The sequence below is a fragment of the Candidatus Bathyarchaeota archaeon genome, assembly GCA_023131225.1.
Taxonomy (GTDB): domain Archaea; phylum Thermoproteota; class Bathyarchaeia; order Bathyarchaeales; family SOJC01; genus JAGLZW01.
The window spans coordinates 1-57,671 of record JAGLZW010000007.1 but is presented as its reverse complement, the minus strand read 5'-3'; the positions used below and the strand labels follow the sequence as shown (position 1 = coordinate 57,671).

Genomic DNA, 57,671 nt, shown 5'->3' with positions numbered 1-57,671 from the left:
AACTGTGGCACCAAGGGAAATACGAGAGAAAGAAAGAATATTACAGCTGCAAAGAGTGCAGAAAGAAAGAATATTCTCCAACGATTGAAAGTTACTGTGCCAGAGGTGGTTATTCCAATCTCAACAGTAGACTCGGTCTTTCTTGGAAGTTGGCTGCTAATTCGTGAAGTTGCAACCATAGTGATGAAGTAAAATATGGTTGAGAGAAAGAAAACCATCTGCATCCCAGCTGTCTCAGCCAAATAACCCGCTACCGCGGGTGCAAACGTGTAACCTATACCCCAGGCTGAAACAAGCAGTGTGAATGTTGATGCCATCTTGCTTTTCTGCGCACGTCCTACAATGTAAGCGCTTGAAGCTGGTCCTGAGAATAAGATTCCATAGAGAAACATTGCTGGGGGAAGTTGTGTCCAATTTGTTGCAAACGCAAATAAGAGCGGTACGGGCACCCATATTGCCCAAGCTAGTACTAAAATCTTCTTTCGATCGTATTTATCTGCCAGATAACCTCCAGGAATTATTGTTAATGCAGATGCTATTGTCAAGATGGAGTACAGAAAACCAACGTTCTCAGGTGTTGCACCCAAGTTTCTTATGAATAAGGGAAGAAGGTAGATGGTGAGCCCGTCGCCGAATGCGGCGAAGATGTTTGAGAAAAATAAAATTTTTAGGTTTCTGTCTAAGGTGTGGAACGGGAAAGCTTGTTGAAGTAGACTCCTCGTTCGCTGGAATGTTTTTGCCAAAGGACTCTACCTTTCTCAACTGACAAGCGAAAGACTCTGAAAAACCTTGCGAAAAATTCCACGTTTTAGACAGGCTTTGGCCTACGTTTGCAACAGGACAAAATTTATTCTTAAAATCTTTAATTAGAGGATTAGGTGAGAGAATGCATATACATGTTCCAGACGGTGTTCTCCCTTTCTGGCTATGGGTTCTAGGATACATCGCTGTGATCATTCTTCTATCTGTAGCCATCAAAAAAGTGCGTGGAGAAGAAAAGCGTGGAATTTACGCAGCAGCTATGGCGGCCATAATGCTTGTAGCAATGTCTATTCCTCTCGGAGTTCCATATCACATTAACCTTACTGTTTTGGCAGGGATAATCCTTGGACCATGGTGGGCACTCATTTCTAACTTTATCACAAATTTGATGTTGGCTACTTTTGGTCATGGAGGGATAACAATAGTCGGTCTTAACACGATAGTCACGTGGTTTGAGTCCCTAATAGGTTTCTACATGTTTGCAGTACTGCAAAAAGCATTTGTGCGAAAAAGCTGGCGAGTTACGATGTCTGGTGGAGTATCCACATTCATTGCATTAGCGCTTTCTACGATTCTTGTCATAGGTATAGTTGCTGCTTCGGGAATCAATCCAGCAGAAGCAATTCATCATGCCGCTCATGATACTGAAGAAGCTCAAATGTCAATAGTTATCTTTGCGGCACTCATGATTCCCATTGCCATAGTTGGCGCTGTTATAGAAGCTGCAGTAACGTCGCTTATACTAGTATATATAAAGAAAGTGAAACCAACTCTCATTCCGGGGTGATGCGCATAAGCGCCACAATATATCTCATAGATCACTATGCTAATAACTTGAGCAGCCCTATGCATAAAGCTTCAACATTGAGCAAACTCGTAAGTGCCATGTTAGCGCTGGGCATAACCATATTTGCCGACTCGGCTTTATCATTAATAACTGGATTTTTCGTAATTTTAATGTTCATCGCAATAGCAAAATTACCCATACATAGACTAATCAATTGGGCGTTATACCCAGCTTTCTTTGCCTCTCTATTTGCATTGAGCCAACTACCTTACTCACTTGTCCTTCCCGTAGTAACCTTGTTCAAAGCCATAAACGCTGCTCTAATCATGCTTTTCTTAATCAGCACTACACCCTATCCAGAATTGTTCTCTATCTTAAGCATTCCTTCCAAGACTCTCGGGAATACAGCATTCCTTACCTATCGTTTTTTCTTTTTATTCATGGACCAAACCGCAAAAAGATTTACGATAATGAAAGCTCGGGGAGGACTGATAGGTAGCTGGAAAACAAAAATCGCTAACCTTGCGAAATTCATAGGCATGCTTTTCGTTACATCATTTGAGACAAGTGAAAACATGTATGCAGCTATGAAAACGCGAGGGTACAGCGGAAGAATATCGTATCATGGAAAGCTGTGGAAAAAATTCAGCAAACAAGATTTGCTGCCCGTTGTATTTGTACTTTGCATTTTTGCAACTGTAGCTGTTCCCATGTTTTTCAAGGCTTGGGGGATTTACATGTGAAAGAAATCGTCAAAGTGAATTGCATTAGGCATAGGTATGCTGATTCCACAGAAGTTGCTATTTGCGGTTTATCATTTGTCATCCATGAGAGTGAAAAAGTTGCAATCCTAGGAGCAAACGGTTCTGGGAAAACAACTATGCTTCTACATATTTTAGGAATACTTAAACCAACAGAAGGAGAAGTTGAAGTTTTTGGAGAACCTCCAACGAAATCTCTTCATGGCAAAGTAGCAATGGTATTTCAAAACGTAGATGAACAAATAATTGGCCCTACCGTGTGGGATGACATTGCCTTTTCTCCATTGAATTATGGCCACAGTGCAGATGATGTGAAAATCATGGTTGACGAGGTAATCCGAGAAATCAATATTCAGCATCTTGCAAATCGAGTACCACACTATCTAAGTGGTGGAGAGAAGAAGAAAGTGGCTATAGCTGGGGCGGTTGTAACTCATCCTAAGCTTCTGATATTAGATGAAGCTTTGACTGGACTTGATCGGAAATCGCAGATAGAAACGATAGAGCTCCTTAACAGACTAAATAAAGAACGTGGTATGGCCATAGCTATAACAACCCACGAAGTCAACGTAATACCACGCATCGCCGACATTGTTTATGTAATCGCTGATGGCGCCATCATATTTCGAGGAACACCACTGGAACTGTTCCAAAAACCCGAAGTGCTCAGAAAAGCAGGCCTTGAACCCTCACCTCTTATAGAACTTCTAGAAGCCCTAAGAGACCAAGGTCTAGAAGTTGAAGTCAGCGATGACCCTGAGAAGGCAAAAAGGCAGATACTGAAGCTTTGCAGAACAAACAACTCTTAAACACATAATCCCAAGATATGACTAGAGGCATCGAAAAATTGACCAATCAAGATGTTGAGCTTAAAGAGACTCAAAGAACAGAGATAATAAGTCTAATGGATAATTCACTAGATTTTATATCAACAGTTCACAAGGAAGAGGTTCAACAGGTTCAGAGGTGGGTAAAAGAACGTAAAGGCGAAAAATGGGTTGCAAAGCATTTCCGTCTTCCTTTGGCTGAACACGGTTTATCGATGCTGATTCGTGTTCACAATGATGAAGGCTTATACAGCGTTTTATTTGACGCCGGACTTAGTCCTGAAGGAGTTGTAACTAATGCAAAGCGAATGGGTTTGAATTTCAGTGAAGTAGGTTCTATTGTTTTATCCCATGGACATTATGACCACTGTGGCGGGTTAATAGCCGTCTCACGAGTTATTGGAAAAGCTGTACCAATCATCATACATGAAGATATGTTCAAAATAAGAGGTACGGCTTATTCCAACGGAACCGTAAGAAAACACCCGGAATTTCCCAGCGCTGAGCAAGTGAAACCTGCTGAATATGTTAAGACCAGTCAACCCTATCTTCTCGCTGGCGACACAATTCTTATTACAGGTGAAATCCCCCGCACAACCAGCTTTGAAAAAGGCTTTCCCAGACAACGAGTTTTGATTGATGGCAAATGGCACCCCGATCCATGGGTAAGAGACGATCGAGCAGTCGTGCTGAATGTTAAACATAAGGGTTTAGTTGTAATATCTGGATGCGCTCACGCGGGAATAATCAATACTGTGCTTTACGCGCAGCAAATTACGGGAGCGACCAAGATTTATGCGGTCATGGGTGGCTTTCATCTAGCTGGGAAAGAATGCGAATCAAGGATTGATCCTACGGTTGAAGAGCTGAAACAACTAAAGCCTTCAATAGTGGTGCCGTCGCATTGCACTGGTTGGAGAGGAATACTTGCTATTGCAGAGGCGTTACCTGAGGCTTTCGTGTGGAATAGCGTTGGAAATCTATATCGATTCTGAGAGTCAATTTTAAAGAATACTCCAGCACGTATGCAATGGAAGTTTATTCTATTAGGGTTTTTATTGATCTTTTAAGATTGTTGTAACAAAGAGAAAGGAAGAGAATAGGAGGTAATATAGATTATGAAAATAGCGCATTCAACATTGGTAGAGATCTTTCTAGCGACTGTGCTTCTATCTTCTATGTTCTTAATAAGGACAACAACGAGCGTCTCAATTGCTGGAGTAGGTGATTATGATCCTTGGTGTGACTTTGATGATGATGGAGATATTGACATCTTTGACATTGTGTGGATAGCCAGTATGTACGGTGCTTTAGGAGAATCATTTGACGCCAAAGCTGCTTTAGCATATGATAGCGGATGGTTTGACATCACTGACAAGGCTGGGCAACACTTCAACGTAACCCACGACTTGAATAGCACGAACCTAGTTGTGCAAGTCTGGGGAAAAACAACCTTAGACGACGAATCCCACCGAAAACACTATGGTGGAACGGGCAGTGCTCAGGCATTAGGATGGATCCGATGGTTCACAGGGCCTCAACGTGAAGAAGCGTACTCCGTGGTTCAGACAAGCAATGGAGGATACGCAATAGCAGGTATCACTTCCTCTTTCGGCGCTGGAAACAACGACTTCTGGCTAATAAGAACAAATGCTGATGGAAACATGAAGTGGAACAAAACCTATGGCGGACCAGATGGTGATACCGCGAAGTCTTTGGTTCAGACGAGCGATGGAGGATATGCAATAGCAGGCGAGACAACAGTGTGGGCTGGAGCTGGTGCTTGGTATCCTTCTTGGTGGCTGGTAAAGACAGATGCTGATGGAAACATGCAGTGGAACCAAACATTCGATTACGCGTTTTGGTGTGGCATAGCAACATGCGTAGTTCAGACTAGTGATGAGGGATACGCAATAGCAGGTTCAACGGGCTTTACGAGTACCTCGTCTACTGCCTTGCTGTGCAAAACAAACGTGACCGGAGGCTATGAATGGCATTCGTTATACTTAGGTGCAGATGAGGCCTCAACAGCGTATTCCATGGTTCAAACCGAAGATGATGGCTATGCATTAGCGGGTAGTGCATGGTCCTTTGATGAAGGATTTAGATTTTTCTTGGTCAAGGCAAATGCAACCGGGTGGATGCAGTGGGCACGAACATATGAGAGTGCCAATCATCCTTGTGCACAATCACTGGTTCAGACAATGGATGGAGGATACGTATTAGCGGGGTATTCAGCCCCCTATGGCGACGGAGATTTCATAGTAGTGAGAACTGACGCGTTTGGATTGATAGAAGACTTTGAGCTTGGTTTGGTTATTACAGATTGTACAGTTGACGCATTAACCCTGTACAGAGGCGCAATTGACCCCTACTGGAACTACATGCATGTGCGTATATGGAAAGTTAAAGAAGCTCCATAAACCACGCCTTTTTTCTATCTAGGACACCTACTTGCTGAGCACGACATGAGCGCATGCAATGCAAACAGCAACGGGCATGGATTTTCATAAAGGTAAATGTGGATTAGTTTCTCATTGGAGACTACAAAATGAAGATAGACTCGTACAAGCTTGAATATAATAAGAATAAACATTAAACAAGAAAATTGAGTAACCCTTTTTAAAAACGCCATCTCTATGGTGAATTGAAGCCGTAAAAATGACAACAAAGAAGAAAGAGAAGGAAAGTTTAAAGGAAAAAAGACGTCGACTAGCTGCAAAGAATCGTAGATCATTAGAAGCCGAGCGTTTGAGAAGAGAAAGACGGCTGAAAAAGAGTAAAGGTTGGCCAAAGGGGAAGATCTTGGGCATAGCATTCATGTTTTTGTTGATCATAGGGATTTACAGCGCATGGCAACATACGCAGTCAGCATCAACTAACAACTCTACTATTAGTAAGGAAAAGGCTCCGCTTTTCGCGTTGACGGACATAGATGGGAACACCGTTTCTCTTGAAGCCTTCATAGGGAAAGTTGTGGTGCTGGATTTTTTTTATATTAGATGCTCATACTGCGACGACGAACTTTTAGAGTTAGAGAGGATTCAAAAGACCTATAGTGGTGATGACGTCGTAATAATCTCAATAAGCATTGATCCAAATTTTGATACTGTCGATCGTCTTAGAGAATTCAAAACAGGACCAAACCAGTATAGCCTGTTAAACTATGAGATAAGCTGGGTTCTTACCAGAGATACTTCAGGTGTGTCAGAAAAGTATAGCATAACTGCTGCACCTACAGTCGTGATTGTTGATAAGGAAGGCTTTATATCTCCCCATAGTGTGTACTTAGGGTTGACGGATTTTTCAACGTTATCAAATGAAATAGACATGCTGCTGAATCAGTGATGAAAATGAGGATGGTAAAATGGGGTTTGGATTGAATTTAAAGGCTAAACTTCTTTTGATAGCTGTTTTCGCAGCCACAATATCGCTGAGTATAGATGATTACTGGTTAATAGAGACGCTAGTCAGATATGTTTGTGCTTCTTGTATAGGATTAGGATAAGGTGGCAACTGTTCTTGGAGCTTGGGAACAAGAGAAAAATGATTCAGATTATCTCTTTTCTTGTTTCTAATCTAGGATTTATCCGCATTCTTAAAACAGGTTTTGTTTGCCCTTTCCTTTATTGTTATGGTTGCCCCTTTGCTGCTTTTGGTTGCCCAATTGGTGTGCTGCAAAACTTCATAATATACCAACAGTTTCCCCTTTTCACTATCGGCTCTCTTGGAGTTTATGGAGTAGTTTTTGGTCGAGCTTTTTGCGGTTGGGCTTGTCCTTTCGGAACATTACATGATGTGCTGAGTCCTACAAATCGCAGAAAAGGAGTTGAAACTCGAAACTTTTGGTTTGTTAAGTATGCAATTTTGTTTCTAACGTTCATTTTGGCATGGTTTGCTTTGGATACAATCTTCTGTAAGCTTTGCCCATCTGGCTCTCTTTTCGCATCCATACCATATTCTCTGCGTGAATATTTCCTCTTTGGCAGACTTCCAGGATTTGGCTTATACTTCTATGTTCATATGCTCACGCTTGTTCTGACAATTATTCTGGCTTTGTTGGTTAGTCGCTTCTGGTGCCGTTATTTATGTCCAATGGGAGCAATCGCCGGAGCTTTCAACAAGGTAAGTATGGTAAACATGAGCCTAAATGAAAGCAAATGCAAAAAATGCTCTGTGTGTCTTGACGCTTGTGGAATGGGAATTACTAAACTGGAAGACATCGGAAATTCAACAGATTGCATACTATGTGGGCGATGCATTGAGGCTTGCCCTCAAGAAGCTTTGAGCTTCACAATCAAAAAGTAGAAGGGAAATGCTTAGACACATGTAGAAAAAGTTATGCAAAACCTATTAGAATGGTTGAATCTACAAGTGAAGGAACATGTATGTTCACACCACAAATCTTCGGTGAGTGATGTGGGATTTGAACCCCCACCGGCGCGGAGACATCTCCCGAAACCCCCTTTTCTCGACGCTAACTAGATTTTTTATACGTTTTCACCATTCATTTATTAGTCAGAGTTTTCGGTAGGGGTAGAATGATTGGATGGTAAAGATTGGCTTAGTTCAAATGCGCTGTGAAAAAGCAGCAATTACTGAGAATCTGAAAAGCACAGCGCGCTACTTGGATAAAGCCGTCGCCTATGGCTTAGACATTGTCAGCTTCCCGGAGATGAGCATCACAGGTTACGCTGACCCCACCAAGTATCCGAAGGCAATCATACACTTGGATGGACCGGAACTGGGTCGGTTGCTGGAGTTAACTCGTGGAAAGTCGATTACCGTTCTTGCAGGATTGATTGAAGAGAAGCCAGATGGCAAACCTTTCATCACTCAGGTGATGGTTCGGAATGGAAAGTTGTTGGGTTTCTACCGCAAGAAGCGAATTGTGGAAGAAGAGGCAGAGTGGTTTTCTCCTGGAGATTTGATACCAATCTTTAAGCATGATGACTTGCCCCTCGGTATTGCAATCTGCGCTGATATCCGCAATCACGAGGTTTTCGCTGAGTGTGCCCGTCAAGGTGCAAAGATTGTCTTTGAGGTAGCTGCCCCGGGACTACATGGTGATCAGGCCACGCGAGATTGGCGGGCAGGCTTCGAGTGGTGGGAATGCGAGTGCCAGAAATATCTGAGCCGATATGCCCAGAAATACAGTATCTGGGTGGCCGTGGCAACACAAGCGGGTCGTACGGTGGACGAGGATTTTCCTGGTGGTGGATACGTGTTCGCGCCCAATGGACAGCGTTTATATGCTACACCTGATTGGTCACCGGGGGCAGTGTATCTGGAGATTGACTTTGAAGAGAATCATGTTGTTCAGTTGTAGAGCGATTTGAACCTTATACACTGTGGAGATACCCCTTGCGACATGGAAGATCTCAGGTTCTTCAGGAAGAGGAAGTGAATGTGTCGCTGGTTCAAATCCGACCCTCGGCACCTTAATGGACTTTTAGAACAAACCAGCGACAAATGGAGATATCTCCCGAATTTCCCCCGCATTTCCCTTTTTTTCCTCAACTTGTTCTTACCTTTGGTCCAGCCAATATACTCTCCATTCGGATATACGTCCACCACTTATTTTAGCAGTCCATATGTTTGGACCGTCAAGTGGTTTATAAGAGCAGGTGGAATAACCAACCATTACAACAACATTGTTTTGGATTGTTACACAGGTGAATATGTTTTGGTAATCAGGATACTTCTTGAAGAACTCTCTCCAACCCTCTTTCATAACATCTTTACCTTTAGTGATTTCTCCGAAGTTATCTATGAATGTGTAATCATCAGTCATTAATTCAGCTAAACCTTCTAGATCTTGCTGGTTAATTTTTTCATTAAACTTCAGAGCAATCAACATTAACTTTGAAGAATCTATCTCGATTTAAGAACAATAATTAGTAGTTTGAATTTTTATTCATGTGCATGTATGCCCGTTAACTCGCTCTTTTTCTACTTCAAGAGGATTCCTGTTAGTGTGGATACATAAACATGAATTAGTATATACCAGCGGAGGTAACAGTAAGAAGTCCTAAGTCAGGGGAGCATTGTGATCAGAATTCGAGAGGCCATTGAAAAGGATAATGATGTTCTCATTGAGCTTCAGAGACAATGTCCACAAGGCACTAATTTTGTTCTTGGTGTCGACAGTTCACCTGATTACTTTGCCCGTTCTAGGCCTTTTAAAGATTGGCGTGTTTTCGTGGCTGTTGAAGATAATAGTATAGTTGGTTCTGCTGCATGTGCAATCGGTAGTACCTATGTAGAAGGTAGACAATTTAAAACAGCTTATGAGTATGGATTCATAGTTGATCCGCATTATAGACGAAAAGGAGTTGCAGTAAAGCTGCAAAAGCACATAGAACACGTTGCACTTGACGAGAACATTGACTTATTATATCTAGACATTACCGAAGATAACTTACCTTCGATATACTTGTTTTCGAAAATGGGTTTCAAGAGAGCAAAAGATTGTACAACGTTTTCTTTGATGGTTTACAGAAAACAGAAAATCACTAGAGAGACGAACATAAGGAAAATGGAGAAGAACGACCTTGACAAGGTAACAAATCTGATTAACGAGATGTATCACGATTACAACTTCTTCACCCCTTTTCAAACCAGAGACTTTGTAGGATACGTTAGAAGGTTGCCCTACTTCGATCTTCACAACATTTTTGTTTATGAAGATAATGAGGGCATCAAAGCCTGTTTAGGATACTGGAACTACAACAAGGTAAGAAAATATATCATACAGAAATTCAATTGGAGACTGAAAGCTCAGACATCTTTTATGAGACTAGTAGGGCTATTCACCAAAATACCTGAGATACCCAAACTAGGAGAGCCGCTCTCGAGCTACAACTTGACTACACTGGCTTACAAGGACCCTGAAAGCATCACAGAATTGATTAAACATGTAGTCAACATGGCTCTAGAGAATAAAATCAACTTTCTACATATGCCAGTGGATCCAGAGAGTCAAATTGCAGCTGTTCTTTCACAGTTCAGGCACACCAAGATAAAACTGCACTTCTTCATTAAATCCCTGAAACAAAAACGATTCCCTGATCTTGGAGAAAGGAAATTGTACATTGACGCAGCCGAGATATAATCGCAGATTTTATTCAGCTTCTCATTGCGTTCGTCAAGAAGTGTGGGGTGGATTTAAGCCCTCCTCACAGTAGAGATATTCCACGTAAATCCCTCTTTTTTCTGGCGCTGAAGATTCTTTGCAGTGTGCTTGAGTTCATAGATCTATTGCGTTTGTTTAACCTCTCTTATCTGAAGGATGCTGCAAGTAACAAAGCGCCCTGCTTCTGAAGTCAAATATACTACTGCTTCCGCGATATCTTGTGGCATGGTTTTTCTCCTGTTGATCCACGCCTTGTGGTGTTCATTCATCGCAACAGCTTCTTCTTCAGCAATGTGTGGAAAAGCTGTTGGACAAATAGCGTTAACAGTTATTCCATGTTCTTTTTCTCTTTCTCCAATTACTCTTGCGAGATATGTTCGAGTTGATTTGCCTAGGATGTAATCGTAAGGAGCCCATGAAGGAACATTTGGGAGATCCGTATTCTCCATACTAATGAGTATTATGCGCCCGGATTTTTGTTTTCTCATTACGGGTAGCACGTATTTGCAGCAGATGAACACGCTGATCGTCTCAGCATCCAGCGTCTCCCGCACGGATTCTATGTCGGTTTCGACTAGGTCGCAAGGCTTCCATTCTCCTCCAGGGTTAATCACAAGAATATCGACACGACCAAATTTGTTAACTGTTTCTTTAACAAGCGCTTCTACTTGTTGCGGATTGGTGATGTCTGCATGAACTATCAATGCTTCAACACCATATTTTTGCACTGAGTGCGCAACTTCTGAAGCTGCTTTTTCATCCTTTCTATTGTTAATAACGATGTTGAAGCCTTCCCTCGCGAGAGCCAGAGCAATGCTTCTCCCAGCACCGCCATTCGTACTTCCAGCAACTATGGCGACGTTTCTTTCTTTCACTTGAAACACCTCTCTCAAACTCAGGTTTGAATATCCGCTTCCATTTTTAAATCTTAGCGCTCGCTCATAGAAAACGAAGACAAACCTTAAAAGCACTGGTGGAATGGGATTTGAATCCTCCCCACATTAGAAATGTACCGCGCATACCTCGTTTTTTTCAATTTGTATAGGCAGTATGGTCGTATATTGATTCTGAATCCACAAGGCTAAAATTTGTATCGCTCAGAGATAGATTTAAAGGAAGACGAAAGCGCATGACTGAAAGTCGCAGTCAGGAATCTCTGAAGAAAATTGCGCAAGTTATCGAAAGCTTAGACTTGGATAGGCGGGTTGCAGCCGCTAAATGGCTTGAAGGTGTTATAGTCGCGCAAATCTTGACTACTGAAGAAAGGGGAGACGTAGTTAAAGCAGCAAACGAATATATTGCGACTGTTGAAGAAGAGGAAACTGTAGACGCAGTAAACGCGTTGATAGAATATCTTAAGCGCACGCAAAGAAGTGCAAATCGCGCGTTAAAAAAGACAATTAACAAGCATCCAACTAAAAAGCGTATTTATGCCAACAATCCATTGCAATAGATCTAGAAAGACCAAGCCAAACGCGCCAAAGAGTATGCAAATCGAAGGAGTTAGAAAGAGAATAGAGACGTATGCGCGCATGAATTGAAAAAACTTGGATTTTACTGTGTTCTCGAAAAGCTTCTTGTAATTAAATTTTCTCATGATATGCTGAATAAGACGCAATTGTAACACTGATTCGTATTTTCAATTCATATGTCTTAAGTAGATAATGCTTCGATTCTGATTTGGACATTGAATTCGAGGGCATCAAATGAGTTTCTCTTTGCTACCGGAGTTCTTCCTCTTCGTTGGTATCGACGTTTTCGTAGCCATGAGTCTATTGACATGTCTTCTAGATGATTATTTCCCTAAGACAATACCTTACCTGTTTCAGGCCGCGGCAATAGGGGGCTATGCCCATCTTCTATTGAGCAAAGAGTTTATGACCTTGTCCGGAGGTTATATGCGATTCTGGTATAGTTTCCTCTACCTAGCCATTGCCTTAGCCAGCGTTATTGCTCTCAATGTACATCTTGCAGCCATAAAGAAGCAATGGACTCTTGCGAAGATTTTTTCTGGCGCCGTGGTGTTTCCGACGTTTCTAATTTCAGGGTTCTTCGTTCTTAACTATGCGATGGAAATGGCAGCAGCGTTTCTCTTTCAGATAGCTATGCTTTTCAGTGCAATAGTTCTCGGGCTTTCAATATCCGTGTTCGTGACTCCGCAAATCGTGAAAAAATATTGGAAAAGGAGGTGAGATCGAAATGGGTCGAGTGTTTAACAAGTCTGTAAAGATGATGATTCTGACGCTGATGTCTTTGCTCGTTATCTCTGCAAGCGCAGCCGTCTATTACTCGTTGGAAATGACGTCAACTATCACTACTGCCGCAAACGATGTATACTTTGTGGAAGGTCCAGATAATTCCACTGCAGGAGTAAACATCTTTAATAACAACAAGAGTGCAACGCTAACTCAGCTCAAAGCTTATCCGAACATGACCATGACTTACGATGATGCAATCAGGGTGAGGAACAACCATACAAGTACGAACTACAACGTTAGGTTAACACCTGTTTCGCTGTCTGGCAGTGCTGCATACTTTGTGTACATTAGCTTTACGTTGAATACCTCTGCTACGATATCATTGAATTATACGTCAGATGGATCTAGCTGGACCACGCCTTCAACAACCAGTTTCACACAGGTTAGTGCAGACACAGAATATGCGATCATTGTTCAAACAATGGCAAACGCGACTGCGACATCTGGTCAAACTGCAACAATCGAGATGAATATTGATATTGAGCAATAATCTCCCCCCTTTTTTTTTCTAATCCTTGGAGGAGAGTATCTGTGAGTAGGGTAAAGGTAAGTCTAGATCATAAAAGGATTCGATGTTTGGTTTGGTTAGTGTTAACTGTCTTGGCTTTGTTTGGTTACTCGCTGCAGAGTGCGGTGGGAAGCGCATACTATTCTCTGTTGATGCAAGCTTATATGACGGTTAGTTCCCCGCCTGTTATTCTTGAAGAAGGTACGGCTGGCACAAGCACAATCTACACGAACTCGACAAGTGCAAAAGTCAGTGTATCGGGCTACGGCTACGATTTTGTTGATAACAATGACTCTAATGTGGATTCCGTCCCTGACAAGGGTACACATTCAAACTTCACGGCTCAACAACATGGTCCAGATTGGATAAATGACACTTTGACAGAAGCTTCTTCTTCCAGTCCAGCTTCATCATGGCTATACGTTGATTCTTGTGATGAAACTCAAATGGATTGGACTACTGTCGGTTCGAATCCTTGGTTAAGCACGCAGAATGAGCCTACTGATTATGGTTACGTGACAACAACTCCTCAAGGCAAATCCTGGGAAAGTTTTGGGTTCGATGATTTAGTTGGTAGCCCTACTATAAATGCAGTCAACATTAGTATCTATCAAAAATCACCTACAAACGAAAAAATTGTGGTCGAATTATCTAATTCAACAGCCACAGTGACCGTCACATTCACTGCCACAACTGATTGGAGCTGGATGACAAAAACAGAAGATGGCGAAGATGCACTATTAAACGTGACTTTGCCAACCGCCTTAGAAATTAACTCTGCTACAATCGTTTTGAAGGGCAAATCTGCTGGAGCAGTTGGTGACGTTTATGCGGACTGTGTCAAACTGGGAATCAGCAGTGGGGGGGCAGCTAATTACCAACTTGACTTAGAAGTTCAATGGACAAGTGTAGACTTTGACGAAACATACGAGGAATTATGCATAAAAACTGGAGCGTTCAGTGGTTCAGAAGACATTATGGTGTATGCGTGGAACGTTTCTACTTCAGATTGGCATTTTCTTTACAACTTAACACCAAGTAGCTGGAATAATGTTTCAGTAACGGATTGGCTCAATAACGAAGATTTCACGGCAAGATTTCTGGGTGGAACAGAAAGCAGCGACACAAATCAAGACAGCTGGAACATAGATGCAACACTTTTACACGTTTGGTCAGATGTTGGCACGACCTATGACTACGTTCTTAGAGTAAACAACACTGCTACTACAGAGTCTTGGGAGATTAGGCTGAAGAAATACGCTGAAGCCAACATTGACCGTTTAGAAAACTGCACCATCTACTTCCACAATTCCTCAGACGGCACATCACGCCAAATCTACATCCAAAACGGATTATACATCAACCAAACTGGACCATGGTATGATCTAGGTGACTCGGAAACCATCTACATAGCTATGACTGTAGGAGCAAACAGCACAGGAACATCCTGCGTTTACGTTTATCTTGAAATCCTCACCTCAAGCACGACAACTTACTCTCAATGCATCATAACATTTGAAATAACCTAAATGCTCACTACACTACAGATTTGCCCTAAGGATTTTACCATCATTAAACCTATAACTAACCAAGCCTCAAAAGAGAAGTGACAAAAATGCTTCCATACGACGCAGCCTTCTACGTGCCTTTCGCAGTAATTACCCTAACCTTAACACTATACTTCACACTTCTTATGAAACTCAAACCATCCACAGAAATAAAGCTGTCAACATACATGAGAAGAATCACCCCCAAAGAAGCACCTAGAAAACCCCGAAAGGCCTTAAAACCTCAAAAACCTGCAACACCAGCCAAACTCCCAACAGAGAATAAAGTCGAAGAAAAGGAATGCGCCCATTACGTGGGCTACCTAACAACATTGCCTAAAGGCAGTCCTTTTCCAGATGAATGCTTTGGATGCCGCAAAGTCATACAATGCCTGAGAATTGAACCTACGAAAGTCATTGAAAGCTTCTATATGCAGGCAACCAAGGCAGAATAGAGTCGCGCATAAACAATAATGGCTCATTCTTTTGCGCATAATGCAATGGATCTGTGGGACGCCTAGACCCCCCCCTCCCCTCCCCCCTCCCTTTTTTTTGGGTCTGTTGCCGGCAAGGTTGGATTCGAACCCATGAACACAGTGAAGGTATCTACCGCATAGTTCCTTTTTTGATGATTAGTTTGCAAGCGCCATGGTTGCTCATATAGAATAAGCCTGAACTAGGCTGAATATACTAACATAGTCAATGATGATGTTCAATTAGTTGGTGATACTGCTCTTGTGTCATCAGAGAACCAAAGGCTCTCTCAACAACCTCACTCAAAGCAGGGTGAATGTGCATTCCATTGATTATTGGCTCCGCACCTTGTGCAGAGGTAAACATTAGGTTTATGATTTCCTGTATGAGAACAGATGCATAAGGTCCGATTATATGTGCCCCGAGGATCTTCATGGTATTCTTCTCCACTATAACTTTGACAAAGTAGTCTTTCACGTTCATGGCTTCTCCTTTGGCGGTGTCTTGATATCTATGAAATCCAATCAATACGTTTTCCTTACCGTGCTTCTCAATTGCTTCTTTCTCTCCTAGTCCGACGCCTGCAATCTCAGGATGGGTGAAAACAGCGTGAGGCACTGCATGATAATCGACCTGTACCGCTTCTTTCAGAACAGCATTATAGTAAACTACTCTTGCTTCGTAGTTTGTCACATGCTTAAAGGGATACTTGCCATTCGCGTCACCGAGAGCCCATACATTTGGCTGCGAAGTCTCCAAGTATTCATTAACAATAATCCATCCCTTCCTGTCTGTTTTCACGCCTCCCTTTTCTGGATGGAGCACGTCTGTGTTTGGTCCTCTTCCGGCTGCTATTAGCAACTCATCCGCAGTTATCACGACGCTCTCTCCGCTTTCCCTATTAACAGCAACGAGTCTTTTCTCGCCCGTAGATGTCTCTTCTGCCTCTTGAACCTCGTGGTTAGTAAGAACCGTCATGTGCTTTTGTAACTCTTTTTTGGCAAGTGTTGAAACTTCTGGCTCTTCTTTTGGCAGGAACTGGGGGTTTCTACCGATTATTGTGACTTCTGAGCCCATTGCTGAAAAGAAACGGCCATATTCAGCGGCTATATATCCTCCCCCTACTATGGCAATGCTTTTCGGTAGTTGACTCATCTTGAGAACTGTATCACTAGTATGATAGCTTACATTCTCCAACCCTTTTATCGGAGGTATTGTGGGTTTTGAACCAGTGCACAGGAATATCATCTTTGACTTTATGGTTTCATCACCAACCTTCAGCGTGTATGGTGCAACAAATTCAGCCACAGTGGGATAGTAGTCAATATTTTCAGAATGTGAAAGCCTTTGTTGTATCATATTTATGTCCTTGTTTATGATGTCCCTCATCCTTTCCATGATCATTTTGAAGTCTACTTTTCTAATGTCAACTTCTATTCCCAAATCACCCGCCCCACCAATCATTCTAACTAACTCAGCGGGATATAGCAACAGCTTAGACGGGATACAACCCCGAGTCAAACATATACCGCCAGGTTCATCCTTGTCTATAACGGCAACCTTCAACTTCGGATTTTCACGTATCATAGATTCCACAATACTCATCGCTGAACCTGTACCTATCGATATTAAATCGTATTCCCTCAAACTAGAATCTCCGCACTATTACATTCAAGGCAATACTAAAGCATTTTCAGCGCGTGCACAAACGCAAATGATCCCCTAGAAAAAAAATTAGGATATGCGGGGTGCGTCAGTGGCAGGCGGAGCGCGGTTCGAACCACATACCAGATACGGATTCAGGAAAATCCCTCTGGGTGCGGATACTACTATAACTCTGTCAATTAGCCGGGGTTGATTGTCATGATGTGATCATAAGCAAGATGTATTTTCCACGTTTTTGGATGCCTAGCGAAAAACTCACAATGGGAATGCGTAAAGCTTAGATGCAATCTTGGAGTGGGTTCTAAAGATCTGAATCCTTGATTCATTCGCAAACCTAAACCTAACTTCCTTGAGCTTCAATTCTGTTTAGAACTTGGAGAACTCCGACATCTTCAGCCCTTCTCTTGAGGTACTCTTTATCTAATTTGCCTTCTTGTCTGACTAACACACTTTTGACATCTTGTTCATCGTTTACGCCACGATCAGGTCTAGCCAACTTGTTTATTATAAAATCCTCTGGAGAAATTATCCATGCTTCAACATTTGGATCCAATTTGGCTTTCCTTCTTCTCTTCAACGTTTCATCATCAAAAACTATCCCATCTGGCTTTAGCCATAGTTCAATCTCTACTTTCTCTTTCACATCCAAGATGACAAGAAGAGGATTCAGATAGGAGGAGACAGTAGGAATGAAGTCGATTGATCGTAACCATTCGGAGAGACTTCTGAATCTTTCTTCAGTTTCTACTGCTACAGCCAAATCGAGGTCAACTGTTGTTCTGATTCTTCCATAAAACGGAAGAGCATAGCCACCAATAATCATGTATGGGATGTTCTTATCCTCAAATAGACTGAGAAGCCTCTGAAGAGATCTTAATATTGCGGGCAATACTGTTTAACTCCATGAAAAGTTTGAAGGGTGAATGGCCATTTGTAACAAGCCTCTTAGTATACAATGCATCCTTTACAGCGTTTTCCAAATCTTCTTTTCTAGCTCTGAGTGGCTTCATCTTTAGTTTCCTATAGATTTCCAGAAATTCAGAGCCTAGAGGTGTACATGCCATTATCTTTTTGGGTCTGCCCCGTTTAGAAGAGCACGTACTATTACTCTGTATCTCCATAATGAGACCTTCATCTTCCATCTTTCTTAATAGGTTAATAACACGTGAAGGAGCCCATCTCAATTTTTCAGTCGCCTCTCTGATGCCACAACTTGCTGGTGAAATAGCTTCAAGTATCTGAGCTCTCTGATCGAGGGACATTTTGTTTCTCTCTGAAAAACAAATTCCTAAACAAATATTTAAAGCTACCGCTCAAAGGCTCTTTAGATCGGTTGATAATGTTTGCAACTATAAAGGAAACAAGGTCTTCCAGAAGCGCAAGTAAAGCCATCGGGGTTCGTCCAGAACGGGCGGGGTGGGATTCGAACCCACGACCACAGGCTTAGGGGGCCTGCGCCCTATCCGAACTAGGCTACCCGCCCCTAACTCAGTTTCGTTAGAGAAGTCACAGACTTTAAGATTTTGGTCAAGTTTACATTGATCAAATTGGTCAATTTCTTTACCCAACAGTGAATGAACATAGCTTGGATCCTGTCTATGATACTTGAAGACTGGTTTACCATTCATATAGCCAATGTAATGTTTCGCACGGTAGTAATTCTTTCCAATGTGCTGAAGATAACCTTGTACTCCACATATTTGGCATTTTATTTTCAAAGTCTGCACCTTTGCTTAAAGGAGCTCCTAGGATCAATATCGAGCTTAAAAGGACCTTTGAAGAATCATTTGTACTGGTTATGTTAGCAGTAAAATGCTATGAACAGCAGAACTTCATTGGAACCGTGATAAGGTGTATCTAAAACGCTTGGATTTGAACTGACAAACATTTCTACATTTAAAAACTTGCCAGCAATTTCCTCAAGTCTGGAATGAACTTATCGAACATCTTCACTTTGTTGCTTTCTTCAACTGGTGTTTCACTCATAATATATGCTCCATCAGTGTCAATCTCAACGATTGCTCTACCCTTCTTTGCTGGTTGTCGAATAGATAGAGTGCGATCTTCATCTGGAGTAACAAAAAATACTTTTATGTGCTTAGTTACATCGTCATCTGACAGTTTGATCTTCCAATATCCCGTCTGAGCGATTCTTTCACGAAGAGTTATTTTGCTGGAGATGACCACAACCACTCTGCAAGATTTGGGCTGATAGATAATAAGATCAACGTCTGGAAGGTGTGAACCAAACTCGCCATAGTCAATCAATAGATTCCGTTTTACTCTGTTGAGTTCTGTGGGAAGATTTCTGCTCAAGGTTTTTTCAAGACGGTTACCGCCTACTATTCTTAATCCGAGATTTTCAACTTCTTTTCTAATTATGTACAAGACCAATTTTTCGTAGTTTTTCCCTTTGAAAGCTCTCCATGATTGTTCATGATCACCGCTTGGCGTAGGGCTTTTTAACCAATCTTCATGATGAATCTTCTTAGCTTCGTTCAACAATTTAGATATATATTGATACGTATCGTCACCGTAGATCTTTCTTTTTTCCTCGTATAACTTAATCAAGTCTCTGATATTCATCTTATCCTCTCCTCTTGTAATGAGTCCATTCGACTTTGCGAGAACCTTCTGCACAAGGTTGCTTTTTAGAAGATTTTCTCATAATCAGTAGGTACTTAAAACCTCGCAAAAAGAAATTGAATCTTCTCGCACGATTATACCACAAACCTGTATGTGAGGACTGCCCTCTTCTAGCCACACAGATAATGTCAACAGGTTTGAAGTACTTACATAAGTACTCATATATCTTAAGGCCTACAGGTGTAAACTTCTTCTTAACCCATTGATCTCCTATTAACCAGCCCAATATCTTTCCCTCTTTCAGTAGCCTATACGATTCAACCATTACTTTCTCAAGTTCATCATAAAACTCCTCTTTCTCACTGGAGATATGGCCAATACAGCCTGGGTGTTCGTTGTATCTGATGTTGTCTCCATAAGGTGAGTCTATGAAGACCATATCTGCAGAGTTTCCCTTTAGAGGTATCTTTCTTGCGTCACTTTGTATCATGTCAGATCGCCCAGGTGGAGGTGAAATATCCAATCCGATAACTCTTCTTTTCTCCTCTTCACAGACATCAATTGTTGTTCCACTACCACACATAGGATCTACGACCAGATCGCCTAGTTCAGTATATCTCCAGACAAGATTGTAGATTATCAAAGCGGGAGTGACACCGGGATATTTGTTGTCTCCTTTAGTAGTTAGACCATAATTTTGTCTGGGAAAATCCCAGAATGTTGTTGCTTCGATAAGAGGGATTTCCTCTTCAATATCTACTTCGTCAATCCTTTCTCTGATTTTTTCTTTCTGCACTGCAATTAAGTGGAGTGATTTCTTTCGCTCCAGCTTTAGATCGTTATTTAACAATAGAGGGCTTGGCGCGAAAAGATCTAGAATCTCTATCAGTCTCTTGCCAAGTATCGGTGTGTTTCTCCGTATTTTGAGTTTGTTCAAAATTTTTCTTGCATTTTTTATTGCCTTTCTTTCCCCAAGTGTCTCTATCCCAACTTGGTAGGGGTATTTTCCCTTCCAAGCATCAGGCTGAATATTTAATCCTCCATCTGAAACAGCCTGAAATGCACCGTACATAACATCCGTATCCAAATTGCTCAAAAAAAGAAGATCTCCTCTTCTGATCCTAATTACTATGGGTGCATAAACTTTATGTGCCCCAAAAAGCTGCCTTTGAAAGCATTCAGCTTCCGTCTTCTCAGTACAGGCAAAAATGAATCCACGAATTGGTTGTTCTTTATCTGTTTCCTTCATTATTACTCGACCTACAGTCTCGCCGAGGGTATTTTCACTATGTGGGAGCAGATATATTAGTGTGAATCCCACAATTCGCCTGTTTCAGTCCGAAAAAGTAGACGCTACAATCTTCTCCTTTGTGAACTTCCTAGAAGGATATTTCATTATACCTCTACTATGTCGGACTTTGTTAAAGGAAGATTGCCATTCTGTAGTCATCTCTGAACTGGCCATTGACATAATCTTCTTTTTCGAGCTTCGCTTCTATCTTGAAGCCACACTTTTCATAAACATGTATCGCTCTACCGTTCTCGGTATCAACACGAAGATATATTTTCTTCAACTCCTTCTCTTGGGCTATTTCAAGGAGATGCATTATCAGGGTAGTTCCCAGACCTTGGTTTTGGCAATCATCATGTACAGTTATCCCGAGCTCTGCTTTGTGTCTGACAGATTCTTGAGAATGAAAGGATAAAGATGCTGAACCAATAATCCGTTCCTTACCATTTTCTTGGATTAGAGCAAGTATTGGCAAGTGCTTGTTGTAGTCAATATTGTTAGTCCAGCCTTCAATCCTCTCTCTCGTAAACGGGTGAATGAGGTTTTCTAGGCTTCTCTTTGAAAGAGTGGAAAACATTTCCCACAGCATCTCAGTGTCACTAGATAGTTCAGGTCTTAGGAACACTTCAACTCCACTCTTTAAGACAACGTTTTTTGCCCATCCGCTGGGATAGTTGGACATCAACTTCACCTTTCTACTTTAGAAAACAAGTTTCAACCTTAAAATCTACTGGGCTACGGCTGCTAATGGTTGGGAAAGGGGAAGGTAAAAGGAACCATTTCCGAGGGAGAAAGGAGATGTTCTGATTTTCCCAACCAATCACATAAAACTTTAACTTCATTGTACTTAAGTTCTGGTCTTTTAGTCTTTAATACAATTACATAAAATGTTTTTTTCTGTACCCAAGAGCTGCAAATAGTGTTACTAATATGAACAGTGGAATGATTATGGATGATGGAAATCTGGAATCTTGTCTTTGTGAAATATAGAGTTGACATGTTGTTAGTTTCCACAAGAATGTTTGCACAAATCTCTTAAGGCAACAGAGCATTACTCAAAACTACTGGGATTAGGGGAAGGAGTAGTGAACACATCTGTTCTCGCATATCTCGCATTGATCACGCTTCTCTTATCTTTAAGCATGAACATGAAGTCGACTATTCCTAGAACAAAACACATAGATCTCTGTCAAGCTGTTGAGGGGGGCAAAATTGATGTATTTACCCAAAAAGGAGGAACAGGACACTCTGCCCCATCACCACCTTTTTGTCCAGAACATGAAATAATTCTCTATGCAAATGTAACATATTATGAATGGCCAGAACAGAACAAAGAAGTTACATTTCAAATATTTGATCCACAGCAAGATTTCTTCATTCTTCTTGGAAGAACAAATATATCTGGAATTTCAACCGTAAGTTTCCGTTTGCCTTCTCTTGAAAGTACAAAGGACATTCTTGGAACTTGGAGAGTAATGGCTTCTGTAGACATAGCTGAAGTGGTTGTTGCTGACACATTAGAATTTCATCTCACATGGAATCTAGCTGATGTTAATCAAGATTTGAAGGTGGACATTTACGATGTTATATTATTGTGTGCGGCTTATACTTCCACACCCTCAGATCCCCACTGGAACCCCAACTGTGACATAGCGGAACCATATAGCGTTATAGACATTCACGATGTAGCAACAATGTGCATGAGCTACGGAGAAGAATACAACCCCTAAATCTGCCAAGAAAACTTTCTTGTGTACTTTGCTCTTTTTCTTTTGTAGACTGTGGCTGCTAGATTGGGACTTGGATAAGGTTTCTAAATTGTCTTATTACACCTTGGCCCATCATATGTCTGTACAATCTTCTCTTCAGTTTGTTGCTTGCGAATAATCCTCCAAGCCTTCGTTTCCATGATCCGTAGAAGCCTTTGTAGCAGTTGTAGAGTTCTTCTTGAACTTCCATCGTTGACAAGGTTTCTGTGGACATAATTGCATGAGCCATATCATAATGAGACAAGTTGAAATCCTCAATCCAGCCATTTCTTTTCGCTTCTTCATAGATCTCGGTTCCAGGAAAGGGTGTTAAGGCAGTGAAGATTGCAAAGTCTGGATCCAACTCGTTGGCAAATTCTCTCAGATATGCTATTGATTCTGCGGTGTCCTTACGATCACCAATAACAAACATAGCATGTGAAAAAATCCCGTTCTCCTTCAACAACCTCACAGCCTTGGTTGCTTGTTCTGCCTTTATTCCTTTCCTAAAATTCTTCAGAGTAGAATCTTTAGGGCTCTCCACGCCCATCATAACCCAATGGAGACCTGCATTTCTCAACTTAGATAACACTTCTTCATTCTTGATGACATCATCACATCTCCACTGAAGGAACAGCATCAGATCATCTCCAATCTCACGCTTCAGAAGCTCGTCAGCGAGATTGGCTGCCCTGCTGCCTGGACCGAAATCATCATCTGTCAGCCAAATGAATCTACTACCATAATTGTTATAGCAGAATTCTATTTCATCAGCAATCCTTTCAGGCTTCTTTAGTCTCCAGACTCCACCCCAATGTCTCCATTGAGTACAGAAAGTACATTTGTGAGAACATCCTCTTGCACCCTCAACAAGTGCATAGGGAGCGCTGTAGCCAGCCATTGCAGCGAAATGGTATTTGTGGACAAGATCCTTGACAAAATGATAACCAGGGTAGGGCAGCTTATTCAAATCTTTAATTAATGGTCTAGGCTTATTGTGGATGATTTCCGCATTTAATCTGAAGGAGATTCCCTTAATCTTGGGGAACTGTGATTTCCTAGTTGAGTTTTTCACCAGTTCCGTCAGAGTCTCTTCGCCTTCTCCTCGGACAATAACATCAAGCTCAGGATACTTTTCCAAACTTTCTTGAGCTGTTACACTAAAGTATTGACCACCCACTACTGTAAGAACCTCAAGGTTCACTTTCTTAGCTATTTCAAGGGTTCTTAAAACCAAATATACGTTGCAAGTTGCAAACGCACTGGCAGCCACAATGTCAGGATTGAACGATTCGATCTCTTTTTCCATATCACTCCAAAACATTTGCTGAGCAGTGCAGTCTAACACCTTTATCTCAGCATCCTTAACCTCTCTTTCAAGATAAGCAGCAAGCTGGATAATTCCAAATGGTGGTGGAAGATACTCCCCCATTACAAACCAAAACTCTCTTGGAGGTTCAATGAACAGGATTCTCATAGCATTCTCCTTGAGGACTGGGATTTAGCTAATGGTATCTTCTTCGGTTCTTATGGTTTGTGGAAGAAACTGGTTCTAACGCCAAGTATTTTTCCAGCTAAACCTTGTCAGACTTTGCTCTTTTTCTTCTGTACACCAAGGATGCTAGAAGAGTTGCTATCATACAAGATAGAGAGTGTCACCAATAGCCCTTTCCATAGTGGAATGTCTTGTTACTGTTCATTATGTGATTGAAGATTTCTTTGGAACGTAGAAGGATGAACATGGTTCCAGTGTCATATCTTATGTTACCATGTATGTCTTCAAAGGATATCTTCCTTTTCATTAATTTGAACCCTAGCCTCTGGTACAACCTATAAGCAGTCTTGCGTTTCACTGGATCAGCATTGAGACAGGCAACATCACACTTCTGTTTTCTTAGAACCTCCAACCCTTTCTTCATCATCTTGGTAGCAATGCCTCTTCCTCTCATATGTTCTGTAACACAAGCTCCCACTACTCCACCAAGAACTACCTTTCTTCCATCAAACTTCATATCTCGTTTGTGTAGTATCAAATGACCAACAAGCTCATTATTGTTATATGCCAGGATTCTGGCAAAACTCTCAGCACAGAAACATTCCTCACCTTCTTTGGGATCAACATCACTAAAACACAATCTTTCCAATTCTTCGATACCTTGTTTCTGTTGATTAGATAGCTTAATCTCAGGAACCAAGATTACCTTAATCAAGCTCATCACAATTACAGTGTACATGGAATTTTTATGACTTGTGGAAGAAACTCCAATTTAAAAGCAAGCCAAGTCTAGTGCCTTGTGAGCTTTTGCTATTTCTTCAGTGCACAATGATTGACAGAAGGGTTGCCATTATAAATAATCGAAAATCCTATTTATCCCGATTTATCTTGTAAGAGTTGATTGAAATGGGAAACCAGCGCATCATGGTTCGCACTAGAGCCGTTATTTTCGATGAAAATGGTAAGGTGCTTGTTCAGCATCATTCAAGTTCCAAACCTGATTTCTACAGACTACCAGGTGGAGGCGTCAAATTTAAGGAAAAGATAGAAGACTGCCTAATCCGCGAGATAAAGGAAGAAACTGGATTAAACGCGAAAGTTGATCGTCTTCTCTGGGTTCGTGACTTCTTATATCAATTTCCCTATCACTCCATCGAAATGTTTTTCTTAGCAACCATAATAGGAGGCAAATTCAAGCCAACTCCAGAGGCTGAAAACATCGAATTACTGTTTATGACTCTTGAAGAGCTAGAAAAAGCGGTATTCTATCCCAAAGCGTTTATTCCGAAATTGAAACTTCTTCGAGATGACAGAAATTGGACTGAAGAAAACCCATACATCAGATCAGCAAACTGATGTTACCTAGACTTTGCTCCTCTTTTCCATACACCATGGCTGCTGGCAATATCATTCTTTAACTTTAACAAGTTTTCCTTCTTGAACAACATAGACATGTTCCATTAGGGAGATCTTATTGTGGTAGAGCCACAAGAGTTATATCGCAATACGATGCGCGCGGCTCACTGACATATTTGATCTTGCGAAGATAGCTGAAAGCTATGGAGAAAAATACAACCCTTAGAACTTGCGCGCTCAGAAAGTAGTGTAGAGAGTTTTGGAGGATACTTAGACAAATTAGAAAATGGCAAAGTTGATATTTAGCCCCACCTTACTACAAACAAATTTACCCATTGCAAGTGATAAAGCAAATGGTCACCCAACCCAGAAAACGCCTCATATTCAACTGGACCACCCCTAGAAATCTCCTAGCCATCCTCCTTTTCATCATAATCGCCATCTTAATACAATACATCATCATCGCACTCACCATCCCCATGGGCACTGAAGATTCAACTGCGGTCACCCTGCCAATCTTCAACATCACTTTAAGTTTTCTATATCACTTCTTCCCCTCAGCAGTCATAATCTCTCTGACTGCGAGCTTCACTCACCTCACAATCCACACCGCTACCGTACCAGCAAAGACTCAAACCCTTAAAAAACCACACAGACCAGAAATCCGCAAAAAGCCGACCCGCCTGAAACCCTTACGAAAATTCTACAAAAAACTTCGAAGAGCAACGAGAAAAATTAAGAACAAAATTCTAAAAACCCCAACCATCGCCTATATTGAACGCAGGGTAATCCTAGCAAGAGCGATTATAAAAAGCGCCATAACCATCACAGCCACTTTCATCATCATAATCCTCCTCGTCACCATTGCAGCTTACCCAAAATTCATCCCAACCGCTACCGCCAACTTCTATCAATGGAACGCCGCTTTCCTTAGCTTCGTCACCTCAACCATAAAAGCCTCCGAAACCATTGTGAACACAATTCCGCCTATAGGTGCTATAACAACGACGATACAGAACGCGCTAATCGCTGCCGCTCCTGCATTCCACAACACTCTCGAAGGGACAGCTTCAACCATAACAAACGGCCTTGTCTCCCTCAACTCAACTGAAAAATACCTCATAATCCAGAACACTGCCGCGTGGACTGTTGCCATCATAACACTCCTATACAGTCAATACATCAAGATCCGCCGCTACAGACGGTAAACAAACATGCCAGACAGACCAAGATTCGGCACTGCAGGAATCCCATATTGGTTTAAAGAACTAAAAACACCAATCAGCGAACTCCCTCGTTTTCTCCGAGAAGAAGAATTGGATGCTCTAGAATACGAAGCCGTACGATGGGGAAGAAAAACCCAGATAAAACAAGAAGAAGCCGAAAAACTAGGAAAAAACGCTGAAAAACACGACATCTGGCTGACAATCCACGGCTCCTACTACATAAACCTCCTCAGCAACAAAGAAACACTCGAAGCAAGCAAAAAACGCCTAATCGCTTGTGCCACCGCCGCTCAATGGATGAAAGCCCACACAATCGTCTTTCACCCAGGCTACTACAGTCAAAAGCAATCTCACAAAAAAGACTTGCAAAACTGCATAAAAGCACTCAGAGAAATCACACAAGTCATGCAGTCAATGAACATAAAAGCAAACCTCGGACCTGAAACCTCAGGGAAACTCGCTCAGCTTGGAAGCCTCGAAGAAATTATAACCTTATGCGAAAATGTAGAACAAACCCAACCCGTTATTGACTGGGCACACCTCCATGCAAGGCAAAGGGGTAACCTTCGAACCACTAACGATTTCCAACAAGTAATCGAAAAAATCGAAAATCGCCTCGGCACCGAAGTAGCAAAAAATCTTCACTGCCACTTTTCACAAGTTGAATATACTTTCCGAGGAGAAAGACGCCACCATCCCTTGGACACGCCGGGGTATGGACCAAAATTTAGGCTACTAGCAGAAGTCATAGCAAACCTTGACATAAAACCAGTAATTATCTGTGAAACCCCACTTCTCGACGAAGACGCCAAAAAAATGCGCGACATCTTCCACCAAAAACTGCAATCCCTCATTGTACTACGATAAGTTTTTCTATAATGCCCTCTTGCAATGAAGTGGTGCGCCTAATTGGCACAGCTTAAAGGTTTTCAAGAACTCACACCTGTCAAAAAAGCATTGAACGAATTCTTTAAGGTGCTTCAACCAAAAAGACTAGACACCCTCCTCATTCCCATAGAACAAGCAATGGGACGAGTCACCGCTAAAAGCATCATCGCAGAGAGAAACTTGCCCCCTTTTGACCGCTCAGCAATGGATGGATACGCACTAAAAGCAAAGGACACTTTTGAAGCTTCACAATTTCAACCAAAAACTCTCCATCTCGTCAAAAAGGAAACTGTAGAAAAGGGAGAAGCAAGTGAAATATGGACAGGGACCTTCCTTCCGAAAGGCGCCGACACAGTTGTAATGCTAGAACACACAAGAAAGGCAGATGGAAAAATTGAAGTTCTCATTTCTTTGACGCCCGGCGCGAATGTTTCCAAGAAAGGCGAAGACCTGAAAAAAGGCGACCCTGCGGTAGAGGACGGAGTAGAGCTAAAACCACATCATCTGGGCTTGCTAGCCGCGTCAGGGACACAGGGAATTGAAGTTGTGAGAAAGCCGAGGGCCGCAATACTGCCAACGGGCAACGAACTTGTCGCATTGGGAGACAAGTTGGAGCCGAACCAAATTATTGAGGTTAACAGCATAATCTTATCAGGGATGTGTACTGAACTAGGAGCAGAGGCCTTTAGCCTCGGCATCGCAACCGACAACGAGAACGAGATTAAAGAGAAAATTTGTGAGGGCTTAGCGAAGGCAGATATTGTAATTACAACCGGCGGAACAAGCGTTGGCATTCATGATGTTGTGCCAAAAGTAATTGAACAAATAGAACGTCACAGCGTCGTTGCCCACGGGATAGCCATGCGCCCAAGCATGCCTACTGCACTTGCTGTTGTACATGGAAAGCCAGTAATAATCTTATCGGGAAATCCTGTGGCTGCAGTAGTAGGATTTGAAGTTTTTGCTCGTCCACTTATACAAAAACTACTAGGAATAAGGAATGACACAAGAGTGAAGTTAAAAGCTAAACTGACGCGGAGAGTCGCGGGAGTTTTAGGTCGACGTGTTTTTCTAAGAGTGAAAGTAGTAGAAAAGGACGGTGAGTTTCTAGCCGAGCCGATTCGTGTTAAAGGCTCAAGTATCATAACAACGATGACAAAAGCAAATGGTTACGTTGTTATCCCTGAAGATAGAGAAGGCTTGAGAGAAAATGAAATAGTCACTGTCCATCTTTTTGATACCATAAAAGAGGAAGTAAAAAATGTTTAAGAAACTAATTAGCCTAGACGAAGCAAAGAAAAGAATCCAAGAAGCGCTTTGTCCAAAGCCTATTGGAATCGAAGAGATTCCTCTATTGAAAGCTGTTAGACGTGTATTAGCTGAAGATATTACTTCGCCTATCGACGTTCCGCCATTTCACCGCTCAACAGTAGACGGATACGCAGTCAAAGCTGAAGACACATTCAACGCTAATGAGGAAAAACCAGCAGTGTTGACATTGAAAGGAAGCGTCACCGTAGGCGAAATCTCGAGCTTAACTGTGGAAAAAGGCAGCACTTTAGAAATTATGACTGGTGCACCATTACCTGCTAATTCCGATGCAATTGTCATGGTGGAAAACACCACAGAAAAAAACGGAAAAATATTCGTCTTCAAACCGGCAGCGAAGGGCGAAAACATAATGGGGATAGGTTCTGACATCCACAGAAATGAGACCGTACTAAAGTGTAGGAATGTCCTGTCCTCTCGCGAGTTAGGAGTACTAGCGGCATTAGGGTTTACACGCGTAAAGGTGTTTAAGCAACCTAAAGTTGCGATTATTTCCACAGGAGCGGAAATAGTTGATCCTGGAAAGCCTTTGCTACCTGGAAAAATCTACGACATAAATACCTATACGTTAACTGCAGCAATCTCAGAAAGTGGTGGGGAGCCAATTGGCTTTGGAGTTGTTAAAGACGATGAAGAATTGCTGAAAGCGACGCTAAGGAAGGCGATGAACGCAGCGGACATCGTTATAACCTCGGGAGGAGTTTCTGTTGGGCCAAAAGACATTGTTCCAAAAATTATAGATGACTTCGGGAACCCCGGGTTAGTGGTTCACGGCGTAGCCACTAAGCCAGGAAAGCCTCTTGCAGTCGCGATTGTCGGTAACAAGCCCATTTTTTCGCTTCCAGGTCATCCTACATCTTCGCTTCTGATGTTTCATCTGCTTGTGCGACCAATACTATTCAAGATTGCTGGAAAGAAGATGAAACCACATACCACCATAAAGGCAGTTATCAGAGAAAAACTGTTTTCAGCACGAGGGCGGCGAACTTTCATCACTGTCACTCTTTCGCGTGACGATGCTGGTCGATGGTTAGCTTCTCCAGTTCCAACCGGGCAGTCAGGCGCTATTACAACGTTGGCAAAGGCAGATGGGTATGTGGAATTAAAGGAAACTCAACAATTTGTGGAGGCTGGAAAAGAAGTCAAAGTTTTCCTGTTCAAAACTTTGGAGAATTGAAACCTTTCTATTTTAGATTCTTCCTTTTTGCAGCAACATATATTGTTGCTATCCAAGTGAGTATCAAATATGTTGTCCACGCTATAATAGCCAATAGATTGCTCAAATCTGCGTTTGCTGTGTAGTTTACAATTGAAATGTTAAGCATGAAGGCGATATGAGTTGTGGCGATGAAGAACAGGCTGACAACGAGCCATAAAGACCAGCGTTGCAGTCGATACAGTCCAAAGGCAGCAATCAAGCTTAGAACCGCCATAAAAGCTACGTGAAAAAGGCCCAAGCCATATACTCCTAGGATAATAAAGTTTGCAACACATGCTGCCAAGTAGAAAAGGGCGGAAAAGAACAGGCCTTTGTACTCTATTTCTAATCTCGACCGCAAACCCATACTGAAGCCTTCTTTTAGACTATCGCTATACACAATTAAGTAATAAATCTATTTCCTCATTGTGCACGCGTGCAAAGTTAGGTGAACGTTACCCTTCTTTTCCAATGATAGCTATGTAATTTGCGTTCTCAGAATCTATGAACTGCCTGACTTTCCACCCTGTTCCCTTGAGTATTTCTCTCATCTCTTCTTTAGATACCATTAAATAATCAAACCATCGTCCAACATATTTCCGGAATCTTGATCTAATTCTCACTTGTCCCGCCATTCTTCCCTTTGCTCTGTTGGATTTGTGATATTCCAAGTGCGCAGGGATTTCAGTTTTGTAAGGATCACGAGTTGCAGCTATAATGACTGCGCTTTTTGAAGTCATCTTATGGAATCTCCTAAGGAGCCTTCTTGCCTTCCTTAAGCTGCCAAATAGCCCGAAGTTGTTTCCCATCATTATAATCGTGTCAAACGAATTAATCGGGAAGCTCGCCTCTTCAATTGACATGATTTCAACTTGCCCCAATCCCCTTTCCCTGCAGGTCTTGACAGCAAGAGGTGAAATATCGATTCCAAGCACATCAAAACCCCTCTTCTGCAAATAAAGCGAATGCCTACCGGCTCCGCAACCTATGTCCAGAACTCTTCCTTTAACATGATCCATTGCCTTTTGCTCGATTGAGTGCCAGCCTTTGAAATTAGAAAAATAGCCTTTCAAACTCATTGCATCGATATATCTATCATCTCTCTCTACTATTTCGAACACTTGGTCTCCCTTGAAAGCAGCCCACAGTTTCTGACCAAATGCATCTTCTTCAGGCTTCAACGATGTGACTTCGCTCATGAATAACAGTATGATGCTAAGCCGCTTTTAAACCTCAAGAAAACATTAACAAACACCTCTCAAGAGAGGAAAAAAGATTTTACCCGAGACAACTCTAACATGTGTAAGAATAAACCTATCTCTGCGCACACAACATTATTCAAGCACATTACACGGATTAAACCCATTAGAATAATACTTTTAGCGACTACAATTTTTTATCAGATAGCTTGCACGCTCATAAAATTGAATAGTCAGTTTTACCTATTTCAAGTTATGGCAGAGCCTAGATCTTATGTGAAACCTCCCAAAAGCCAGATACCGCTAATTCAAGGTTTTAAAGACTATGTAGAGAAACGTTTTGGAAGTTTTAGCTTTGGCGAATTACGTTATGTGCTTCCTGGAACTCCAATTTACGACTCGATAGTTGAGATGGAACGTACCCTTGGGAAGCTTCAAGAAGAAGAGGAGTTGGGGGGTTGCTGTGGAAGATTGCCAACAGGTGAGGCAATCATATATTTGGTCAACAAACACAAACGAGGACACAACCTACCTTCTTACGGTTTACTGTATGAGATGATTCATCTGGCGAAACTTGACTTAAGCGCAAGGGAAGTTGAGAAAGAAACATCTAAACATTTCAATTCAGCCCTAAAGCATGCACGCATTTTTGCTTATAACACCACACATAAACACAAGAAATCTTATCCAAAATGAAAACTAACACATGATTTCTCCCGTTAACCCAGCAAAAACATTTAGGATTAGTAGACTCGATAGGAATAGTAGATGAGAACATGAGCAACTTCGAACTTTACGTTTCACACTCTCCCATCTTCAGCGGATGCCAAACACCATTTGAGCAAGCCGATTACATCGTCATCGGTGTCCCATTTGACGTAACCAGCACTTACAGAACAGGCGCAAGGTTCGCACCTCTCGCCATACGAGAAGCATCACTAAATCTTGAAACCTTCAGCTTCCGCTCAAACCTTGACGCAGAAGACTTGAGGATTCACGACTTGGGCGACCTCCACATCAGCAACAACGTGGAAATAACCTTAAAACGCCTTGAAGACACAGTAAGAGATTTGGTAGAATCCAAGAAAACACCTTTGCTTATCGGTGGAGAGCACACCCTCACCTTAGGTGCAATGCACGGCGTGACCGGCAGGAGCACGGCGGTGATAAGTTTTGATGCTCATTTAGACCTTCGCGACAAGTATATGGACTTGACCACAAGTCACACAACCTTTATGCGAAGGCTCAACGAGCAAGTAAAACCCGAAAAAATTGTAGAAGTGGGCACGAGAGCTGTCTGCAAAGAAGAATTAACCTACGCAAGGGAAGCTGGAATACAATACTTTACAACGAAACAGATACTGGAAAACGGGTTGGAAACAACGGTCAAAGCCATCAAAAAAGCTGTGGAAAACTGTAAAAGAACCTATTTGACAATAGACATGGACGTGCTTGACCCAGCCTTTGCACCAGCAGTGCAAAACCCAGAGCCAGATGGACTATCTATCCACGCTCTCTTAGACCTCATTTGCAGCTTCTGCGACACCCGCACAGTTGGTATAGATTTGGTAGAAGTGACACCGCCTTACGATAATGCGGTTACAGCAATTCAAGCCGCAAAAATACTTTTAGAAGCCCTCTGCCAAACTGAAAGAACACGGAAACGCTAACCGTATTTTGCAAGCTTTGCGATGAAAAAACCATTACATTCATGAATGTGTGGATACAGGCGTTGGCTACTGGTTTGACCTCGAAGTCCTGGTTCTCCTATTCGAGGTTTGGTTTCTGCTAATGCGAACTCGGGGTTCAACTTTAGAAATCGCTCAATCAAAATCTCGTTTTCTTCAACAGTTATACTGCACGTTGAGTAGACTAGGCTACCGCCTTCCTTCACGAGATTAGCGCAATTGTTTAGCATTTTCCACTGAATCGCCGCCATATTCTTTATTGACCGTTTAGAAAGCCGCCACTTAGCCGAGGGTGTCCGACTGAACGCTCCAGTGCTGGTACAAGGCGGATCCAAAACAACAAGGTCAGCCTTAACATCGTGGATAGGCAAGGGATTACACGCATCCCAAACAGCGGGCTGGGCATTTTTTACACCCATTCTCTTGATTCCACGTTCCCAAACTTTCATTCTCCGCTTGGAATAATCTACTGAGTAAATTATGCCTTGATTTTCCATTAACTGAGCTAGATATGTGGTTTTTGCGCCAGGTGCTGCACAGACATCCAACAAGGTCATGCCAGCTTCGGGGGCAGCCACCTCTGCAGCTAGGCAACTTGCTTTGTCTTGAATATAGAATAGACCGTTGCTAAAGCTGTCGGTTCTCACGAGAGGCTTTTTCTTCTTAACAACCTTATACGTGTGTAGCAATCCTTGCGCTTTTTCTAGAGTTATTCCTTCGGCGCCTATTTTTTTCAGCAACTCTTCTTCGTCTGGCATCTTTAGAGTGTTGATACGAATGTAGACGGGCGTGCTCAAAATTGTGCTCTCGAAATATTGCAATGCTTCGTGGCGACCAAACAATTTAAAGCAGTATTTCACAAACCAATACGGCTGAAACATTTGCAGAGACACTTTTTCCGCATCGTTTAAGCATTTCAAAACCTCTTTTGGCTCCAAACTAAGCAAGGGGCCCAAAACTTCCTCAGCGCTCTTTAGCCTTCGCCACCCTAGAATAGAACGACCGACCTTAGCTATGTTTACTGCTTTTTCGTAACTGTCACTTCCTTTAATCTTTATTTCGTATGCGTAGAGACGCAAAAAGGCACGGACGCCAGGAGGAAAATCGTTAATAGAGTTTGGTTTTAAGAGGGTGTTGATCATTTGATCGATAAAGTTTTGTCTTCTAACAGTTTCTAGCACCAGTTTGTGCGCTAAACCTACTGCGCTTTGATCTTGAACACCTAGCTGTTTTGACGCCTTGGTTAGTGCGAGTCTTTCACTTGACCTTCTTAATTCAACCCAGCATAAGGCTTCAACAGCTAATGCCCAAGCATCACGCAGCAACTTCACACACCGCAATTTGATGCAACGGACGATTTATTAAAACCTTGAGATGCATATACAGTGAATGAGACCGGAGACGATGGCGAAACAAAAGGGACTAGAAGAATTTCTACAACCCGTCCCTACAGCTTTAGAAGAGAAGCGAGAAGAATCAACCAGGCAGACAGCAGCGCCTAAAGAAGAGAAAACGACGACAGAAACGGTTCTGAAAAAAGAGGACCCTAAGCAGCTTCCACCCTCATACTTCGTTTCCGCCTCTTATGACGGAAAAAGAGGTATCGGCTGCATCAAACTGTATGAACCAAAGACTGAACACATCTACTTTTGGCATGACACTACTGGGCATAAACCATACCTTCTCACAAACCTATCCCCTTACGAATTAGACCAGCTGGAAGGCGTAAAGACTCATCCAGGTTTCGACCACTTTGATACAGTGGAGAAGTTCAATGCACTTCTCGACAAAACTGTAACGCTTACGAAAGTGGTGGCGAAAGATCCGCTAGCGATTGGAGGTAGACCGAGAGGATGCTTGCGCGAGATTATCCCCGAAGAACACGCGAAAATCGCAGAGCCTGAGCAGCCTGAGGCCAAAGTTTGGGAAGCGGCGATTAAGTATTATCAATGCTACATCTACGACCGCAACTTAGTGCCAGGCATGCCTTACACCGTTGAAAACCGAGAACTCGTGCCTGCAAAGATGGATGCTGCAGAAAGCGCCGTGGAAAAAATTAAAGCTCTATTTGGCGGCGAAACAGCAGAGGAGAGGGAACACATTGCACGGTGGGCACGACTGCTGGAGTATCCCGCGCCATCATTTAGACGTGTCGCTTTAGACATCGAAGTTTTTTCACCAGTGGCAACACGTGTACCTGACCCTCAAGAAGCGCCATATCAAGTTATCTGTGCTTCCCTTGTGACCACAGACGGCAATGACCAAGTTTTGCTGTTGAGAAGAAAAGGCGTGAGGGAAGGTGTGGAAAAACTGCCTTCCGCCACGAAAGTGGAGTTTTTTGAACGTGAAGAGGATTTGCTCCGGGCTATTTTCAAGGTTCTGCGGGATTATCCCTTTGTCATTACTTTCAACGGCGACGACTTCGATTTGCCGTATTTGGCGCACAGAGCAGAGAAGTTAGGTATATCGAGAAATGAAATTCCCATTGAGGTGCGTCGTCGCGTCTGTTTGCTGAAGAACGGTGTCCACATTGATTTGTACAAATTTTTCTACAACCGTTCCATCCAAATTTACGCTTTCAACAACAAGTATCGCGACGTGACGCTTAATGACGTAGGCAAGGCTTTAATTGGCTTGTCGAAAATTGAGTTGGACAAACATTTCTCCGATCTAAACTATTTTGAATTGGCGCGTTATTGTCTGCGCGACGCAGAAATCACTTTTAAGTTAACGAGCTTTGATGACGACCTTACGATGCAGTTGATTCTAGTGCTTGCACGAATTAGTAAAATGCCTATGGAAGACGTTAGCAGACAAGGAGTGTCCCGTTGGATTAGAAACTTCATGCACTTTGAACATCGTAGGCGAGGCATGCTGATTCCTAATACAAAAGATATTTTAGCTTTGAAGGGAAAAACAGCTACAACTGCTATCATTAAAGGTAAAAAGTATAAAGGTGCAATTGTGGTTGAGCCAATACCTGGGGTTCATTTTAACGTAGCAGTGATGGATTTTCCAAGCCTATACCCCTCTATTATTAAGATTTGGAATTTGGGCTATCAAACGATACTTTGTCCTCATGAAGAATGTAAAGATAACATTGTTCCTGATACTCCACATTGGGTCTGTCGCAAGAAAAAGGCTTTGGAGAGCTTGCTCATAGGCTCTTTGAGAGATCTAAGAGTGATGTGGTATAAGCCGAAAGCGAAGGATAAGACGTTGTCGGCAGGGGTTAGGAACTGGTACAGTGTTATTCAAAGAGCTTTGAAAGTTATTTTGAATGCGAGCTATGGCGTATTTGGAGCGGAGTCCTTTGATTTGTACTGTCCGCCTGTTGCGGAGGCAACGGCTGCAATTGGGCGGCATTCTATAACGTTGATGGTTGACAAAGCGAGAGAGTTAGGCATTGAGGTTCTTTATGGCGATACGGACAGCGTGTTTTTAAAGAATCCTTCAAAGGCGCAAATTAGGGAGCTAGCAGGATGGTCTGAGAAGGAGTTGAAGATGGGCTTGGACGTTGACAAGGTTTATCGCTATGCAGTTTTTAGTTCTCGTAAAAAGAATTATTTAGGTGTTCTTGAGGATGGCAGTGTTGATGTTAAAGGATTGACAGGAAAGAAGAAGCATATTCCCCGATTTATTAAGGATGCCTTTGACGAGATGAAAGGAAGACTTGGAAAGGTCGGGTCTTCTGCTGAGTTTGAAGCGGCTAAGAAGGACATTAAGAAAATTGTTTTAGACCGTTATTCACGTCTAAGAAGACGAGAATGGACCCGTTTAGGTGATTTGGCGTTTCACGTAGTGCTTGGAGATGCACCTGAGCATTATGTGAAGACCACTCCTCAACATGTGAGGGCGGCGAGGATCTTAAAGGATAAGGGAATTGAGATGAAAGCCGGGGATCGTGTGAGTTTTATAAAGATAAAACCTAGGGAAATGATTGTCAGAGGAAAAAAAGAATTAAGTAGTGTAATGCCGATGCAGTTTGCAGCAGATAGTGAAGTTGATGTGGACAAATACGTTGCCTATCTACAGTCCACATTTGACCAGGTGTTAGACGCGCTAGGATTAGAATTTGACGAAATCATCGGGCTGACTAAACTCGAAAGATTTATGTAACATCTATATGCTCAAAAATGACCAAACATATCAGCATCTATCAGAAACATATTTAGGGGCAGACAAAATCTAAGAGAGCTTAGGAGCACCGCACACGCCGAAAGCCCACACTCGTATTTGAAACTTGTTAAGCTTATGCATAGACGACCCAGTCAAATTAAGAATCTGCTCAGCTCTTCCTCCGCTTTAGATACTGCACCAACTCAGATGCCTCTCTGGCCGTCTCAGCACTCCCCAGCCGCCTTGCCTTAACCAACCACACCCTAACCCCGCAATAGGGACATCTCCGACTCTTCTTCTCACCATCAGCCACCAACAAATTTCCACAACTACAACAAACCACAATCAAATACATAGACGAAACCTGCGAAAACTTTTTTCACACAAATAAGTATTTAACACAGAACCATAAAAAGAGCAAGGTTAGATGAGCATTAATACAATCACCCTCAACGAACTCGCGGCAAAATACTTTCGCAAAAAAGGCTACAAAATAGAACAGACCATCATACTAGAAGGCGCATCCGGCATACCTCACAAATTCAACCTCCTAATAACCAAATCGAACGAAAAACGCGTAGTCAAAATACTCAACTGGAAACGCACAGTCGGCGTCAACATAGTCATAAACTTCGACAAAGCATCAGAAGACGTCGGCGTTAAAAAACCCATAGTAATTTCAGAAAAATTCAGCAGCCACGCAAAAGCCTACGCAAACCGAAAAGGTGTAACGCTCTTAACCAGACAAAAACTAAACAAATACTAAAACGAAGCTAGGAACTCGTCAAGGCGCCCCTCCAACTCCAACTTTGTTAGCCAATCTACAACGCCAACGCCACATTTCCTACGCCCATCAACAACACAAATTATTTCATCAACTATCTCCTCAACCGTTTTATCTGAAACATCAACTTCACAAACTTTTTCTTTGCCATAAGCCATTACAGCGTCAAATAGGCAAACATCCAAAATTTCAGCTGCAACGTTTTCAGCAACCTTACTCTCTTTAAACCCTCGTTCCTTTAAAACCTCCCGTAACTTGTCTGGATTACGTCTTAAAACAAAAGCCAAGAAAGCATTATCAACCCCTATTACATCCATGGCAAAATGACCATCAATAATAATATAGCCTACAGATTGCTGAATAATCTCGCTGACTCGCCTAGAAAGCTCCTTTAGATCAACAATCAAAGTCCCACGTTTCTCATCCAAGCCACAGCTCAAACCTTCCTTCCTGACTAGATCACTCAAATTAACGTGTACACCGCCCAGACGAGAGGCTAACAGACTAGAAACAGAAGACTTGCCAACGCCAGGCGTACCAACAACTACCAAAACGCGTTTCATCTTATTCTCCAGATACACATAAAATATCGCTTCTAACTAAAATGCTCCACGCCCAAATAAAAAGCAGAGAAGAAAATTGTTTCCTAGTACTGCGTCATATGAACAGCGTTATATCTGCTTCGGCGGCAATTTCAAGAAAAGTTGCAGCACCGGCAATTTCGTCTACTTCAGAAATCAAGTCTTCCCTCTTAACTCCAAACATTTCCATACTTGGACTGCAAGCATATATCTTAAGCAAACCAGATTTCTTCAAACGTTTGAGCATTTCATAAGGCGTAGGATACTTCATCCTCTCCAAGTTCCTCCTCATTTTCTCCTCTAAATGCTTATACGTTGCGGGCAAACCCGCTTTTTCCATGGCGCCTTTCACAAGCATGTTCAAACCCCAGAAAGTGAAGTACAAATGCGCCTCCATGTCCATTGCTACAGCTGTAGACGCCAAGATAAAAGTGCAATAAAGCTTATCTAAAGTACCACCTTGAACAACGATAGCTAATCTTTTCCTGTCGCTTTTGTCCATAACAATACCTCTTTCTATATTTCGCAGATTTAGAGAGTAAACTATAAGACGGTATTAAACTCTCCGAAATAATACAGAATTACTGCCTGAAAATAGTAGAATGGAGAAAAACTAGAAAATCCAACAACAAAACTGAGGCACTAAACTTGGTGAGTGCAATAACATTCAAAGAAAAATTTTTGAAAGCAACCTTTCTAAGCAGACCAAACCGCTTCATAGCCTTAGTGCAAATGGACAGCGAAACATTACCTAGTTTTGTGCCCGACCCCGGAAGGATGCATGAGCTACTGAAGCATGGAACAAAAGTGTTTCTTAGAGAAAAGAGACAGAAAAACTCGTTATGATTAAATCAGCGTCTTCAATAAAAACCAAACAGTCACATAATGTATTCCGCGTCCGAGAACTGAGTGTCCACATTCATCAACAAATAGAACATTCTTTCAGAAATGATAATAATGTTTAAGGCATATTGTATTTAGGGAGAAAGTGTGAAAGGAGTAGTTTCGTCTCTTATACTGACTTTGCTGATTTGTAATGCCATGTTAGCAATTGGTTTCCAATCGATTAAGGCTTCTAAAGCTGTCTATGTCAATGCTGAGGGAAGCACCAATGCATTAAGGAATCCAACCCAACGCGATAGAGACACGTACACCTTTGTGGACAAAACTCACGATCCGGTTTGGGTTGAAAGAGACAATATGTACGCGACCTGTGGAATTTGGAGTAGAGATGAGCAGCAGGGAGCCCAGAAAAAATGTTGGGTAAACTACTTCGACAACACCGAAAATGGGAGTTGGGTATTCACCGGTGACAACCCTTACTTGCATAATGACACAGACAGTTACATAACGTCCATGGGAACGGGGAACTGCTCATGGTTCCAATTCCAAGATACAAGCCTGACAACCTTGCAAACTGTGTATTTAATGATTGAATGGAAAACTCGCCACATAGTGTCCATTGAAGAAGCTAAGTTTCATTTAGATAATGGGGCGTCCGAGGTAGATTTAGGGTCTTTCAACCTAACCTTGGAGTACAGGTGGACGAAAATCAACATAACCAGCACACTAGATACAATTTCAAAAGTCAACGATGCGAAACTGAAAATTGTATCGCTTTCTGCTGGTTTTCATCTTGTTGCTGTGCGTAGAGCATACTTGAGAATCTATAACGGTCCAGTCCCACTGCAGACGGGCACAGCGACGTATGGTAAAGTAGGTGGTCAAGTAATGTTGTCTGTGAAATGGACCGACCCCGACGGATTGAGCGGTTACGCTTTGTACCATAACGCAAGCGGAAACTGGATTGCCCAAACAGGCGCCTTAGAAGGAATAGAAGCTTGGAGTAATCATACGATAACACTGCAAAACGACGCGGCTTCTGTTTTGGGTTACAGATTTTGGGCGAACGACACAGACAACAATTGGGAACAGGCGGAGGTTTTGTTTGTTTACCCTGTGAAGAACTTCAGTCCTGACCTACTGCAATATATAGAGGACGTTAGCGGTTCGCCAATAGCACATAGCTATGGCAGAAAAGATTTCTATGACAACGTAACTGGAAGATTCTGGAAGTTCTACAGCGACGGAACAAACATCAAGTGCACATCAACCGAAGATGGACAAACGTGGAACTCTTCGCAAACCATAAGGGTCGGTGATAGTGGCTTTCAGTTTTACGTTCATGGCTTCAACGGAACTATACACTACTTATACAACTCTGAAAGAACAAGCGACAACATATATTATCGAAAGGGAGTCTTAAATTCTAACGGCGCAATAACTTGGAGCGCGTCAGAACAAGTTGCGGTTGACGCTGGTACATCACAAAGATTTTATGCTTGCGCGGTTGTCACAGACACGGACGGTTACCCATACCTTGTTTTCGGCAACCGAACAGACCCAAATTCAAAGACAATAAACTTGGTCAAAAACAACCATAGCAATGGAACATGGCAGACGGCAAGTGGGTTTCCAAAGCAAATCAACGAAAATCCAGATAATGATTTAGTATCTGGAGTTGCTTTAAGCTTGCCGGATAACAAAATCTACATAATTTACTGCAGTGCAGGAAACGAGGAGCCACCTATGGGAAGATTGTGGCACAACCCTACTTTAGGACCTTTAGAAAACGCCTCGGATTACACAATGTCAAGCAATTACCATTTCAGCACTGTCTCCGACAGTTATGGACATGTCCACATTGTCTATCGCAGAACGAACAATAGGGTTGAATATAGTTTCCGCAACTACACGACAGAAGCGTGGGAGACTAAAGACGAGTTTGTTACGTCTCACCTAACAAGCGAATCGCTAAGCAGTGCTGTTTATTCATGGCCAGTGATATGTTGGAACCCAGATTCAGAAAAAGTCTGCGTACATTGGTGGACATTGGAAGACAAGAGTGCTTGGCTAAAGATAAGGAACTCTACGGCGTGGGAGCAGAGACGAAGAATCATAAGGTTGAACAGAGAGGTCACATTGATTGACGGCGATGTTATAGTACCACAATCACATCAAAACAAAATCTTACTTAATTTCGTAGGGCAGAACGTGGTGGACGAGCAAAAGGCGATTTGGGCTTACTTATACATCAACAAACCTCCCATGGCAAGTTTTACTGAATCCGCAGAAACAGTCTACACCGGGGAAATCATCGCCTTTAATGCGAGCGAGAGTTTTGACCCGGATGGAACAATTGTTTATTACTTCTGGAACTTCGGTGACGGAACAAACGCTACCGGAGTAATTACGGAACACGCGTACGCTGACGATGGCAACTACACAGTCACTTTGACCGTTACTGATGACGATGAAGCAACAGACTCTGCCCTCACCACTAAGACTGTTTTAAACCGTCCTCCTCTCGCCTTGTTCACCGAGTCTGCTGAAACTGTTTACACCAACGAATTTATCACTTTCAACGCGACTGAAAGCTATGACCCTGACGGTGTTATAGTTTCATATCTCTGGAATTTCGGCGATGGCAGCAACGCTACAGAAGCCGTGATAGAACACGCTTATGCTGACAACGCCAACTACACAGTAACACTTAGAGTAACGGATGACGATGAAGCAATACACACAGTTGCTTCAACTAAAATAGTTCTGAATAGACCTCCAGTCGCCATTTTCACGGAATCAGCTGAGAGTGTGCTCACGGGCGAGATTATCCATTTTAATGCCTCAGACAGTTACGATCCAGATGGTTTCATTGCTCTCTACTTTTGGGATTTTGGTGACGACGCCAATGCTACTGGAGTGACAGTTGACCATGCTTACATTGATATTAGTAATTGCACAGTTACCTTGACGGTCACTGATAATGATGGGGCAACAGATGTGGCAATGTCAAATAAAATAGTTTTGTGCCGCGATATAGCTGTCTTGACTGTTGTACCCTGCAAGACAATAGTTGGAACAGGATTTAACATGAGCATAGACCTTACGATTGAAAATCAAGGCAATTTCACAGAGAACTTCAACGTAACTGTTTACGCTGACTCGATCGTAATCGGAATACTACAAGTAACGTTAAACGCAGGAGACAACCAAACCTTAGCATTCACGTGGGACACAACAGGCTTTGTTTACGGCAACTACACCATAAGCGCCATAGCAGACACCGTTACAGGCGAAATCGACACAGCTGACAACACAATGGTTGATGGCACGATCTTAGTGACATTGCCTGGCGATATTGATGGAGACAGAGACGTAGACATATTCGACATTGTCCGCATGGCCGGCATCTATGGCGTATCAAAACCAGACCCACAATACGACCCTAACTGCGACATAGACAGCGACGGAGACATAGATATTCTTGATATAGTGGCTGCAGCTGGAAACTACGGAGAAAGTTGGTAGCTATGATATGACGCTTTCCATTTTTCCCTCGGGCACATGGTAATGATAGAAGGCTCTTTCGCAAGCTTTATCTGTGACCTAAACTCACGTTCTAAAAACATGAAAACAAGGGGCACTTCTAGAATTTGACAAACATAAAGCGCAAAGTTTTTCGCATACGAACTTTGAGAATAATCAGTCAGTTTGCCTTCTTTATACTTCTCAATGCTGTCTTATTCGGCTTCGAACCCTTACTGCTTCTCCTGCCAATTCTACAAAGCTTAGGAAACCCGCTAAAAACTGTAGGAGACGCCTTTGCAGCGATGCAGTACATGCTTTGGGAACCCACTTTTCCATGGCTTCCTCTTGCCTCCTTTCTTATAGTCGCAGTGCTCTTGGGTAGAACGTTATGTGGCTGGGCTTGCCCATTTGGCTTTATCCAAGACATACTTGGCTACATAAAAAGAAAACATATGGAAATTTCACCTAGGACGCATCAAGACATGATTTACTTCAAATATATAATTCTTGGAGCAATTTTGTTTATTAGCATAACAGTATCAGTCACCTCAGTGATGGGAATCGGTGGAAGCTACAAAGATGCTCTGGGAGTTTTCGCCCAAGCACCCTTTAACGCGTTGAGCCCTCATGACACGTTGTTTGCAACGCTACCCACCGTAGCGCTTAAAGCATTTCATGCAGAGCCACCGTTCCAAGACATCTTAGGGGGGATAGGCGCTCTTTCGCCATTGTTTTGGACCCGCTTGTTCATATTGGCGATTGTTTTGGCTTTAGCAGTCTATACTCCCAGAAGTTGGTGTCGATACTTCTGTCCGGTAGGAGCCATGATGGCTTTGCTAAATCGTTTCAGTTTTCTAGGGTTAAAAAGAGATGTAGTACACTGCACAAAGGAGAGTTGCCGCAGCTGCGTGGAAGCATGTCCCATGAAAGTTCCGATTCTTGATTTGCCATGGGAAAAGTTCAATCATCCCGAATGCACATACTGCCTTGAATGCGTAGATGCATGCGAAACAAAAGCATTAAAACCAAAATTCGCCTAAAAAACGTTGCTAGCTCGGTTAAATTATATTTTCGCAGAATTAAAAACTTATATACAAGTTTGTTTTTGATGCCTTTGTCAAATTTCACTCTAAGGTGACAAATTTTGACTTCGATAAAAGAAGTGCCAGCAGATAAAATAACTCGTTTTGAACGCATTGGAGCCCATACCCACATCAAAGGTCTAGGACTGGACAAGAAGGGCGACGCCATAAGAATTAAAGACGGAATGGTTGGTCAAAAAAGAGGCCGTGAAGCCGCAGGATTAGTTGTTAGAATGATCAAAGATGGTAAACTAAGCGGCAAAACAATCATACTGGCTGGCCCTCCGGGAACAGGCAAGACAGCCATCACTGTAGCGATTTCCAAAGAACTGGTAAAAATGTTCCTTTTATTCAGGTGAGCGGTAGCGAAGTCTATAGTAGCGAACGCAAGAAAACTGAAGTTTTGATGAAAGCTATATGTAAGTGCATTGGTGTTGAAGTTCACGAAATGAGAAAAGTGTACGAAGGTGAAATTGTCAACATCACCATTTCAACTGCGCCGCATCCTTTATAATCCCTATCAGAAAGTTCCAGAGAGCGTCCGCTTGACATTGAAAACGACAGATGAAGAGAAATCCATCGAAGCAGGTGCTTCAATAGCCCAGCAGTTGATTCAACAAAACATCTCAGAAGGCCATGTTGCCCAAATTGATGCAGAGAGTGGACGAGTGGCCAGTTTAGGATTGCGTGGACAGTGCAAAAGGTAAAACTTACGATGTCGACACCAGACAGAAAGTTTCAAGACCAGCTGGCAAGGTTTTAAAAGAGAAAGAGTTTGTCTACACACCAACTCTTGCAAATTTGGACGAACTCAACGCTAGAAGTCGTTCAGGCGGTTTGTTTTCTATGTTTTTCGCAGGTGCTGAATCGAAGGAAATAGATTCAGAAATTCGTGTAGCTGTTGATCAACAGGTGAAAGATTGGGTGGACAAGGGCAAAGCGTTCATTCACCCTGGTGTGCTCTTCATTGACGATTCACATCTGCTGGATTTGGAAGCGTTTAGCTTTTTCGGTAGAGCTATGGAAAGCGAACTTGTTCCGATAATAATACTTGCCACAAATAGGAGAATAGCACGCATTCGCGGGACGGACGTTAAAAGTCCACTCGGATTTCCGATAGATCTCATCGACCGAGCTGTGATAATTGGAACACAGCAGTACGACCAAGAAAGCATTCAAGAAATCCTTCGAATAATATGCGGAGAAGAGAAGATAAAGATGGAAAACGATGCGATTCGGAAACTTACAGAAGTTGGGTCGAAGAGCTCGCTTCGATACGCTGTGGGGCTACTAAGTCTAGCCGCTCAAAGCGCCAAGACCGCAGATCGAGATAAAGTAACCGTGGAAGATGTAGAAAGAGTTGACAAGCCGTTCATGGACATTGGAGAAGCAGCAGAGTATTTGAAGCGATATGAAGAGAAGATGATGACCCATTAGAAAAGAGGCAGTAGAATGAAGAAGAAATCTTGATTAGGGAGAAACAAGACTTTAATTTAAGGGTTCCTTTTTCATAAGGAGGATGTTGAAAGTATGGCTGAAAGAAAACAAAGAAAGAATCTACCCCTTTTGGACTTGGACGAACCTGAACACTTCATATTAACTGAACCTGACACTATAGAAATCGCTTCAGCTTATTCCATCTCCGTCAAATACGACAAAAACGGCAGACCATTAATATGTGTCAAGAAATATGGCGATGTTGACACAAAAGGGCTAAGGAGAGAGATTGAACGAAATTATCCCGGTGCTTCCATTCAAGGTTTGGAAAAACCACAATTGATTGAAATAGAGAATAAACAGAAGAAAAATCTTAGGAAACCTCACGTTAAACACAGCAAAAAAAGATAGGACACATTTTTAGAAGAGTTCTCGCCCGAAATTTGGCGTCCTGACGTGAGATTAAAGTTGAGTGCGTCAATCCTTTTTATAGTTTTCACTTTTACAAACGTAAAGCGACGTATCGAAGAGTCTAACATGTCAAAGACAAAGAATGGATAATTCACGTTTACTGCGACATTCTTAATAAACTCGCATCATAATTATTTGATGTGAAATCGATGTCTAAAAAGAAAGAAGGGGCACTCCATCCACCGCCACTACCAAAAAGACCTGAAAGAAAAGAAAATCTGCGATGGCCTTCACCAACTCCTTTACCCAATTTTCCAACAGAAAATGCAGGACGCATATTGAAGCAAATTCTGAACCGACTGGACGCTATCGAAAAACGCCTAGAAAACATTGAAAAAATAATGACGAAAAGTCAGCAAGCCACCTGAAATATCAAGAAGCGTTCTCTAAGAGACAGTTTCTAGGCTGTAAAATATGCCTCGAGTCTTCCAACATAGTTGCTTTTTCTTTACGACTTGGTCGATTAGCAATCTCACAAAACGGGCATTCTGCGTATCCACTAACGTGCCCGAAAAACTTGGTAGAATCATTGCCAAAGTTAGCTGCAAAATGCGTGCCCCTCATAATGGCTTGTCTGGTTCGTCTCTAGAGAGGAGACTTCCAACGTCACAAGGTTGAGTCAACCTAGTCGCTTCTATTATACTTGAAATGTTCGTACCCTCGCGCCTCTATTTTGATCAGCTTGCCCCTGTGCTTGACAAGTAATGTTTTTTTTGCTGTGGTTTTTCCGATCTTCAAGAGGGTGCCTCCTTGTTGCACAACCGCCTCTTTAGTTCTTCTCCAATGTTCTGGTTTAATGGTGACAATCAACTCGTATTCTTCGCCGCCATAGAAACCTAACTCCATAGGGTCAAGGCTATGCAGCTTAGCAAATCGGTACGTTTCCTGAGCGATGGGTGGGGCGTCGACTACGAACCCAACGTTGCTGGCGCTGCTGATTTCGTGGAGACTCCATGCCAATCCGTCGCTTGAATCTATAGACGCTGTAGTCGCACCTGTTTTCGCTAAAGCCAAGCCTTCTTTGAGCCGTGCGTAAGGCATTAAAACAGCGTCCACAAGCTTCTTCTTGATCTTCTGTGGTGCGGCGAGTCTTTCTTTCAATATTTTAAGACCGGAGGATGTTAAACCGAACAGGCCTGTTGTCGCTACAATATCTTCAGGATTTGCGCCACTTCGCAAGATGAGAGCTTCTTTTCTCGCTAACCCGAAAGCTGCAATACTGATTATAAGACTATGTGTTTCGCTTGTGTCCCCACCTAAAACATAAGTGCCATATTCTCTTGCGCCTGCATTCAATCCTTTTCCAATCTGCCCAATGTCTTTCTTTGTTAGGTTTCGCGGGATGCCTAAAGACACAAGGAGTCCTAAAGGTTTTACGCCTTTTGCAGCAAGGTCACTGATGTTCATGATGACTGCTTTGCGGGCTGCCTGCCAATAACTCATATGGGGTGGGACGTCGGTTTTATCTACAAGCATGTCTGTTTTTAGAACTGCGAGATTGCCATCTCCGTATTCTACAGCTGACACGTCGTCGCCGAAAGGCACTGGCATGTTTGGAGCTTCGTCCAAATTATTCCAGATGGTTTCGATTATTTTGCGTTCGCCAAGCTTCTCTGCTACGCTCAAATTAACAACCTTCTCAGTAGGATTACTATGGTTGGCTTAAATATTAGCAGATATCGACCGTTTTTAATTTTCTCGTTTTTGCAGAGATGGAAATGGTTAAATTTGTGCCTGCGATTTTGCAGTGGGAATTTGGAGGGAAGCAGTTGTTAGAAATTAAGCGGTTTGTTCAGGGAAGAGACGAGGGAGATTGGGTTAGAATATGGAATGCTGCGTACGAGGAATATGACGATATGAGGCAAATAACGGTGGACGAATTTAGGATTGCTGAAAAAGCACCTAGTTTTGATCCTGAAGGGATGTTTATTGCAGAGCTGAATGAGCAGTCAGTTGGGATTATTCATGCCCATGTTGACAAAAAAAGGAGGGAAAAGAAGGGGTTCATAAGATCTTTTGGCATTATTCCTGAGTTTCGAGGTAAAGGCATAGAAGAAAAACTTGCGGAAACTGCTCTGAAGGAGTTAAAGAGTCGGGGGATGATGATTGTTCAAGGGTGGGCTGCCGATAGCAGGGAAGATAGGATTCGCCTTTGGAAGAACCTGGGGTTTAAACTGGTTCGTAAGTTTAGCTTAATGAAAAGCGACTTGGATGAGATTTCTTCAGGTATTGGAGAAAACGAGGAAGTGGTGCTGACAGCGGTCAGAAAAGATTCGGACAAGGATTTGAAAATGCTTAATTGGCTTGGTAATGAATGCTTCAAGGAACACTTTAACTATAGACCTGGCGATGTTGAAGAGACGATTTATTTTCTGCGAAAAGATCCATTTTTTAGGGTTCAAGAATGGTTCTTCGCTAGTCTGGGTGAGGAACACGTGGGGTATATCGGAGTAGGTGTCGATGAGAAGTACAATGTTGAGAGAAATGTGAAAAGTGGGTGGATCATGGATATCGGTGTGTTGAAGCCTGACAGAATACGAGGGATTGGAACTAGATTGATGTTGCAGGGCATGGAGACGCTGAAGGCTAAGGGCATGACTATGGCGATGTTGGGCGTGGACGATTGGAATGTGACGAAGGCGATGAAGTTGTATGAGAAGGTTGGCTTCAAAGTAGCTAAGAAGGATTTGACTTACGAGAGAAACATCGAATAACTATAACCCCTTTTTCCAACAGATTTTCCGAATATTTAAAATGCTGTTTTGCTCAGTCATTTAACACAGATGCCTCGGTGGCTCAGCCTGGTAGAGCAACGGTTTCGTAAACCGTCGGCCGCGGGATCAAAGCCCGCCCGAGGCTCCAAGAGCTATAATGCCGTTCGTACTAATTTCAGAGTCGTCCAGCCTTTTTATTCCTCTACCCAGACGAATTCGATCATTCCGATGCGCCCCGACCATTTTATGGAAGTCAAAGAGAAGAAAAGGCTTGGGAACTTCTGCTTTTTAGAAGGCGTTCCGACATTGTTTCGATTCTAAAGTATGCTTTGTAGATCGGCAAGATAGTTAATAACGTCGACGCAGGTTGCTGCAAGATACGGTCGTTTGCCTAGAGAGATTTTCCTACCGAAACGCAAAATATATTTTTCGTCTTTCTTCGGCAGCCCCACCTGATCGCCCAAAACAAACACAGGATCCTCCCCAAACTCCACATTCCAAATGTCTTCACCTTTCTCCTCGAGAACAAATACGTTCCGCTTTTTCCTCACAAGCCCTTGCAAACTCTCCTTCTCAACAGTTATTCCCTGATGTGAGTCACCAGATAAAACCTTTCTAAGGATTTCCTCCCAAGTCCGCTCATCCGTCCTCACATCCCGAACAACGCGTCCATCCACAGTTAAGCAAAGCGGAGGACAAGGTGGTCCACCCAAGATAACATGAAAGACAACGTTACGCCTTATTGCGCCCGAAGTAAACAAACCCAAAAGCAGACATTGATAAACAACGTCTAACCTACCAGCCTCTCTCAAACTTTTAAAATTACCATCGGTTTTGCCCCGGCGAGAATACAAGATAAACTCTCTCATAACACTCAATAATGACCATTTGAGGGATTTCTAACTTTCCTTTTCATAGCCATTTAGAACCCAACAGAATAAAATAATCAAAGCACTGAAGACGCATATTAGCCAGAAAAGAAACAAATAAACAACTCCCTTAAACATCTCTAAATGCCATAGGAGAAGAACAGTTATGCAACAAAGAAACACTTCCCTCCCTGAAAAAGCAGGGGCATACTTCAAGCAAGGCTACAATTGCGCCCAAAGTGTCCTATTAGCAATGCAAGAATACTATGAACTCAAAAGCGAGCTAATACCAAAAATCGCTACAGCCTTCGGAGGAGGAATCGGAAGATGCGGCTCACTATGTGGAGCACTAACAGGCGCCATAATGGCAATCGGAATAAAACACGGAACCAACCAACCACGCAGAGAAAAACGAGAAAAAGCATACACCCTAGCCCAAAAGTTCCACAATGAATTCGCAAAAGAATGCGGCAGCCCCTATTGTCGAGAACTCATCGGATATGATTTAACTAACCCAGAAGAACTGGAAAAAGCCCGAAAGCTAAACATATTTGACAAAAAATGCTCCCACTTCGTAAAGAAAGCCGTTGAAATACTAATTAACTTAGAAACATAGCGAAGCCCCGAGCGGGAATTGAACCCGCGACCTACAGCTTACAAGGCTGTTGCTCTAGCCACTGAGCTACCGGGGCACATGTGTATACTCCGACAGAACCAACAAACAAACAGCTTAAATATTTTATTAAACACACACGCACATTTCACCTTGTATGCTACAGAGTTATCGGAATACGATTTAACACCGATTATCAAGTCTTCAATTGAGCCGCTATTTTGCTTCCAAACTCTTTGCATCTAGGAAGATCTTCCTCTAGAATCGGCCCCTTCATTCCTTGAATTTTTATTGACAACCCAGGAACCAGCAGTTTAGATTCAGGGACCTTTTCCTTTATTCTTTTCTCCATTTTCTTCACCGCTTTTTCAAGATCTCTCTTAATATATGTGTCAAAAACGGCAAATACCCTTTTCTTTAACGTGAGTTTGCCAAGTCTGTCAATAAACTTCTTGATACTTCTTGTTGGTCCACCGAAATGATTCGGAGAACCAATCAAAATCGCATGGTAATCAAGGATCTTGTCGAGGTCAACCTCTTTGAGCTCACTGAGGGCAACTTCTATTCCTTCAACTTCTCTCATTCCTTCAACGATTTCTTCCGCTACAAGTTTTGTATTACCATACTTCGATTCGTAAATAACGATGACTTTCGCCAACACCTCACCTCCTTTCAGATTCTTTAGTGCCGGGGGCGGGATTCGAACTCGCGACCTCTGGGCTTGGGCTCACAAGGCCCCTTTTCAGCTCTCCAGATTATGAGTCTGGCGCCCAAACCAGGCTAGGCTACCCCGGCTCAACCAGTCTTTTTTACAAGCCACAATAAAGCCTTTCCGAAACAAAACAGCCTCTTTTCAATAAAAACTTATCTAAACAACCATCACTCTTAACCTCTATCAGAAACTCACACAAAATAACGCAGGAGAAAACATCTATGGGCTATGAACAATGGTGGAAAACCTTAGAAAACCTAATAACCGAACTTCGAAAAAAACAGGTAACAATCTCCACAGAAGTCATGACCTCTCTACGATCTGCAAAAATCACGATAAACATCTACAAGGCAGACCCATCACGTTTAGAATCTATTCCTGTCATAGAGAACTACTTAATGACTGTCGAATCCAATCTCATAAACATGGCAAAAGAGAGATTTGGCCAAGCCTTCATGGAGCGTTGGATTAAGAAGCTGGAAAAAGCTAGAAGAGAAGAAAACCTAAAAGCTGAAACGGCGACTTCACGGTTTATTCCAGGACTTCCAAAAGGTAAGCATTGGATAAGAGTTTCAACTTCCGACGACATCCTTAAAGAAAACGTTGAAAAGTTGGCTGGCGAATTAGGGCTTTCCTGCAAGATGCAAAAAGACGGTTACGTATTAGTGTATGGCAGCAAGGAAGATGTGAAGGATTTTGTCAAAAAAATGGCGAAGGAATGCCGAGGAACAAGGAAAAGTTAGACGCCTTTGTTTAAAAAACTGTTAAACGTTAGATTAAGTTATTTATAGAAGAATTCTATAGAAGAAGCTGTAAAGCCAATAGACTGGCTGGCGAAAGCCGGAAAACCGTGGAGCGACCTCAGAAAGATGCCCTACGTGAAAAAAATCGAATTAAGAGGCTTCAAATCTTTTGGGCCAAAAACAGTAACTGTCACCTTAGACAAAGGCTTCACAGCCGTAACAGGACCAAACGGCAGCGGCAAAACAAACATCGTGGACGCTATTCTCTTTGTCTTAGGTGAACTCAGCGCAAGGAGAATGCGCGCCGAAAACCTGGCTAAATTAATATTCCACGGTTCACCAGATGCGGGATTAGGAAAAGCAAAGTCGGCTAAGGTTGTGCTCCAATTTGATAACAAAGATGGGCGCATACCTGTAGACACCAACACTGTGACGATATCTAGAGAAGTTTTCAGAAACGGGCAGTGCGTCTACCGACTTAATGGGCGAAGAATTTCGAGAACAAACATTAATAACATGCTTTCCATGGCAGGGATCACATCTACTGGCCACAACATAATATTACAAGGCACAATTAACCGCATGACAGACATTTCTTCAAAAGACCGCCGGAAGATTCTTGAAGACATGGTGGGCATCGCCCAGTACGATTCTGAGAAAGCAGAAGCAGAAGAAAAACTGCAAGTAGCTGAAATTTCAGTTCGAACTGCCATGGGAAGAATCGACGAAGTGCAGAAACGAGTTGATGACCTTGAAAGAGAAAGAAACGGGCTACTTCGGTATAACTTCATACAAAACGAAATAAAACGATTTGAAGCAATGAAGCTTTCTCACCAAGTCACAATCATAGAAGAGAAAGGAACGGATATCTCTTCAAAACTTGAAGAAGCTCAACGCATAGTTGAAAACCTAGGCCAAGTCCGCGACAAAATGCGGGATAACCGCCATTCCATTGAACGCGAGTGGAGAAGGCTCAGCTCGGATATGGTGGAGGAAGGCGGTACACGGGTTCTTGAAGTTCAAATTAAAATAGGAGATTTGAAATCAAGACTAACTGAACTTTCAACAAAGACAAGTGCAGGCACAACCACTCTTGAAGGTTTAAGGAAAGTCAGAGAAAACAATATCCAACAGCTTGATTCGATGCGAATGGAGATAAGTGAAAATCGCAAAAGAATGCAACAGCTAAAAAGAAAACGAGAGCAACTGTTAAAGGACTTCGACGCCAAACAAGCTGAACATGATATTCTCACTAGCGAGACTACACAACTCTGGGGAGATATTGGAGAAAACAGTAAAGAAATCCGGGAAACCGAACGGCAACTTGACAGACTTTACCAAGAACTCGCTGACTTGAAGGCTGACTATGCTCAAGGGCAAACATCTAAAAGAATTTTGCTCCACAGACTAAACGACCTAAAAACTCGAAAGGAAAGGTTCGCCGTCACTCTGGAAGAACTAGAAAAATCTTTTGGCGACTTGAAAGAAGTTCAAAAAGAACAGAAAACACGGCTGAACAATTTGCAAAAGTCGCTTGAACGTAGAATCATACAGAAAGAGGCAGTTGAACGAGAAATCGATGAAGCAGGAGAAATTGCAGGCACCGCACGCGAAGCAGTTGTCGAGTTTGCAACCCAACGGGAACTTGCCGAAGCAGTCGCTGCAGAAGAAAACGCCTTGAGAAACATTGAAGAATTAGGCGAACTCGGGGTCATCTCAGGCGTTTATGGACGTCTTAAAAATTTGATTAAAATTGAAGGGCGCCACAAACAAGCTTTAGAAGCGGCTGGAGCAGGTTGGCTAGATGCTATAGTGGTGCGTGATTTCGAAGCCGCATTTATGTGTGCTGAAACATTGAGACGTCTAAAACTTGGTAGGATTAGAATCATTCCGATAAAGGGGCTGACAAGGAAAGTTGCGAGTCCGCGAGAATTAAGGAATGTTGAGGGATTGGCAACGGCCTTTGTGAAGTGTGCAAGAGAACATGAGCCAGCAGTTGATTTCGTTTTTGGCGATACGGTCGTTGCAAGGAACGATAAGACAGCATTGGGTGTATGTCGAAAAGGATACAGAAGTGTAACGACAAACGGAGACGTTTACGAAGTTGGGGGAGGGTTAGAAAGCGGCTTTTTCCGTGAACCCATCGATTTCTCTGCAATAATTCCCAGCGAAACCGCTATTAAAAGCCTAGATGAAGCCGTGAGAGCCCTTAAAGAACACTTAGCAAGAAGAGGAAAAGACGTTTCATTCCTCGAAGAGGAGATAGAGCGAACTCGAAGCGAGATAACAGGATTATCTGAAGCCATCGGCACCCTCGATGCTGAAGTAGCTAGAGTTAAAAAAAGCACTAAAGTCACAAAACGAAACATCCGACGAATAGGCTTTTACATTCAAGGCGTTCAAACAAAGCTGGAAAAAGAAAAAACGGAAATCGGGCTTCAAAAGGCTCAGCGACATGCAATTCGAAAAGACATGCAAAAACTGCGCACCAAATTGGCTGAATTAAGACGCAAAACTGATCCCACACACATACAGAAGCTAGAAATCCAAAGGGATAGATTAGCCGAGAACCTCATTATGCTTAGACAAAACTTAGGTAGTGTCAAAACAGAATTCTCAACTTTGCAATCAAAATATGACAACGTTCTAAGGCTAAGCTACCGAAACGTCAAAGTTCAGCTTAAAAAGGTAGAAAAACAGCTCGCAGTTGTGGAAAAAGAAATTGATGAGGCACTACAAGAAAAAGAACAATTGAAAGAGGAACTTCTCAAGCTCGAAAAATCTAGAGAAGAACTTTCTCGCACTGTCCTAAGCGCAAGAGAAGAAGCAAAGAAGTTCACCGCTCAAATAGACGACATCGATAAAGAACTCAAAAAGATAGATGCTGAATACGAGCGTGCAGACCGTTTGCGCAATCAGCTTCAACTTTCACATCAAACATTACAACTTCAGGCGGACGGTTTTAGACGACAGTTAAGAGAATTCGGCTATGAAAAAATAATATCAATAACTCCTAGGCAGCTTGAAGAAGCTGAAACTTCTCTTAGAATGATGGAATTTGAAGTTGAACGGCTAGGAGCAGTCAACCAGCTCGCTCTTTCTCATTATGCTGAACAAATATCCCGCTATAAGGAACTGTCACTACGCATGAACGAGCTGGAACGCGAAAAGCAATCCATAATAGCCTTCATGAACGAAGTAGAACGCAAGAAACGCGCGGTCTTCATGGAGGCTTTTGAAAAAATAAATAAAAACTTGAGGAGATACTTCTTAAAAGTAACAGATGGGGGTAATGCACAGCTAAAGCTAGTGAACCCTGAAGACCCGTTCTCCGGAGGCATCGACATGATAGTTCAGTTTCCAGGCAAACAACCCTTACTCGTAAGCGGAGCCAGCGGTGGAGAAAGATCGGTTTCGGCAGTTGCATTTTTATTGGCCATACAAGAGCTTACGCCAGCCGCATTTTACATCCTTGACGAAGTTGACGCTCACTTAGATGCCTTGCATGTTGCAAAACTAGGAGAGCTTTTAGCAGAAGAGGCAGACAAATCTCAATTCATAGTAGTCACGTTGAAGCCTGAGATGGTTAACAAAGCTCAAAAAATCTACGGAGTTTACGAACGCAATGGAGTCTCCAACGTGGTTTCCACCATGTTCACGGAGGCCAAATCCTAGTGACTATGAAAAAACCCTTCTATCTGCAACCCCCATGGAACATTCTCTTTGAAATCCACAAACTGGAAAAGGTGAAGCCTTGGAACGTTAATATATCTTTCCTGCTGACGTCTTTCTTGGATGAAATGCAGAAGCGGGGCGAGGTTGACTTCCGCGCGTCGGGCGTGGCTTTAGACTCTTCTGCTTTCATATATTTAATGAAGTCAAAGCTTCTGCTAAAACTTGAGGAACCACCTGCTCCACCTAAACTCCCACCAGACTTCATACCACCACCAATTTTTCTTCCAATACGGTACGAATTAACCTCTACTACGATTGAACAATTGCTTGAGGCTTTAGACTCGGTTTTGAAAGGCGAAAAACTACTACCATTGAAGCCCCGTCCAGGACCAATTCTACCCCTGCCAACGGATATTCTGCCTGAAATCGACCATTATCTAATGGAAATCGAAAACTTGATGGAAAAACTATATACCAACATGCTTTGCCTCTCCAAAGGAAAACCGTTCTTAAACTTCAAGAAACTCATATTAAAAATGGATAGGGTTGAAGCAATTCGCACCTTTATTCTTCTTCTCTTTCTAGCTCAAAGGCGAAAAATATGGCTCTGGCAGGAAGAAGAGTTTGGTGAAATCTACATCTCTGTGAAGGGAGACGCTGTTGTTGAAGGAAGTGGAGCAAGCATCGCCTGAGACAACATCGCCAGAAATAAACAGGCAGAAACAGCGCCTAGCATTAATAGAGGCGGCATTGTACGTCGCCGGAAGACCGTTAGACTTGAAAACTTTAGCCTCTGTAGTTAGGACACGTTCAAAAAATCTGGTTCAACAACTTGCATGCACCCTTAAACAAGAATATGACAATCGAAATATGAGTTTGGAAATATTAGAGTTGATGGATGAACGCTTCGTCATGCAACTAAGACCAGAATACTCTCCGCGCGTGCAAAGACTGGCTATGCGCCCCCTTCTGACAGTTGGCCCGTTAAAAACACTTTCATACATTGCCTATAGACAGCCAGTCCCCCAAAAACAAGTACTAAACGTCCGTGGCCACCATGTGTATAGCCACCTGAAGCAGTTAGAGGACTTTGGGCTAATTACACGAGAACCTGTAGGTCGAACAAAAGTTATACGAACGACCCAATTTTTCGCAGACTATTTTGGCCTAAGCCACGACCTACGCGCCATGAAACGCCAACTCAAAAAGATTTTTGGATCCGCCGAACCCGAATCCAAAGGAAAAGAAGAGAAATAGCGCTAAGCTTATATGTTAAATTTCGGTAGTCTCATGAAGTTCCACTGGAGATATTAGCGTTGTCTGTTTGGCACGGAGATTCACACAAAAAGAAACTTTCAGGCGGTCGCAAACGCGCCCATCGCAAAAAACGCCGCTTCGAACGAGGTTCTTTCCCAGTAGAAACTAGGCTGAGCGAAAGAAAACTAAAAACAGTTCGCCGACGAGGCGGTAACATAAAAACACGAGCCTTCAGAGAAAAACAAGCAAGCATTTCCATTCCAGCAACAGGAAAAACAGAAAAAACAGAGATCCTGCGAGTGGTGAAAAACCCAGCTAACATAGACTATGACAGACGCGGTGTAATCACAAAAGGAACAATAATAGAGACAAAGTTAGGACTTGCACGTGTAACTTCACGTCCTGGGCAACACGGATTAATAAACGCCATTTTGATTCCAGAAAAACAATAGTCTTGGACAAGCTTTTTCTTATCACCCAGCACGCTTTGGATAACACTATGGCTTCTATGGAAAAGAAAGGCTACTACACACGCGCATTTCTGATGGGAAAGAGTCTTTGTAGTTCGCACCAAAAAAGTAAGAGATCCTATTCTCTTGTTTGCTGACGGATGGCTGCTATTTCCTTAGCCATTTTCATTAAAGTTTGCATTTTTGTCTCTCTTTTCTGCACCATTATCCGTCCAGTTTTTCGCCAATGAATCGTTGGGTAGGTGGCATTCGTTTTGACTTCCGGCTTCAATTCTAAATGTTCTGCCGCTTTTTGAATTTCTGCCAAGTTTGGGTTTGGCACTGCAATATTCTTTGGCACCCTTCGTCCTTCCTTCCTCGTCTTAGACGAGTCGAAATAGACTGGCCAAAGAATTATCTTCTTCTGCTTTTGCACATTTTTCCCTCTTTTAACATCAACATTTATTTTGCTCTTCTGTATTTCTATTTTCTTGCCGGATGATGAAAAGGTATTTGTTTGACTCGATGATATATCAGAGTTACACAGACGGCAACTCACAAAACTCATAGATGCTTTCTACAATTTGAGTCTAAAGCTGATGAAACTAATAGTTTGTTTGTTAGATAACGATTTTTTGCTTCTTATTTGGTGTTTTCCGCTTTTTTTGGGGATGTTTTTGTACTTTTAAGTTTTTCGGTCGCACAAGGTTTAAATAAGGCGAAGTTTTTGAGTCTTTTGTCCTTTTGTGATGGGATCTGGGAATTTGCAGCATTTAGGTCGTGTGCTTCACGTAAGTGTAAGTCGGAATTTAATTCTAAAGGCAAAACTTCAGCCGAAAATCGGCGACAAAGTTGTAGATGAAAACCTAAGATATATTGGTTCTGTTTTCGATGTTTTCGGTCCTGTTTCCTCACCTTACGTTTCAGTAAAACCTATAATAACAGAGCCGCAACGCTTGATTAAAAGTACACTTTACACGATTCCCTCAACAGCAAGGAGAAAGGAGAAGAGAAAGTATGCAAGATAAAGGAAGCTCTACGATTACTTCTGCTTCCACTCAGCCAG

Annotated in this window: 59 protein-coding genes, 4 tRNA genes and 1 pseudogene (1 of these 64 running past the window's edge); 39 read left to right on the top strand and 25 right to left on the bottom strand. The window is 42.4% G+C overall.

What is annotated here, in order from left to right; all coding sequences use genetic code 11:
• A protein-coding gene (locus KAU88_01725) for an MFS transporter (protein ID MCK4477230.1) crosses the window boundary here: on the bottom strand, window positions 1-743 show its 5' portion. It extends 457 nt beyond the left edge of the window; the window shows 743 of its 1,200 coding nt (coding positions 1-743); the start codon lies at window positions 741-743; its stop codon lies beyond the left edge, outside the window.
• A 143-nt stretch (window positions 744-886) separates the two neighbouring features.
• Between KAU88_01725 and KAU88_01720 the strand changes: the two genes are divergently transcribed.
• The 8 genes from KAU88_01720 to KAU88_01685 all read left to right on the top strand — a co-directional run bounded on the left by KAU88_01720 (window position 887) and on the right by KAU88_01685 (window position 8,466).
• Window positions 887-1,549, top strand: a complete 663-nt coding sequence (locus KAU88_01720; GenBank protein MCK4477229.1) for an energy-coupling factor ABC transporter permease — start codon at window positions 887-889, stop codon at window positions 1,547-1,549.
• A 59-nt stretch (window positions 1,550-1,608) separates the two neighbouring features.
• Entirely contained in the window at window positions 1,609-2,292 is a 684-nt protein-coding gene (locus KAU88_01715; GenBank protein ID MCK4477228.1) for an energy-coupling factor transporter transmembrane protein EcfT, read from the top strand.
• Window positions 2,289-3,119, top strand: coding sequence for an energy-coupling factor ABC transporter ATP-binding protein (locus KAU88_01710; protein ID MCK4477227.1), 831 nt, complete (start codon window positions 2,289-2,291; stop codon window positions 3,117-3,119). The genes KAU88_01715 and KAU88_01710 overlap by 4 nt, the downstream gene beginning before the upstream one ends.
• A 38-nt stretch (window positions 3,120-3,157) precedes the next feature.
• Window positions 3,158-4,132, top strand: coding sequence for an MBL fold metallo-hydrolase (locus tag KAU88_01705; protein MCK4477226.1), 975 nt, complete (start codon window positions 3,158-3,160; stop codon window positions 4,130-4,132).
• 183 nt (window positions 4,133-4,315) lie between these two features.
• Complete coding sequence (locus KAU88_01700) at window positions 4,316-5,560, top strand: hypothetical protein (protein MCK4477225.1); 1,245 nt, start codon at window positions 4,316-4,318, stop codon at window positions 5,558-5,560.
• Between the two features lie 238 nt (window positions 5,561-5,798).
• Window positions 5,799-6,485 carry a TlpA family protein disulfide reductase gene (locus KAU88_01695; protein MCK4477224.1) on the top strand — a complete coding sequence of 229 codons (687 nt, stop codon included), beginning with the start codon at window positions 5,799-5,801 and terminating at the stop codon, window positions 6,483-6,485.
• Between the two features lie 198 nt (window positions 6,486-6,683).
• Window positions 6,684-7,445 (top strand): 4Fe-4S binding protein, encoded by a 762-nt coding sequence (locus tag KAU88_01690; protein MCK4477223.1) that lies wholly within the window; start codon window positions 6,684-6,686, stop codon window positions 7,443-7,445.
• 241 nt (window positions 7,446-7,686) lie between these two features.
• Window positions 7,687-8,466, top strand: a complete 780-nt coding sequence (locus KAU88_01685) for a carbon-nitrogen hydrolase family protein (protein MCK4477222.1) — start codon at window positions 7,687-7,689, stop codon at window positions 8,464-8,466.
• 198 nt (window positions 8,467-8,664) lie between these two features.
• Here the strand turns inward: KAU88_01685 and KAU88_01680 are convergent, their stop codons facing one another.
• Complete coding sequence (locus KAU88_01680) at window positions 8,665-8,994, bottom strand: nuclear transport factor 2 family protein (GenBank protein MCK4477221.1); 330 nt, start codon at window positions 8,992-8,994, stop codon at window positions 8,665-8,667.
• Window positions 8,995-9,186: 192 nt separating this feature from the next.
• Between KAU88_01680 and KAU88_01675 the strand changes: the two genes are divergently transcribed.
• On the top strand, window positions 9,187-10,251 hold the full coding sequence (locus KAU88_01675; GenBank protein MCK4477220.1) for a GNAT family N-acetyltransferase: 1,065 nt from the start codon (window positions 9,187-9,189) through the stop codon (window positions 10,249-10,251).
• Window positions 10,252-10,394: 143 nt separating this feature from the next.
• Here the strand turns inward: KAU88_01675 and KAU88_01670 are convergent, their stop codons facing one another.
• Window positions 10,395-11,147 carry an SDR family oxidoreductase gene (locus KAU88_01670; protein MCK4477219.1) on the bottom strand — a complete coding sequence of 251 codons (753 nt, stop codon included), beginning with the start codon at window positions 11,145-11,147 and terminating at the stop codon, window positions 10,395-10,397.
• Between the two features lie 254 nt (window positions 11,148-11,401).
• Here KAU88_01670 and KAU88_01665 point away from each other — a divergent pair, with 254 nt between their 5' ends.
• The 5 genes from KAU88_01665 (at window position 11,402) to KAU88_01645 (ending at window position 15,040) form a co-directional block, all read left to right on the top strand.
• Window positions 11,402-11,725, top strand: a complete 324-nt coding sequence (locus tag KAU88_01665; GenBank protein ID MCK4477218.1) for a hypothetical protein — start codon at window positions 11,402-11,404, stop codon at window positions 11,723-11,725.
• Window positions 11,726-11,978: 253 nt separating this feature from the next.
• On the top strand, window positions 11,979-12,464 hold the full coding sequence (locus KAU88_01660; GenBank protein MCK4477217.1) for a hypothetical protein: 486 nt from the start codon (window positions 11,979-11,981) through the stop codon (window positions 12,462-12,464).
• Window positions 12,465-12,471: 7 nt separating this feature from the next.
• Window positions 12,472-13,020 carry a hypothetical protein gene (locus KAU88_01655; protein ID MCK4477216.1) on the top strand — a complete coding sequence of 183 codons (549 nt, stop codon included), beginning with the start codon at window positions 12,472-12,474 and terminating at the stop codon, window positions 13,018-13,020.
• Between the two features lie 41 nt (window positions 13,021-13,061).
• Complete coding sequence (locus KAU88_01650) at window positions 13,062-14,567, top strand: hypothetical protein (GenBank protein ID MCK4477215.1); 1,506 nt, start codon at window positions 13,062-13,064, stop codon at window positions 14,565-14,567.
• Between the two features lie 86 nt (window positions 14,568-14,653).
• Window positions 14,654-15,040 (top strand): hypothetical protein, encoded by a 387-nt coding sequence (locus KAU88_01645; GenBank protein MCK4477214.1) that lies wholly within the window; start codon window positions 14,654-14,656, stop codon window positions 15,038-15,040.
• Window positions 15,041-15,284: 244 nt separating this feature from the next.
• On the opposite strand, the gene KAU88_01640 is transcribed toward KAU88_01645, so the two are convergent.
• The 7 genes from KAU88_01640 to KAU88_01610 all read right to left on the bottom strand — a co-directional run bounded on the left by KAU88_01640 (window position 15,285) and on the right by KAU88_01610 (window position 21,283).
• Complete coding sequence (locus KAU88_01640) at window positions 15,285-16,706, bottom strand: dihydrolipoyl dehydrogenase (GenBank protein ID MCK4477213.1); 1,422 nt, start codon at window positions 16,704-16,706, stop codon at window positions 15,285-15,287.
• A 358-nt stretch (window positions 16,707-17,064) separates the two neighbouring features.
• Entirely contained in the window at window positions 17,065-17,613 is a 549-nt protein-coding gene (locus tag KAU88_01635) for a nucleotidyltransferase (GenBank protein ID MCK4477212.1), read from the bottom strand.
• Window positions 17,567-17,986: a hypothetical protein gene (locus KAU88_01630; protein ID MCK4477211.1), complete on the bottom strand. Its 420-nt coding sequence runs from the start codon at window positions 17,984-17,986 to the stop codon at window positions 17,567-17,569. The genes KAU88_01635 and KAU88_01630 overlap by 47 nt, the downstream gene beginning before the upstream one ends.
• A gap of 146 nt (window positions 17,987-18,132) precedes the next feature.
• A tRNA-Arg gene (locus KAU88_01625) sits at window positions 18,133-18,207 on the bottom strand.
• Between the two features lie 413 nt (window positions 18,208-18,620).
• Window positions 18,621-19,310, bottom strand: a complete 690-nt coding sequence (locus KAU88_01620; protein ID MCK4477210.1) for a DNA modification methylase — start codon at window positions 19,308-19,310, stop codon at window positions 18,621-18,623.
• Between the two features lies 1 nt (window position 19,311).
• On the bottom strand, window positions 19,312-20,559 hold the full coding sequence (locus KAU88_01615) for a DNA methylase (protein ID MCK4477209.1): 1,248 nt from the start codon (window positions 20,557-20,559) through the stop codon (window positions 19,312-19,314).
• A 172-nt stretch (window positions 20,560-20,731) separates the two neighbouring features.
• On the bottom strand, window positions 20,732-21,283 hold the full coding sequence (locus tag KAU88_01610; GenBank protein MCK4477208.1) for a GNAT family N-acetyltransferase: 552 nt from the start codon (window positions 21,281-21,283) through the stop codon (window positions 20,732-20,734).
• Window positions 21,284-21,686: 403 nt separating this feature from the next.
• Here KAU88_01610 and KAU88_01605 point away from each other — a divergent pair, with 403 nt between their 5' ends.
• Window positions 21,687-22,331: a hypothetical protein gene (locus KAU88_01605; protein ID MCK4477207.1), complete on the top strand. Its 645-nt coding sequence runs from the start codon at window positions 21,687-21,689 to the stop codon at window positions 22,329-22,331.
• Between the two features lie 58 nt (window positions 22,332-22,389).
• Here KAU88_01605 and KAU88_01600 read toward each other — a convergent pair whose 3' ends face one another.
• Window positions 22,390-23,826, bottom strand: coding sequence for a radical SAM protein (locus tag KAU88_01600; protein MCK4477206.1), 1,437 nt, complete (start codon window positions 23,824-23,826; stop codon window positions 22,390-22,392).
• A gap of 178 nt (window positions 23,827-24,004) precedes the next feature.
• On the bottom strand, window positions 24,005-24,559 hold the full coding sequence (locus tag KAU88_01595; GenBank protein MCK4477205.1) for a GNAT family N-acetyltransferase: 555 nt from the start codon (window positions 24,557-24,559) through the stop codon (window positions 24,005-24,007).
• Window positions 24,560-24,750: 191 nt separating this feature from the next.
• Between KAU88_01595 and KAU88_01590 the strand changes: the two genes are divergently transcribed.
• From KAU88_01590 to KAU88_01570, 5 genes are all read left to right on the top strand, one after another.
• Window positions 24,751-25,200, top strand: a complete 450-nt coding sequence (locus tag KAU88_01590) for an NUDIX hydrolase (protein MCK4477204.1) — start codon at window positions 24,751-24,753, stop codon at window positions 25,198-25,200.
• A gap of 353 nt (window positions 25,201-25,553) precedes the next feature.
• Window positions 25,554-26,408, top strand: coding sequence for a hypothetical protein (locus KAU88_01585; GenBank protein MCK4477203.1), 855 nt, complete (start codon window positions 25,554-25,556; stop codon window positions 26,406-26,408).
• 6 nt (window positions 26,409-26,414) lie between these two features.
• A complete protein-coding gene (locus tag KAU88_01580; protein ID MCK4477202.1) occupies window positions 26,415-27,293 on the top strand; it encodes a TIM barrel protein in 879 nt (292 codons plus the stop codon).
• Window positions 27,294-27,335: 42 nt separating this feature from the next.
• Window positions 27,336-28,583 carry a molybdopterin molybdotransferase MoeA gene (locus tag KAU88_01575; protein MCK4477201.1) on the top strand — a complete coding sequence of 416 codons (1,248 nt, stop codon included), beginning with the start codon at window positions 27,336-27,338 and terminating at the stop codon, window positions 28,581-28,583.
• Window positions 28,576-29,820 (top strand): molybdopterin molybdotransferase MoeA, encoded by a 1,245-nt coding sequence (locus KAU88_01570; GenBank protein ID MCK4477200.1) that lies wholly within the window; start codon window positions 28,576-28,578, stop codon window positions 29,818-29,820. Before KAU88_01575 ends, KAU88_01570 begins: the two co-directional genes overlap by 8 nt.
• A 7-nt stretch (window positions 29,821-29,827) precedes the next feature.
• Here KAU88_01570 and KAU88_01565 read toward each other — a convergent pair whose 3' ends face one another.
• Window positions 29,828-30,208 (bottom strand): hypothetical protein, encoded by a 381-nt coding sequence (locus KAU88_01565; GenBank protein MCK4477199.1) that lies wholly within the window; start codon window positions 30,206-30,208, stop codon window positions 29,828-29,830.
• 88 nt (window positions 30,209-30,296) lie between these two features.
• Window positions 30,297-31,022, bottom strand: coding sequence for a class I SAM-dependent methyltransferase (locus KAU88_01560; protein MCK4477198.1), 726 nt, complete (start codon window positions 31,020-31,022; stop codon window positions 30,297-30,299).
• A gap of 294 nt (window positions 31,023-31,316) precedes the next feature.
• Between KAU88_01560 and KAU88_01555 the strand changes: the two genes are divergently transcribed.
• Together KAU88_01555 and speB are read left to right on the top strand one after the other, a co-directional pair.
• Complete coding sequence (locus tag KAU88_01555; protein ID MCK4477197.1) at window positions 31,317-31,736, top strand: hypothetical protein; 420 nt, start codon at window positions 31,317-31,319, stop codon at window positions 31,734-31,736.
• An 80-nt stretch (window positions 31,737-31,816) separates the two neighbouring features.
• Window positions 31,817-32,710: an agmatinase gene (gene speB / locus KAU88_01550; protein ID MCK4477196.1), complete on the top strand. Its 894-nt coding sequence runs from the start codon at window positions 31,817-31,819 to the stop codon at window positions 32,708-32,710.
• Here speB and KAU88_01545 read toward each other — a convergent pair.
• On the bottom strand, window positions 32,707-34,059 hold the full coding sequence (locus KAU88_01545; GenBank protein ID MCK4477195.1) for an RsmB/NOP family class I SAM-dependent RNA methyltransferase: 1,353 nt from the start codon (window positions 34,057-34,059) through the stop codon (window positions 32,707-32,709). The genes speB and KAU88_01545 overlap by 4 nt on opposite strands.
• A 73-nt stretch (window positions 34,060-34,132) precedes the next feature.
• Here KAU88_01545 and KAU88_01540 point away from each other — a divergent pair, with 73 nt between their 5' ends.
• Window positions 34,133-36,847, top strand: a complete 2,715-nt coding sequence (locus KAU88_01540) for a DNA-directed DNA polymerase I (protein ID MCK4477194.1) — start codon at window positions 34,133-34,135, stop codon at window positions 36,845-36,847.
• 169 nt (window positions 36,848-37,016) lie between these two features.
• Here KAU88_01540 and KAU88_01535 read toward each other — a convergent pair whose 3' ends face one another.
• Entirely contained in the window at window positions 37,017-37,202 is a 186-nt protein-coding gene (locus KAU88_01535) for a DUF1922 domain-containing protein (protein MCK4477193.1), read from the bottom strand.
• A gap of 72 nt (window positions 37,203-37,274) precedes the next feature.
• Here KAU88_01535 and KAU88_01530 point away from each other — a divergent pair, with 72 nt between their 5' ends.
• Window positions 37,275-37,613 carry a restriction endonuclease gene (locus KAU88_01530; protein MCK4477192.1) on the top strand — a complete coding sequence of 113 codons (339 nt, stop codon included), beginning with the start codon at window positions 37,275-37,277 and terminating at the stop codon, window positions 37,611-37,613.
• On the opposite strand, the gene KAU88_01525 is transcribed toward KAU88_01530, so the two are convergent.
• Both KAU88_01525 and KAU88_01520 read right to left on the bottom strand, forming a co-directional pair.
• Window positions 37,610-38,194, bottom strand: coding sequence for an adenylate kinase family protein (locus KAU88_01525; protein ID MCK4477191.1), 585 nt, complete (start codon window positions 38,192-38,194; stop codon window positions 37,610-37,612). The genes KAU88_01530 and KAU88_01525 overlap by 4 nt on opposite strands.
• 94 nt (window positions 38,195-38,288) lie before the next feature.
• Window positions 38,289-38,714, bottom strand: coding sequence for a DsrE/DsrF/DrsH-like family protein (locus KAU88_01520; GenBank protein MCK4477190.1), 426 nt, complete (start codon window positions 38,712-38,714; stop codon window positions 38,289-38,291).
• 149 nt (window positions 38,715-38,863) lie between these two features.
• Here KAU88_01520 and KAU88_01515 point away from each other — a divergent pair, with 149 nt between their 5' ends.
• The 6 genes and pseudogenes from KAU88_01515 (at window position 38,864) to KAU88_01490 (ending at window position 45,941) form a co-directional block, all read left to right on the top strand.
• Complete coding sequence (locus KAU88_01515; protein MCK4477189.1) at window positions 38,864-39,058, top strand: hypothetical protein; 195 nt, start codon at window positions 38,864-38,866, stop codon at window positions 39,056-39,058.
• 144 nt (window positions 39,059-39,202) lie between these two features.
• A complete protein-coding gene (locus KAU88_01510) occupies window positions 39,203-42,583 on the top strand; it encodes a PKD domain-containing protein (protein ID MCK4477188.1) in 3,381 nt (1,126 codons plus the stop codon).
• 125 nt (window positions 42,584-42,708) lie between these two features.
• Window positions 42,709-43,623, top strand: coding sequence for a 4Fe-4S binding protein (locus KAU88_01505; protein MCK4477187.1), 915 nt, complete (start codon window positions 42,709-42,711; stop codon window positions 43,621-43,623).
• A gap of 227 nt (window positions 43,624-43,850) precedes the next feature.
• Window positions 43,851-45,102, top strand: a pseudogene (locus tag KAU88_01500) (RuvB-like helicase).
• Between the two features lie 93 nt (window positions 45,103-45,195).
• Window positions 45,196-45,513 (top strand): hypothetical protein, encoded by a 318-nt coding sequence (locus KAU88_01495; GenBank protein MCK4477186.1) that lies wholly within the window; start codon window positions 45,196-45,198, stop codon window positions 45,511-45,513.
• A gap of 209 nt (window positions 45,514-45,722) precedes the next feature.
• On the top strand, window positions 45,723-45,941 hold the full coding sequence (locus tag KAU88_01490; protein ID MCK4477185.1) for a hypothetical protein: 219 nt from the start codon (window positions 45,723-45,725) through the stop codon (window positions 45,939-45,941).
• 18 nt (window positions 45,942-45,959) lie between these two features.
• Here the strand turns inward: KAU88_01490 and KAU88_01485 are convergent, their stop codons facing one another.
• Together KAU88_01485 and thiL are read right to left on the bottom strand one after the other, a co-directional pair.
• Window positions 45,960-46,121 carry a hypothetical protein gene (locus KAU88_01485; protein ID MCK4477184.1) on the bottom strand — a complete coding sequence of 54 codons (162 nt, stop codon included), beginning with the start codon at window positions 46,119-46,121 and terminating at the stop codon, window positions 45,960-45,962.
• A 76-nt stretch (window positions 46,122-46,197) separates the two neighbouring features.
• A complete protein-coding gene (gene thiL / locus KAU88_01480; GenBank protein MCK4477183.1) occupies window positions 46,198-47,199 on the bottom strand; it encodes a thiamine-phosphate kinase in 1,002 nt (333 codons plus the stop codon).
• 92 nt (window positions 47,200-47,291) lie between these two features.
• Here thiL and KAU88_01475 point away from each other — a divergent pair, with 92 nt between their 5' ends.
• On the top strand, window positions 47,292-48,287 hold the full coding sequence (locus tag KAU88_01475; GenBank protein MCK4477182.1) for a GNAT family N-acetyltransferase: 996 nt from the start codon (window positions 47,292-47,294) through the stop codon (window positions 48,285-48,287).
• A gap of 71 nt (window positions 48,288-48,358) precedes the next feature.
• Window positions 48,359-48,435: transfer RNA gene (locus tag KAU88_01470), tRNA-Thr, on the top strand.
• A 169-nt stretch (window positions 48,436-48,604) separates the two neighbouring features.
• On the opposite strand, the gene KAU88_01465 is transcribed toward KAU88_01470, so the two are convergent.
• On the bottom strand, window positions 48,605-49,141 hold the full coding sequence (locus KAU88_01465) for a hypothetical protein (GenBank protein MCK4477181.1): 537 nt from the start codon (window positions 49,139-49,141) through the stop codon (window positions 48,605-48,607).
• 181 nt (window positions 49,142-49,322) lie between these two features.
• On the opposite strand from KAU88_01465, the gene KAU88_01460 reads away from it, so the two are divergent.
• The gene (locus KAU88_01460) at window positions 49,323-49,772 is read left to right on the top strand and encodes a C_GCAxxG_C_C family protein (protein MCK4477180.1); all 450 of its coding nucleotides are present in this window, start codon (window positions 49,323-49,325) and stop codon (window positions 49,770-49,772) included.
• Between the two features lie 3 nt (window positions 49,773-49,775).
• On the opposite strand, the gene KAU88_01455 is transcribed toward KAU88_01460, so the two are convergent.
• From KAU88_01455 to KAU88_01445, 3 genes are all read right to left on the bottom strand, one after another.
• Window positions 49,776-49,848, bottom strand: a tRNA-Thr gene (locus tag KAU88_01455).
• Between the two features lie 117 nt (window positions 49,849-49,965).
• Entirely contained in the window at window positions 49,966-50,427 is a 462-nt protein-coding gene (locus tag KAU88_01450; protein ID MCK4477179.1) for an FprA family A-type flavoprotein, read from the bottom strand.
• Window positions 50,428-50,454: 27 nt separating this feature from the next.
• Window positions 50,455-50,564 (bottom strand) — tRNA-Met (locus tag KAU88_01445).
• 138 nt (window positions 50,565-50,702) lie between these two features.
• On the opposite strand from KAU88_01445, the gene KAU88_01440 reads away from it, so the two are divergent.
• The 5 genes from KAU88_01440 (at window position 50,703) to KAU88_01420 (ending at window position 56,608) form a co-directional block, all read left to right on the top strand.
• The gene (locus KAU88_01440) at window positions 50,703-51,224 is read left to right on the top strand and encodes a DUF2096 family protein (GenBank protein ID MCK4477178.1); all 522 of its coding nucleotides are present in this window, start codon (window positions 50,703-50,705) and stop codon (window positions 51,222-51,224) included.
• A gap of 126 nt (window positions 51,225-51,350) precedes the next feature.
• Window positions 51,351-54,899, top strand: coding sequence for a chromosome segregation protein SMC (locus KAU88_01435; GenBank protein MCK4477177.1), 3,549 nt, complete (start codon window positions 51,351-51,353; stop codon window positions 54,897-54,899).
• Complete coding sequence (locus KAU88_01430; GenBank protein ID MCK4477176.1) at window positions 54,899-55,591, top strand: hypothetical protein; 693 nt, start codon at window positions 54,899-54,901, stop codon at window positions 55,589-55,591. The genes KAU88_01435 and KAU88_01430 overlap by 1 nt, the downstream gene beginning before the upstream one ends.
• Entirely contained in the window at window positions 55,563-56,156 is a 594-nt protein-coding gene (locus tag KAU88_01425; GenBank protein MCK4477175.1) for an SMC-Scp complex subunit ScpB, read from the top strand. The genes KAU88_01430 and KAU88_01425 overlap by 29 nt, the downstream gene beginning before the upstream one ends.
• Before the next feature lie 59 nt (window positions 56,157-56,215).
• The gene (locus KAU88_01420) at window positions 56,216-56,608 is read left to right on the top strand and encodes a 30S ribosomal protein S8e (protein MCK4477174.1); all 393 of its coding nucleotides are present in this window, start codon (window positions 56,216-56,218) and stop codon (window positions 56,606-56,608) included.
• A gap of 136 nt (window positions 56,609-56,744) precedes the next feature.
• Here the strand turns inward: KAU88_01420 and KAU88_01415 are convergent, their stop codons facing one another.
• A complete protein-coding gene (locus KAU88_01415; protein MCK4477173.1) occupies window positions 56,745-57,041 on the bottom strand; it encodes a signal recognition particle protein Srp19 in 297 nt (98 codons plus the stop codon).
• Between the two features lie 328 nt (window positions 57,042-57,369).
• Here KAU88_01415 and KAU88_01410 point away from each other — a divergent pair, with 328 nt between their 5' ends.
• A complete protein-coding gene (locus KAU88_01410; GenBank protein MCK4477172.1) occupies window positions 57,370-57,633 on the top strand; it encodes an H/ACA RNA-protein complex protein Gar1 in 264 nt (87 codons plus the stop codon).
• Window positions 57,634-57,671 lie beyond the last annotated feature (38 nt).

Excerpts from the sequence above, each read along its gene's own strand:
- KAU88_01720 (MCK4477229.1), top strand. The coding sequence starts at position 887 with ATGCATATACATGTTCCAGACGGTGTTCTCCCTTTCTGGCTATGGGTT.
- KAU88_01715 (MCK4477228.1), top strand. The coding sequence starts at position 1,609 with ATGCATAAAGCTTCAACATTGAGCAAACTCGTAAGTGCCATGTTAGCG.
- KAU88_01700 (MCK4477225.1), top strand. The coding sequence starts at position 4,316 with ATGTTCTTAATAAGGACAACAACGAGCGTCTCAATTGCTGGAGTAGGT.
- KAU88_01695 (MCK4477224.1), top strand. The coding sequence starts at position 5,799 with ATGACAACAAAGAAGAAAGAGAAGGAAAGTTTAAAGGAAAAAAGACGT.
- KAU88_01690 (MCK4477223.1), top strand. The coding sequence starts at position 6,684 with ATGATTCAGATTATCTCTTTTCTTGTTTCTAATCTAGGATTTATCCGC.
- KAU88_01685 (MCK4477222.1), top strand. The coding sequence starts at position 7,687 with ATGGTAAAGATTGGCTTAGTTCAAATGCGCTGTGAAAAAGCAGCAATT.
- KAU88_01665 (MCK4477218.1), top strand. The coding sequence starts at position 11,402 with ATGACTGAAAGTCGCAGTCAGGAATCTCTGAAGAAAATTGCGCAAGTT.
- KAU88_01660 (MCK4477217.1), top strand. The coding sequence starts at position 11,979 with ATGAGTTTCTCTTTGCTACCGGAGTTCTTCCTCTTCGTTGGTATCGAC.
- KAU88_01655 (MCK4477216.1), top strand. The coding sequence starts at position 12,472 with ATGGGTCGAGTGTTTAACAAGTCTGTAAAGATGATGATTCTGACGCTG.
- KAU88_01645 (MCK4477214.1), top strand. The coding sequence starts at position 14,654 with ATGCTTCCATACGACGCAGCCTTCTACGTGCCTTTCGCAGTAATTACC.
- KAU88_01630 (MCK4477211.1), bottom strand. The coding sequence starts at position 17,986 with ATGTCCCTCGATCAGAGAGCTCAGATACTTGAAGCTATTTCACCAGCA.
- KAU88_01620 (MCK4477210.1), bottom strand. The coding sequence starts at position 19,310 with ATGAATATCAGAGACTTGATTAAGTTATACGAGGAAAAAAGAAAGATC.
- KAU88_01615 (MCK4477209.1), bottom strand. The coding sequence starts at position 20,559 with ATGAAGGAAACAGATAAAGAACAACCAATTCGTGGATTCATTTTTGCC.
- KAU88_01610 (MCK4477208.1), bottom strand. The coding sequence starts at position 21,283 with ATGTCCAACTATCCCAGCGGATGGGCAAAAAACGTTGTCTTAAAGAGT.
- KAU88_01600 (MCK4477206.1), bottom strand. The coding sequence starts at position 23,826 with ATGAGAATCCTGTTCATTGAACCTCCAAGAGAGTTTTGGTTTGTAATG.
- KAU88_01590 (MCK4477204.1), top strand. The coding sequence starts at position 24,751 with ATGGGAAACCAGCGCATCATGGTTCGCACTAGAGCCGTTATTTTCGAT.
- KAU88_01585 (MCK4477203.1), top strand. The coding sequence starts at position 25,554 with ATGGTCACCCAACCCAGAAAACGCCTCATATTCAACTGGACCACCCCT.
- KAU88_01580 (MCK4477202.1), top strand. The coding sequence starts at position 26,415 with ATGCCAGACAGACCAAGATTCGGCACTGCAGGAATCCCATATTGGTTT.
- KAU88_01570 (MCK4477200.1), top strand. The coding sequence starts at position 28,576 with ATGTTTAAGAAACTAATTAGCCTAGACGAAGCAAAGAAAAGAATCCAA.
- KAU88_01565 (MCK4477199.1), bottom strand. The coding sequence starts at position 30,208 with ATGGGTTTGCGGTCGAGATTAGAAATAGAGTACAAAGGCCTGTTCTTT.
- speB (MCK4477196.1), top strand. The coding sequence starts at position 31,817 with ATGAGCAACTTCGAACTTTACGTTTCACACTCTCCCATCTTCAGCGGA.
- KAU88_01540 (MCK4477194.1), top strand. The coding sequence starts at position 34,133 with ATGGCGAAACAAAAGGGACTAGAAGAATTTCTACAACCCGTCCCTACA.
- KAU88_01535 (MCK4477193.1), bottom strand. The coding sequence starts at position 37,202 with ATGTATTTGATTGTGGTTTGTTGTAGTTGTGGAAATTTGTTGGTGGCT.
- KAU88_01530 (MCK4477192.1), top strand. The coding sequence starts at position 37,275 with ATGAGCATTAATACAATCACCCTCAACGAACTCGCGGCAAAATACTTT.
- KAU88_01525 (MCK4477191.1), bottom strand. The coding sequence starts at position 38,194 with ATGAAACGCGTTTTGGTAGTTGTTGGTACGCCTGGCGTTGGCAAGTCT.
- KAU88_01520 (MCK4477190.1), bottom strand. The coding sequence starts at position 38,714 with ATGGACAAAAGCGACAGGAAAAGATTAGCTATCGTTGTTCAAGGTGGT.
- KAU88_01495 (MCK4477186.1), top strand. The coding sequence starts at position 45,196 with ATGGCTGAAAGAAAACAAAGAAAGAATCTACCCCTTTTGGACTTGGAC.
- KAU88_01490 (MCK4477185.1), top strand. The coding sequence starts at position 45,723 with ATGTCTAAAAAGAAAGAAGGGGCACTCCATCCACCGCCACTACCAAAA.
- KAU88_01475 (MCK4477182.1), top strand. The coding sequence starts at position 47,292 with ATGGTTAAATTTGTGCCTGCGATTTTGCAGTGGGAATTTGGAGGGAAG.
- KAU88_01460 (MCK4477180.1), top strand. The coding sequence starts at position 49,323 with ATGCAACAAAGAAACACTTCCCTCCCTGAAAAAGCAGGGGCATACTTC.
- KAU88_01440 (MCK4477178.1), top strand. The coding sequence starts at position 50,703 with ATGGGCTATGAACAATGGTGGAAAACCTTAGAAAACCTAATAACCGAA.
- KAU88_01435 (MCK4477177.1), top strand. The coding sequence starts at position 51,351 with ATGCCCTACGTGAAAAAAATCGAATTAAGAGGCTTCAAATCTTTTGGG.